The following is a 56527-nucleotide window of genomic DNA, read 5'->3' as shown; positions in this document are numbered from 1 at the left end:
TGCCCGGGGCCACCCGGGTCGGCGGCACCGGCCTCGGCCTGCCGTACGCCCGGCGGTTGGTGACGCTGCTGGGCGGGACGCTGGAGCTGACCAGCGCGCCGGGCGAAGGCAGCAAGTTCACCGTCTCCCTGCCCACAGGCGGGGCGTGACGGCATGGACGGCCTGCCGACAACCATCCTGGTGGTCGACGACAGTCGTACCAAGCGTTACCTGCTGGTCAGCTGGCTGACCCGGGCCGGGTTCACCGTGCTAGAAGCCGAGAACGGCGCCGAGGCGTTGGCTCGGGTCGAGGTGGACCGGATCGACCTGGTGGTGCTCGACGTCCGGTTGCCCGACCTGAGCGGGTACGAGGTCTGCGAACAGATCAAGGTGCGGCACCCGGCGATGCCGGTGATCCACGTGTCGGCGCACGCCGTGGACGTGGCCGACCGCGCCCAGGGGCTGACCCGGGGCGCGGACGCGTACCTGACCGAGCCCATCGAGCCCGAAGAGCTGATCGCCACCACGCGGGCGGTGCTGCGCTACTACCAGGCACGGCAGCGCGCCGAACTGCTCGCCGAGCGGTTGCTCGGGCTGGCCGACACGACAGTGGCGGTGCACGCCGCGCCGACCTTCGCGCGCCTGCTGGAGGCCGCCGCCGAGGGCGCCGCCGAGATCTTCAAGAGCCCGGCGGCGGTGATCGCCGAAACCTTCGACGGCGACTGTCTCGCGGGGATCTGCGCCGGTCCCGGCGCGGTGGCCGCCGTGGTGCCATGGGTCGTCGACGACACCGGGGTGCCCACCGGTGCCACGGTGCGGGTGGAGACCCCGGCGAACTGGGCGCTCGTCGACTGGCCGGCGGACGACACGGTGACCATCGCCGCCGCCCGGCTGCGCGAGGACCGGGCCCCGCTGTACGTGGTGGTCCCGACCGCCACCCAGACCGCGCGAACCCCGGTGCTCAAGCAGTTGGCTCAAGCGGTGGCGGCGGCCGTGGAGGGGCAGCGCTCGTTCGACGAGGAGCACCGGATCGCGGTCACCCTCCAACGCAGCCTGCTCCCGCGCGGGCTACCCACCGTGGCCGGCCTCGATTTCGCGGTGCGCTACGAACCGGCCAGCGCCCAGACCGAGGTGGGTGGCGACTTCTACGAGCTGGTGATGCTCGACGGGCACCTGCTGATGGCGATCGGAGACGTCGCCGGCCACTCGCTGCACGCGGCGACGGTGATGGCCGAGCTGCGGCACGCCGTGCGGGCGTACGCGGTCGAGGGCCACCAGCCCGGCGAGATCCTGCACCGGGTCAACGAGCTGATGCGGACACTGCTGCCGAACGAGGTCGCGACGCTCTGCGTACTGCTGCTGCACCCGCCGAGCGGACGGGTGCGGCTGGCCAGCGCCGGGCACCTTCCGCCGCTGCTGATCATGGACGGCAAGGTCGAGTTCGTGCAGCACTCCGCGCCGCTGCTCGGCATCCGCGCCCCTCGCCCGGCCGACCTGGAGTTCGTGGTGCCGGCCGGAGCCACGCTGGTCCTCTACACCGACGGGCTGATCGAGCGACGGGACGCCACCATCGACGAGGGACTGTCCGCGCTGGCCGCGGTCGCCGCGGTCGTCGACGCTGACCTGGACCAGTTCTGCGCCCGACTACTGGTGGAACTGGCCCCACCGGAGATCCACGACGACGTCGCCGTGGTCGTCCTGCGTCGCCGCTGACCCGTCAGCCCGTTCGGCTCCCTGACCCGGCCTCCTCAGCGCACCGAGCGGGCGTACGCGGCGGGGGACACCCCGGCCACCGCGGTGAAGTCGCGGACCAGGTGGGCCTGGTCGCTGTAGCCGAGGTCGGCGGCGAGGTCAGCCCAGCTCAGCGGGCCGCCGGCGGCCTGTTCGACCGCCTCCTGGAGCCGGTAACGGCGGATCACCCACTTCGGCCCGGCCCCCACGTACTCCATGAAGAGCCGCTGCAACCGGCGGACCGGAACGTCATGCCGCGCGGCGAAGTCGTCGACGCGCAGCACCGTACGGTCGGTGCGGATCGCCTCGGCCAGTCGGACGGCCTCCTCGACCATCGGGTCCGGCTCCGGCTGCCAGGCGGTGAGGAGGGTGTCCAGCGCCCGGCAGCGCTCGTCGTCGCTGGCCGCCGAGGTGGCTGCTCCCGAAGACCTGCCCGCGCCCACCGGGACGTCCGGGCGGGTCAGCCGGCCGAACGGCAGCAGCGCCCTACGACCGGTCAGCTCACTGACCGCGCGCCGCCAGAACGGGTGGAAGCCGCCGGGGCGGAACTGCACCCCGGACACCCGGCCGGTGCCGCTGAGCGTGATCCGGAACAGGTCGCGGCCCACCCCGGCCACCTCGCCGGACTCGGGCCCGCCGTCGTCCCGTCGGAACACCACGTTCACCGCCGGGTGTGGCACGACCCGCTGCTCGAACGGCTCGCTCAACGCCCAGTCGATCAACCAGTAGTGCTCGACCCACTGACGCAGCGACTCCGCCGGCAGGTGCCGGCGGAAGCGCATCTCGCGCAGCATGCGACCGGGGTCGAGAATCCCCCGGCTGTCGCCACGCGGTCGCTGTCGCATTTGTTCAAGACCACCCTCATACGCTGGCCCTATGTCCACTCAGACTAGCGAGCTGCTGGCGGCCGCCGCGCCGCGAACCGTCGACGTCGTACGGGGTATCTCCGACGACCAGCTGGACCTGCCCACCCCGTGCAGCGACTACCTGGTCCGTGATCTGCTCAACCACCTCTTCCAGGTGGTGGTCAACTTTCAGGACCTGGCCGAGAAGCGACAGGTGGAGTGGGCCGAGAAGCCCGACCACCTGGGCGACGGCTGGCGGGACCGTTTCGAGGTGGAGACCGGCCGTTTGGTGACCGCCTGGTCGAAGCCGTCCACGGTGGAGGGCATGTCACCACGTATGCCCATGCCGCAGACCGCCATCGGCGGCATGGCCCTGCTGGATTTGACGGTGCACGGTTGGGATCTCGCGGTCGCCACCGGTCAGCCGTACCACCCGGCCCCGGAGGTGGTGGCCCATCTGCACGAGCTGGTGGAGCAGTTGGGCCCCACCGCCCGCAAGATGGGCGTCTTCGCCGACCCACTACCCACCCCAAACCTCGACCCCGACCTGCCCCCCGACCTGGCCCACCTCCTGACCCAAACCGGCCGCACCCCCACCTGGCCCCAAACCCCCTAGCCCCCACCCCACCAACCCCACCCCATCCCACCCCATCCCCGGCCCTCCCGCCCACCTCGGTGATCAAGAGGTTTGCGTCAGATTCCGGCGCGTTGGTGACGCAAACCTCTTGATCAACCAGGTAAGTCGGGGCGGCGCGGGGTGGGGTGGGGTGTTGACTTGGGTATTCGCTGGGTGAATAGTGGGCGGCGTGTCTACGTCGCATGTTCTGCTCGGGTTGCTTGCTGGGGGCAGCCGGCACGGGTATGAGCTGAAGCGTGCGCACGACGAGCGGCTGCCGCGGGCTCGGCCACTGGCCTTCGGGCAGGTCTACGCCACTCTTGGCCGCCTCGAACGCGACGGGCTGGTGGCGGCCGCCGGGCAGGATCGGGTGGCCGGGCCGGATCGCACGGCGTACGCGCTGACCGACCAGGGGCGGGCCACGCTGGACGAGTGGCTGGCCACCGTGGAGCCGCCCATGCCGTACGTGGCCAGCACGCTCTTCGCCAAGGTCGTGGTGGCGCTGCTGGTCGCCGACGTCGATCGGGCCCGGTCGTACCTGATCGCCCAGCGAGCCGCGCACACCGCACGGCTGCGTGAGCTGACCGCGGTCAAGGCCGACCCGGCCGGCACCCTCAGCGACGTGGTCGCGGCCGATTTCGCGATCGCCCACCTCGACGCGGATCTGCGGTGGCTGCACGCCACCCTGGGCCGGGTCGCCGACTGGCACCGGGAGGTGCATCCGTGACGCAACTCCAGGCTCGCGGCGTGGTTCGGGCGTACGGCCCGACGCCCGCGCTGCGCGGTGTGACGCTCGACGTGGCCGAGGGCGAGATCGTCGCCGTCAGCGGGCCGAGCGGCTGCGGCAAGTCGACACTGCTGCACTGTCTGGCCGGGATCCTCCGGCCGGACGCGGGCGAGGTCATGTGGCGGGGGCACCGCGTCGACACCTTGTCGGAGGCGGCCCGGTCCCGGCTGCGGCGCACCGAGTTCGGGGTGCTGTTCCAGTTTGGTCAACTGGTGGCCGAGCTGACCGCAGCCGAGAACGTCGCCCTGCCCCTGCTCCTCGCCGGCACGGGGCGGCGAGAGGCACGGACGGCGGCGCTCACCTGGCTGGAACGGTTCGGGGTGACCGAGGTGGCCGACGTGCGGCCGGGTGAGATGTCCGGGGGTCAGCAGCAACGGTGCGCCACCGCGCGGGCGTTGGTGACCGAGCCTCGGGTGCTCTTCGCCGACGAGCCGACCGGCGCACTGGACACGCTCACCGGCGAGCAGGTCCTCACCCAACTGGTCCGGCTCGCCCGTGAGCAGCGCACCGCTGTCGTGCTGGTCACCCACGAGCCGCGGATCGCCGCGTACGCCGATCGGGAGATCGTGCTGCGCGACGGCTTGGTGGACCACACCGGCCTGGGGATCGACGTGCCGCTGGCCGGCGGTGCCCGGTGAGACCGGCGACGCTGGTCCGCCTCGCGCTCGCCGGCACTCGCACCGACACCGCCCGGGTGGTGCTCACGGCGCTCAGCGCCCTGCTGGCGACCCTGGCCGGGCTCGCGGCGCTCACCGTGTTGGCCATCGAGAAACCCCCCGGTGACGCCTGGGCGCAGTCCGAGCAGTACCGCAACGCGTTGCTGCGGGAGCCCGGGTTGCGCGGGGGTACGGCGTTCGCGCTGCTGATGCTGATGGTCCCGGTGCTGGCGCTGGCCGGTCAGTGCGCGCGGCTCGGCGCGCCGGCCCGGGACCGTCGGTTGGCCGCGCTCAGGTTGGCCGGCGCCACTCCCGGGCAGGTCACCCGGCTGGTGGTGCTGGAGACGGGCGTGGCCGCTCTGCTCGGCACGCTCGTCGGGCTGGGTGTCTACCTGGTTGGCCGCGAACTGTTGCACCGACCGGACGCGCGAGGTCGACTGGCCCTGCCCACCGACGTGCTGCCGTCGACCGGTGCGCTGGTCGGCGTGGTGCTCGGTCTGCCGGTCGTGGCGGCGCTGGCCACCGCCCTGATGCTGCGTACGGTCACCACCAGCCCGCTGGGGGTGAGCCGCAAGGCCGCCCGTGAGCGTGGCCCGGGCCCGTGGGCGGGGCTCCTGATCGGGATCGGCGTGGTCTCGTTCGCGGTGATCCGCCCGGCGGTGAACAGGTTCGACGACAGCGAAGAGTGGGCCTGGCTGGTGCCGCTGTTGTTCGCGGTGGGTGCGTTGGCGGCGATGATCGGGGTGGTGATCGGCACCGGCTGGATCTCCTACCACTGCGGACGGTTGTTGCGTCGGTACGCCCGCCGGGCCCCGGCCCTGCTCGCGGCGGGCCGACTGATGGCCGACCCATGGGCGGGCAGCCGCACCTTCGCGGCGCTGCTCGCCGCCCTGATCTTCGGCGGGGGTGCGGCCGGCCAGCGCGCCTACTTCGCCACTCAGGACCAGCTCGAGCGGGAGCAGAGCCGGCTCACCGGGGTCGACGGTGGTGGCGCCGACCCTTTCTATCTGTCCACGATGGACCTTGTCGATGGCGCGATCGGTGTGGCCATCCTGATCGCGACGGGCGGGCTGATCGTCGCGCTGGTCGAGGGGATCGTCGCCCGTCGACGCGCCTATGCCGCGTTGGTCGCCACCGGGGTGCCGCGCGCCACGCTGAGTCGTTCGGTGGCTTGGCAGGCGTTGGCGCCCGCCGTGCCGGCGATCCTGCTCGCGCTCACCGTGGGCACGCTGCTCGGCCGAGGGCTCGGCAGGGAGGTGTCCGCGGGCGGCGGGTCGATGGCGATCTGCGAGGCCACGGCGACGCTCTGTGACGACCCAGCCACCCGAGAGCAGTACACCCGGATCGCGCACTTCCCCGTGGTGCAGCGAGCCGTTCCCGTACCTCTGGAACACCTGGCGTGGCTCGGTGCTGGCGCGTTGGCGGCGGTGCTGGTGACGGTCGGTGTCGGCCTGCTCTTCCTGCGCGTCAGCACCGCCCTGGACGAGCTGCGGACGACCTGAGCCGAGGTGTCCCCACCGGTATGGTCAGGCGCTGAGCAGGCCGGAGGAGAGCGCGACAAGCGTGCCGACCACGGCCGAGCAACAGCAGACCAGGAGGCCGGCGACCACGGCGAGGATCAGCCAGACCCGGCGATCCCGTGCCACCGCCGCCACGCTCGGCCGGCGGACGTTCTCGCCGGCCCTGCCGTCGCCGTCCTCCGTAGCCCCGGTCACCCCGGAAGTCTAGGCCGGCGGCACCCGCGTCGGCGCGGGAACGCCAGCCACCCGGCGCCCCCGCGATCACGTCGACCCACGGGTCAGGCGCGGCCGATGCGGTCCAGGATCCAAGCGTTGATGAACGCCTCCTCGCGCCAGGAGTCGTAGCGACCACTCGGGCCGCCGTGCCCGGCGCCCATCTCGGTCTTCAGCAGGTAGTCGCCGCCCGGGGCGACCGCCCGCAGCCGGGCGATCCACTTCGCCGGCTCCGAGTAGAGCACCCGGGTGTCGTTGAGGCTTGTCACCGCGAGGATCGCGGGATAGTCCACGGCCGCCACGTTCTCGTACGGCGTGTACGACTTCATGTACGCGTACACCTCGGGGTCGTCGAGCGGATTGCCCCACTCCTCCCACTCGGTGACGGTCAGCGGCAGCGACGGGTCGAGGATCGACGTGAGCGCGTCCACGAACGGCACCTGCGCCACGATCCCGGTGAACGCGTCCGGGGCGAGGTTGGCCACCGCGCCCATCAGCAGTCCACCGGCAGAGGCGCCCCGCGCGACCAGCCGGTCGCTGGCCGTCCAGCCGGCCTTGACGAGGTGCCGGGCACACGACACGAAGTCGGTGAAGGTGTTCTTCTTGGCCAGCAGCTTGCCCTGGTCGTACCACCGTCGGCCCAGCTCACCGCCGCCCCGGATGTGCGCCACCGCGAAGACCACGCCCCGGTCCAGCAGGGACAGTCGGGCCACCGAGAACCACGGGTCCATGCTGGCCTCGTACGAGCCGTAGCCGTACAGCTCGCACGGTGCCGAGCCGTCCCGGGGGGTGCCGACGCGGCAGACCAGCGAGATCGGCACCCGGGTGCCGTCGTCGGCGAGCGCCCAGTCGCGGTGCTGCTCGTACTCGGCCGGGTCGTACGGTCGCCCGTCCGGCCCGGGCAGCACCGGCTTCTGCTTGAGCAGCACCATCTGCCGGGTGACCAGGTCGTAGTCGTACACCGAGTCGGGTGTGATCAGGGAGGAGTAGCGCAGCCGGACCTGGCCGGTGCGGTACTCCGGGTTGGCGTCCAACCCGACGCTGTACAGCGGCTCGGGGAAGTCGATGTCGTACCCGTCGTCACTGCCCACCGGCAGCACCCGCAGCCCGGTGAGCCCTTCGGTGCGCAGCGACACCACCAGGTGGTTGGCGAAGGCGTCGACGGCCTCCAGCCGGGTGCCGGGGGTGTGCTCGATCAGCGGCACCCAGTCGCCGGGTACGTCCGCCGAGGTGAACGCCAGCGCGAAGTCCTCCGCGCCGTCGTTGTGCAGGATCAGGAAACGGTGGCCGTGGTGCTCCACCGTGTACTCGACGCCCTGTCGGCGGGGAGCGATCACGGCCGGCGCGCCGGTCGGGTTGCCGGCGGGGATCACCAGCACCTCGCTTGTCACCTTGCTGTGCACGTCGATGAGGACGAACTTCTCCGACCGGGTGAGCTCCACGCCCACCCAGAACCGCTCGTCGTCCTCCTGGTGGACCACCACGTCGTCGGCCGCCGCGGAGCCGATGACGTGCCGCCACACCCGGTTCGGCCGCCAGGCGTCGTCCACCGTCACGTAGAACAGCACCGAGGCGTCGCTCGACCAGGCGGTGCCGTAGAACGTGTCCGGTACCTCGTCCGGCAGCAGCTCGCCGGTGGTCAGGTCCTTCACGCGCAGGGTGAACCGCTCGTCGCCGGAGAAGTCGGTGGAGTAGGCCAGCCAGCGACCGTCCGGGCTGACGTCGAACGCGCCGAGCGAGAAGAAGTCGTGCCCCTCGGCCAGCAGGTTGCCGTCGAGGAGCACCTCCTCGCCGTCGAGTGGGGCGCCGTCGGCGCTGACCGGCGGGTCGGTCTCACCGTCGCGGACCGCCCGGCGGCACTGCACTCCGTACTGTTGCCCCTCGACCGTCCGGGTGTAGTACCAGTGCCCGCCCTTGCGGGTCGGCACGGACAGGTCGGTTTCCTGGGTGCGTCGGCGAGTCTCCTCGAACAGGTCGGCGCGCAACTCGGCCAGGTGTGCCGTACGCGCGTCGGTGTACTCGTTCTCGGCGGTCAGGTAGCCGATCGTCTCCGGGTCGTCCTTGACGGCGAGCCAGGCGTACTCATCGACGACGGTGTCGCCGTGGTGGGTGCGCTCGCTGGGCACCCGCTTCGCCGCGGGCGGGGCAGTCTCGGTGGTCACGGCGGCCACGTTACCGGCCGGCAGCCGCAGTGCGCCGGACCAGTGGCATCCCGATACCCGCAACCCCGACTTTCGAACACATGTACGATGGCCGGCATGGCGGCAGCAGCGAGTTCCCTCGGCCGGTCCGGAGCCATTGAGATCAGCCGGCGGTTGGCGGCGATCTGCGGTCCACCCTTCTCCCGGCTGGCCGGTCCTGCCGACGAGGTGGCGGGGCGGCCGGCGCGCTGGGTGGCCGTCCCGGGCAGCCCGCACGCCGCCGCCGAGGTGCTGCGGTTGGCCGCCACGCACGATCTGGCGGTGGTGCCCCGAGGCGCGGGCACGAAGATCGACTGGGGGGCCACTCCCGTTCAGGTCGACATCCTGCTCGACACCGGCCGACTGGCCGGCATCGGTCACGAGCCGGTCGACTCGCTGGTGACCGACGTGGGGGCCGGCACCCCGCTGCGGGCGGTGCAGGCCACCCTGGAGCGCACCGGGCAGCGTCTCGCGATGGACGCCCCGTCGCCCGGCGCGACCCTGGGTGGCGTGCTCGCCGCCGGCGAGGCCGGTCCGTTGCGCCACCGCCACGGCAGCCCCTGCGACCAACTGCTCGGTGTGCGCTACCTCGCCGCCGACGGCGAGCTGATCAGCGTCGGCGGTGGCGCGCCCGGGCTCGACCTGGCCCGCCTGCTCTGCGGTTCCCAGGGCGCGCTCGGCGTGCTGGTTGCGGCGAGCCTGCGGGTGCAGGCGGTGCCGGCGAGCAGGCTCTGGGTGTCCCGCCCGGTGTGGACGCCGCTGGAGGTGCACGACCTGGTCCGGACGATCCTCGCCGCTCGGCTTGAGCCGTCGGCCGTCGAGCTGGATCTGCCCGGCGGCACCCCCCGCCCGCGTACGCCGTACCCGCCCGGTCACCCGGCGGCCACCGCCCGCGAGCGCCATCCGTCGATGTCCGGCCGGTCCGATGCCCCGTCCCGGGCCGGCAGCCTGGTGGTGCTGCTGGAGGGCGGCCCCGCCGACGTCACCGAACGTGCCGAGCAGCTGGTCGGCCTGCTGCACGGGGAGGCGACGATCGCCCACTCGGCGCCGACGTGGTGGCGCCGCTACCCGTTCGCGCCCGGTGACACGGCGCTGCGCCTGGAAGTGCCGATCGGCGATCTGCACGCCGCCGTCTACGCACTGCGGGACGCGGCCGGCGCGCCGGTGCCTGTGCGCGGGTCCGCCGGGCTGGGCGTGGTGCACGCGGCACTGCCCGGGGCACTGGCACCCGACCGGGTGGCGTCCATCCTGGCCGCCGTCCGAGGGGTGCTGCTGGCCCGGCAGGGTCGTTGCGTGGTGGTCTCCGCTCCGGCGGCGGTCCGCCAGGCGGTCGACCTCTGGGGCGAGCTGGCCGGCCTGGCCCAGTTGCGGGCCGCGAAGAGGCACCTGGATCCGGAGCACCGTCTCGCGCCCGGGCGGCTCCCCGGCGGTCTGTGAGGCAGGCCCGGCAAACCGTCAGTCCATCCACCACTCGGCACGGACCGCCGGCCGGGAGTACGACGTGACCTGCGCGACGCTCGTCATGACCGTCAATCTGCCGAGCGGACCCGAAACCCGAGGGCCGCGCGGCGGTTCAGGTCGCGTCGTTGCGGAGCACCAGGACGGCGATGTCGTCTCGGGGCGGCTCGACCGAGAAGTTGATCGCTGCGGCGCGCAGCCGGGCGGCCACCACGTCGGCTGAATAGCCGGCCAGGGGCGCGGCGGCGTCCCGTAACCGGTCGGTGCCGAACAGCTCCCGGCCGCGCCGCCGCTCGGTGACGCCATCGGTGTAGAAGATCAGCGCATCGCCCGGCGCCAGTGTGATCTCCGCCGTCGGTGAGGTGATCGTGTCGAGTAGACCGAGCGCGGTGCCGCCGGTGCCGACGAACTCGGCGCCGCCCACCCCGGCCAGCAGCACCGGCCGGTCGTGCCCGGCGAGGTGCAGCGCCACGTCCAACTGGCCGCCCTGGCCCGGCCCGACCGCGGCCAGCGCCAGCGTGCAGTAGCGACCACCACCGCGCTCGACGAGAGTCTCGTTGAGCCGCGCCAGCGCCTCGGGTAACGGTTTGCCGTCGCCGACCAGCACCCGGATCACGTCCCGGACCAGCCCGGTCACCGCGGCGGCCTGGACGCCCTTGCCCGAGACGTCACCGATCACCACCAGCCAGCGCCCGTCGGGCAACGGCACCACGTCGTAGAAGTCGCCCCCCACCTCGGCGTCGTCGCCGGTCGGGACGTACTCGGCGGCGAAACCGATCCCGTCCACCACCGGCAGGACCGGCGGCAGCAGAGACTGCTGGAGTGTCTGCGCCACGCGACGGCGCTCGGCGTGGATCCGGGCGTTCTCGATGGCCAGGGCGGCCCGCCGGGCCACGTCCTCCAACACGGCGACCTCGTCCGGGTCATGCCGGTGCCGCTGGTGCCGCCCCACCGCGAGGGTCCCGAGCCGCTGCCCGCGGGCGATCAGCGGGACCGCGAAACCCTCCATCGGGCCGCCCAGGGGGATCTGCGCCGCGCTGCGGGACGCCTCGCGGAGGCGGGCCTGGATCGAATCCGGCCCGGTCTCCGCCAGCACCTTGTGCAGCTGCGGAAGCATCGACTCGTCGGCGTGGCTGGCCGCCGCCAGCCGGAGCCGACCCCACTCGTCGGTGGTGTGCACCGCGCACCACTGACCGAGTCGCGGCACCACCAACTGCGGCACCAGCGCCATGGTCAGGTCGACGTCCAACGACTGGGCCAGGAGCTCGCTCGCTTCGGCCAGGAACGTCAACCACACCTGCCGGCGGACGTCGGCCCGGCGCAGCCGGTCGTTCTCCAGGTGCAGCGACAGTCGTTCGGCGGTGAGCACCGCCAGCGGTCGCGCGTACGCGGACGGCGCGGCGTCCAACTCCAACTCCCCGGCGTAGGGGCGGTGCACCGTCAGCGGCACCCGGAGCAGCTCGCTGCCGGGGCGGGGCGGCCGACCGAAGCGGGCCAGCACCTGGAGGCCCTGTCCGTCACCCCGGTCCAGGCGGATCGTGCCGCCGGCCGCACCCACCATCTCGGCGACGCGGCTGAGCAGGCTGGTGGCGAAGTCGGGCAACGGGTCGTCCCCGTACAGGTCGGGGGTGGTCTGCATGAGTTCGCTCATCGCGCTGGCGCTCGGCGCGGAAGGATCGGTGCTCGTCCGTGGGCCGGCGTTGGCAGGCGTCGACTCGCCGATGCCGCCCGACCCGGGCGGGCCGACGCCGGGACGGTCCAGCCGGAACCAGACGCCCTTCCCGGTGGGCAGGTACGTGGTGCCCCAGCGGCTGGCGAAGTGGTCGACAAGCAGGAGGCCCCGGCCCCGCACGGAGACCTCGTTGATCTCGGTGGAGTCGTTGCGGTCGCCGACGGTCAGCTCGTCACCCGAGCCGGGGGCGAAGTCGGAGACGGTGACGGTCAGCCCGATCTCGTCGGCGACGACCTCGATGTCCAACTCGGTGCCGGCGTGCTCGACGGCGTTGGTGGTCAGCTCGGTGGTGAGCAGCAGCGCCTCGTTGGCCAGTTCGTCCAGGTGTGACTCGGTCAACACCGAGCGGACCACGGCGCGGGCGGCGGCCGGCGTGCGGCGGTCGGCGGGCAGGCGCACACGCCGGACGGCCCCGTCCCGGGCCCCGGCCGTCGCGGGCCCCGCCTCGGCTGACACCCCCGTATCCTCCACCGTCGCCCGGCCAGGTGCCAAGCCGATCACGGATCGCGGCCTGTCGCGTCGGTCAGCGGCGTAGGTGTTGACGCGTCGAATCGACGGGTGCGGGAGCCGGGCGAGGTTTGCGACGCGCCGTGTCGGCTCGACGCCGATCGGGCGGGTCGACGGGGCGATCGATGCGACCTGGCGGGTCGCGCACCCTGGTACTACGGCGCGCGCGGGCACAATATGGGGTGCCGGTGTGTCCGCACGGACCGGCGCCCCCGAGTTGAGCGAGGAATGATGACCACGGCGAAGCAGTCGGTGGCGGATCCGTCCGCGTCCGACCACGAGGCGCTCCTCGGTGAGTTGACCGAGGCACTGCGACGGATCGGTCGCGGTGACCTGAAGGCCCGGCTTCCCCGCCGGGCCGGCGCGGCCGGCGAGGTGGCGGACGCCTTCAACGAGATGGTCTCGCTCCAGGAGCGGCAGCACCTGGACCTGCGGCGGATCAGCCGGATCGTCGGCCGCGACGGCCGGCTCACCGAGCGGCTCGACGACGAGGGGCTGGACGGCTCCTGGGCGGAGGGGCAGCGGGCGATCAACTCGCTGATCGACGACCTGGGTCGACCCACCACCGAGATCGCCCGGGTGATCGTGGCGGTCGCCGATGGTGACCTGTCCCAGCACATGGCATTGGAGATCGACGGTCGGCCGCTGCGCGGTGAGTACCTGCGCATCGGGCGCACCGTGAACACGATGGTGGACCAACTGTCCTCGTTCTCGAACGAGGTGACCCGGGTGGCCCGTGAGGTGGGCACCGAGGGCAAGCTGGGCGGCCAGGCCGACGTCCGGGGTGTCGCCGGCACCTGGAAGGACCTCACCGACTCGGTGAACACCATGGCGTCGAACCTGACCGGCCAGGTGCGGTCGATCTCGCAGGTGGCGACGGCGGTGGCCAAGGGCGACCTGTCGCAGAAGATCACGGTCGGCGCCCGTGGTGAGGTCGCCGAGCTGGCCGCCACGATGAACTACCTCACCGACACGCTGCGGCTCTTCGCCGAGCAGGTGACCCGGGTGGCCCGCGAGGTGGGCACCGAGGGCAAGCTGGGCGGCCAGGCGGAGGTGCCGAACGTGGCCGGCACCTGGAAGGACCTGACCGACAGCGTCAACTCGATGGCGTCGAACCTGACCGCCCAGGTCCGCAACATCGCCCAGGTCTCCACGGCGGTGGCGCGCGGTGACCTGTCGCAGAAGATCACGGTGGCGGCGCAGGGCGAGATCCTGGAGCTGAAGGACACCGTCAACACGATGGTTGACCAGTTGTCGTCGTTCGCCGACGAGGTGACCCGGGTCGCGCGTGAGGTGGGCATCGAGGGCAAGTTGGGCGGTCAGGCCCAGGTGCGCGGCGTGTCCGGCACCTGGCGGGACCTCACCGAGAACGTCAACCAGCTGGCCGGCAACCTGACCAGCCAGGTCCGTAACATCTCCCAGGTCTCCACCGCCGTGGCGAAGGGTGACCTGTCGCAGAAGATCACCGTGGACGCCCAGGGCGAGATCCTGGAGCTGAAGAACACCGTCAACACCATGGTCGACCAGTTGTCGTCGTTCGCCGACGAGGTGACCCGGGTGGCCCGTGAGGTGGGCACCGAGGGCAACCTGGGCGGTCAGGCGCAGGTCAAGGGCGTCAGCGGTACGTGGCGTGACCTGACCGACAACGTCAACTCGATGGCGTCGAACCTGACCAGCCAGGTCCGCAACATCGCCTCGGTGACCACGGCGGTGGCGAAGGGTGACCTGTCGCAGAAGATCACCGTGGACGCGCGGGGCGAGATCCTGGAGCTGAAGTCCACTGTCAACACCATGGTGGACCAGTTGTCGTCGTTCGCCGACGAGGTGACCCGGGTGGCCCGTGAGGTGGGCACCGAGGGCAAGTTGGGCGGTCAGGCGCAGGTGCGCGGGGTGGCGGGCACGTGGCGGGACCTGACCGACAACGTCAACTCGATGGCGTCGAACCTGACCGCCCAGGTCCGCAACATCGCCCAGGTCTCCACGGCGGTGGCGAAGGGTGACCTGTCGCAGAAGATCACGGTGGACGCGCGGGGCGAGATCCTGGAGCTGAAGTCGACTGTCAACACGATGGTCGACCAGCTCTCGTCGTTCGCCGACGAGGTGACCCGGGTGGCCCGTGAGGTGGGCACCGAGGGCAAGCTCGGTGGCCAGGCGCAGGTCAAGGGTGTCTCCGGCACGTGGCGTGACCTGACCGACAACGTCAACTCGATGGCGTCGAACCTGACCAGCCAGGTCCGCAACATCGCCTCGGTGACCACCGCAGTGGCGAAGGGCGACCTGTCGCAGAAGATCACGGTGGACGCCCAGGGCGAGATCCTGGAGCTGAAGTCGACAGTCAACACCATGGTCGACCAGCTCTCGTCGTTCGCCGACGAGGTGACCCGGGTGGCCCGCGAGGTCGGTATCGAGGGCAAGCTCGGCGGTCAGGCGCAGGTCAAGGGTGTCTCCGGCACCTGGCGTGACCTCACCGAGAACGTCAACCAGCTCGCCTCGACGCTTACCACGCAGTTGCGTGCCATCGCCCAGGTGTCCACCTCGGTGACCCGCGGTGACCTGACCCAGCGGATCGCGGTCAAGGCGCAGGGCGAGGTCGCCGAGCTGAAGGACAACATCAACCAGATGATCGTCACCCTCCGGGAGACGACCAAGAAGAACGCCGAGCAGGGCTGGCTGGACTCCAACCTCGCCCGCATCGGCGGCCTGCTGCAGGGCCAGCGCGACCTCGGTGAGGTCTGCCGCATGATCATGACGGAGGTGACCCCGCTGGTCGACGCCCAGCTCGGCGCCTTCTTCCTGGCCGACGACGCCGACGGCAGCATGCGGCTGCGGTTGACCTCCTCGTACGGGTACGTGGCACGGGGGCACGACGTCACCTTCGGGCCGGGTGAGGGGCTGGTCGGGCAGACCGCGCTCTCCCGTCGCACGATCCGGGTCAGCGCCTCCCCGAACAGCCGGCTCACCCTGCGGTCCGGTCTGGCCGAGACACCCCCGTCCGACCTGGTGGTGCTGCCCGTCCTGTTCGAGGGCGAGCTGCTCGGGGTGATCGAGTTCGCCAGCGTGTCGGCCTTCTCGTCGCTGCACCTGTCGTTCCTGGAGCGGCTGGTGCTCACCATCGGCATCGCGGTCAACACCATCCAGGCCAACCGGCGTACGGAGGAGCTGTTGGCCCAGTCGCAGCGGCTGGCGCACGAGATGCAGGAGCAGTCGGCGGAGTTGCAGCGCACGAACGCCGAGCTGGAGGAGAAGGCCACTCTGCTGTCCGAGCAGAAGGGCAACATCGAGACGAAGAACCGGGAGATCGAGCTGGCGCGGCTGGGCCTGGAGGAGAAGGCGCAGCAGTTGACCCGGGCGTCGGCCTACAAGTCGGAGTTCCTGGCCAACATGAGCCACGAGCTGCGGACCCCGCTGAACTCGTTGCTGCTGCTGGCCCGTCTGCTGGCCGAGAACTCGGAGCAGAACCTCAGCCCGAAGCAGATCGAGTTCGCCAAGACCATCCACGGGTCCGGCTCCGACCTGCTGCGTCTGATCGACGACATCCTCGACCTGTCCAAGATCGAGGCGGGTCGGATGGACGTCGAGCCGACCGAGATCCGCTTCACCGAGCTGCGCGGCTACGTCGAGCAGGCGTTCGCGCCGCAGGCCGAGGAGAAGAACCTGGACTTCCAGGTACGGGTGAGCAAGGATCTGCCGCCGGCGTTGGTGACCGACGCGCAGCGGTTGCAGCAGATCCTGCGCAACCTGCTCTCGAACGCGGTGAAGTTCACCGACAACGGTGCCGTGACGCTGCGGATCGCCCCGGCCGCGGAGAACGCCGTCTTCGACGTGCCGGCGCTGACGAACGCCCAGCAGGTGATCGCGTTCACCGTGATCGACACGGGGATCGGCATCTCCGACGACAAGCTGTCGATCATCTTCGAGGCGTTCCAGCAAGCCGACGGCACGACCAGCCGCCGGTACGGTGGCACCGGTCTGGGCCTGTCGATCAGCCGCGATCTGGCCCGGCTGATCGGCGGCACCATCACCGTCTCGTCCGCGCCCGGTCAGGGCTCGACCTTCACCCTGTTCGTGCCGCAGGTGCTGGCCCCGGACGCCGTGGTCGCGCCCCAGACGCCGTCTCCGCAGCGCGCCGGCCTGCCGTCGTCGCTGCTGATGCCGCCGCTGGAACTGCTGCCGGACCGGCCGGAGGCACCGGCCACCCGCCAGCTGGACGGCGCCACCGTGCTGATCGTCGACGACGACGTCCGCAACGTCTTCGCCTTGACCAGCGCGTTGGAGCTGCACGGGATGACCGTGCTGTACTCGGACAACGGGGCGGACGGTGTCCGCCTGCTGGCCGAGCACCCGGAGGTGGACATCGTGCTGATGGACGCCATGATGCCCGACCAGGACGGTTACGAGACCACCCGTCAGATTCGCCGCAACCACCGGTTCGCCGACCTTCCGGTGGTCTTCCTGACCGCGAAGGCGATGCCGGGCGACCGTGAGTCGGCGCTCGCTGCCGGGGGCAGCGACTACATCACCAAGCCGGTCGACCTGGACGACCTGATCGAGCTGATGTCGTCCTGGATCAACGGCAGCCGGACCGAGGAGATTTCGTGACCCAGTTGGCCAAAGCGCTGCTCGTGGACGACCGGCGGCAGAATCTGACCGCCCTGGAGGCGATCCTCCAGGGGCTGCCGGTCCAGTCCGTGGCGGTGGAGAGCGGCGAGGCTGCGCTCAAGCAGCTGCTGGTGGACGACTTCGCGGTGATCCTGTTGGACGCGCAGATGCCGGACATGGACGGCTTCGAGACGGCGAGCCACATCAAGCGCCGCGAACGGACCCGGCACGTGCCGATCATCTTCCTCACCGCCGCCGACCGGGACGCCCAGCTCGCCCTTCGGGGCTACCAGGTGGGTGCGGTGGACTATCTCACCAAGCCGTTCGACCCGTGGGTGCTGCGGGCCAAGGTGTCGGTCTTCGTCGAGCTGTGGGTGAAGACCCGGCAGCTGGCCACCCAGTCGGACCTGGTCCGGGAGCGCGACACGCAGTGGCGTCGGCTGACCGACGCGGTCGACGAGGCGACGGCCCTGCTGCGTTCGGACGACCCGGAGGTCCGGGACCGGGCGGTGCGGCTGCTCGAACAGGCCCGCTGGGGCAACACCGCCTGACGCGGCGGGGCGGCTCAGCCGGTGGGCTGGTCGTTACGGATCATCAGGGCGCTGCGGAGGCCCGTGATGTCCAGCACGCGGATCAGGAAGTCGCCCACGTGCGTCAGCATCAGCAGGCTCTGGGCGTGGCTGGCCTTGCGGCTGAGCACGACCAGGGTGCCGAGGCCCTGCGAGTCGCAGAAGGTCACGCCGCCGAGGTCGAGCACGATCTTCGGCGGCGGGTCGGCCAGCACCTCGTTGACGACGGTGGAGAGCTGCGCCGCCGTGAGCATGTCGATCTCACCGGCTAGGCGCAGCACTGCTTCGTCGCCCGTCCGGTGTAGCGTGATGGACAGTTCGGCACGATCCACCCGGTCAGCCTAGCGCGATCCGACCGACCTGGCCTGTCGAGGCCGCGAGGCGTCGCCGTCCAGGCCCGGCGGCCCCCGCGTCACCGCCGCTGACGAGCGCAGATCATTGGTGAGCCGGGTAACCCCAGCACGGGGTGGCTGCTTGTTGACCGTCCGGCGCTGTCACAATGGCGGCATCGTGACCGACATCTTTTCCGCCGGATCCGGCCGCTACCCAGCCGACGCGCCGGCCTCCGAGGCCCTGTTCGACCGCGCCCGCGCCATCGTGCCGGGCGGGGTGAACTCTCCTGTGCGCGCCTTCCAGGCGGTTGGCGGCACCCCGCGTTTCATGGTCCGTGGTGAGGGCCCGTGGCTGTACGACGCCGACGGCCGCCGCTACGTCGATCTGGTCTGCTCCTGGGGTCCGCTGATCCTCGGGCACGCCCACCCGGAGGTGGTGGAGGCCGTCCAGGCGGCTGCGGCCCGGGGCACCAGCTTCGGCACGCCCACCCCCGCCGAGGTGGAGTTGGCCACCGAGATCGTCGACCGGACCCCTGTCGAGCAGGTCCGCCTGGTCAACTCCGGCACCGAGGCGACCATGTCGGCGATCCGGCTGGCCCGTGGCTTCACCGGCCGCTCGAAGATCGTCAAGTTCGCCGGTTGCTACCACGGCCACGTCGACGCGCTGCTCGCCGCCGCCGGCTCCGGCGTGGCCACCCTGGGCCTGCCCGACTCGCCAGGCGTGACCGGCGCGGCGGCCAGCGAGACGATAGTTCTTCCGTACAACGACATCCGGGCCGTCGAGGAGGTCTTCGCCGCCGAGGGCCCGCACATCGCCGCGGTGATCACCGAGGCCGCCGCCGGCAACATGGGCGTGGTGGCCCCCCGCGACGGCTTCAACCAGCAGCTGGCCCGGATCGCGCACGCGCACGGCGCCCTGCTCGTGGTGGACGAGGTGATGACCGGGTTCCGGGTCTCCCGCGCCGGGTGGCACGGCCTCGACGCCTCCGACGCGGACCTGTGGACGTACGGCAAGGTCATGGGTGGTGGCCTGCCCGCGGCGGCGTTCGGCGGGCGCGCGGACATCATGTCGCGGCTCGCGCCGGCCGGCCCGGTCTACCAGGCCGGCACCCTCTCGGGTAACCCGCTCGCCTGCGCCGCCGGTCTGGCGACGCTGCGGCTCGCCGACGACGCGCTGTACCAGCGCCTCGACGAGACGGCCGCCGTCGTGGGCAAGTTGGCGTCCGAGGCGTTGGCCGCCGCCGGGGTCCCGCACCGACTGTCGTACGCGGGCAGCATGTTCTCGGTCTTCTTCACCGACGCCGATGTGGTCGACTACGACAGTGCGCGCACCCAGCAGGTGCCGGCGTTCAAGGCGTTCTTCCACGCGATGCTCGCCGCCGGGGTGTATCTGCCGCCGAGCGCGTTCGAGTCGTGGTTCGTGTCGACGGCGCTCGACGACGCCGCTCTGGAACACATTGCCGACGCGCTGCCGACGGCGGCGAACGCGGCGGCAGCGGCTGGTCACGGGGGTTAGCGTGAGCGCGAGGAGTGAGCCGGGTTTGCGAGCCCCGCAGTCGCGAACAGAGGGAGCGCAGCGGTGAGTAAGACTGTGGTTCACGTGCTTCGGCACGGCGAGGTGTACAACCCGGACCAGATCCTCTACGGCCGGTTGCCGGGTTTCCGCCTGTCCGAGTTGGGCGTGCAGATGGCCAAGGCCGCTGCGCAGGGCCTGGCCGAGCGGGAGATCGTGCACGTGGTGGCCAGTCCGCTGGAGCGCGCCCAGCAGACCGCCGAGCCGATCGCCGCCCAGTTCGGGCTGCCGGTCGGGGTGGACGAGCGGCTGATCGAGAGCGCCAACTGGTTCGAGGGCAAGAAGGTCTCCCCGGGTGACGGGTCGTTCCGCGACCCGCGCAACTGGTGGGTGCTGCGCGACCCGGTGACTCCGTCCTGGGGTGAGGCGTACCGGGTGATCGCCGAGCGGATGTTCGCCGCCGTGCACGCCGCCCGGGTCGCCGCCGAGGGGCGCGAGGCGGTGCTGGTGTCGCACCAGCTCCCGATCTGGACGCTGCGTCGCCACGTGGAGCGCAAGCGGCTCTGGCACGACCCGCGTAAGCGGCAGTGCGGGCTGGCCAGCCTCACCTCGTTCCACTTCGACGGTGCGAAGGTCGCGGGCATCGGTTACAGCGAGCCGGCCGCGCACCTGATCGCTCTCTCCGCGACCGCCCGGACGGCCAAGGGGGCCTGATGAACGCCCGGAGGTGGACCGCCGGCCTGCTCGCCACCGTCGCCGCGGTGGCGCTGGTCGGCTGCTCCTTCGGGGGTGGCGGGGAGAAGCGCTGCACCAGCGACGGCCTGACGATCACCTGCGCGCAGGACCAGCGGTCGAAGACCCCCAAGGTGGTCGGTGAACTGCTCACCGGCGGCCAGTACGACGTCTCCCAGGCGCGCGGGCAGGTCGTGGTCGTCAACTTCTGGGGTTCGTGGTGCGCGCCCTGCCGTGCGGAGGCCGACGACCTGGAGGCCACCTACCAGGCCACCAAGGCGTCCGGGGTCACCTTCCTGGGCGTCAACGTGCAGGACAGCAAGGACAAGGCGATCGCCTTCGAGCAGGGGCGGGCCACCTACCCGAGCATCTTCGACCCGTCCAGCAGTCAGGCGCTGAACTTCGACATCCCGCCCAACACGACACCTGCGACAGTGGTCCTCGACCGCAACGGCCGGATCGCCGTGGTGATCCGTCGCGCCGTGACCCAGGACGAGCTACGGCCGATCGTCGAACGGGTCGCCGCCGAGAAGCCGGCGTCGAACTGATGGGCGAGACCTTCCAGCAACTGGCCCTCAGTGGGCCGCTGCTGCTCGCCATCGGCGCGGCGGCGCTCGCCGGCCTGGTCAGTTTCCTCTCCCCGTGCGTGCTTCCCCTCGTCCCCGGTTACCTGTCGTATGTGACCGGTCTGGCCGGCGCCGACCTGGAGGGCCGGGCGCCGGAGGCCGATCCCGCTCCGGGCACCGGAGGTGTCGCGGTCAAGGAGCGGGTCGCGCGGGTCGGCGCGGTCAAGGGCCGGGTGCTCGCCGGGACGCTGCTCTTCATCGGCGGTTTCACAGTCGTCTTCGTGGCCACCGCGATCCTCTTCGCCAGCATCGGCCGGGTGTTCTTCGACTACAAGCGCGAGTTGCAGATCGGCGTCGGCGTGCTGATCATCGTGGCCGGGCTGAGCTACCTCGGGATGATCCCGGCCCTGCAACGGGAGTTCCGGATCTCCCGGTTGCCGTCGGCGGGGCTGCTCGGCGCACCTGTCTTCGGGGCGGTCTTCGCGCTCAGTTGGGTGCCGTGCACCGGTCCCACGCTCGGCGCGGTGATGGGCATGGCCACCGCCAGCGGCCAGAGCGACCGCGCGGTGGTGCTCGCCGTGGCGTACTGCCTCGGGTTGGGGATACCGTTCGTCGTCTTCGGGCTGGGCTTCGAACGCCTGCTCGGGGTCTTCCGCGCCGTCCGGCGCAACAGCCGCTGGGTCACCCGGGTCGGCGGCGCCCTGCTCATCCTGATTGGTCTGGCCCTGGTCACCGGCGGATGGCAGAGCTTCGTGATCTGGTTGCAGACCACCGTCGGGGTGGGCGAGGTGAGCATCTGATGACTGTCGTCGACGACCGACCGGAGACCGTGGCGCCCGCGCCACGCCGTCGGCCCAACCGGCTGCTGGCCCTGCTGCGCAACTCGTGGCGGCAGCTCACCAGCATGCGTACGGCGCTGATCCTGCTCTTCCTCCTGGCGATCGCCGCCATTCCCGGCTCGGTGCTGCCGCAGCGGGGGATCAGCCCGGAGAAGGTCAACAAGTACTTCGTCGACCACCCGGACTGGGCCCCCCGACTGGACCGGATCGGCGCGTTCGAGGTCTTCGGCTCGGTCTGGTTCTCCGCGATCTACCTGCTGCTGTTCATCTCCCTGATCGGTTGCATCACGCCCCGGCTGCGCGACCACGTCCGCGCGCTGCGGTCCCGGCCGCCGGCCGCGCCGAAGCGGATGGCCCGGCTGCCGCAGCACACGGTGCTGCCCGCCCCGCCCGGTGGCGCGGCGCAGATCGCCGAGGCGCTGCGTAAGCGCCGCTGGCGCGTCGAGGTGCGCGGCGACGAGGTCTCCGCCGAGAAGGGCTACCTCAAGGAGACCGGCAACCTGCTGTTCCACACCTCGCTGATCGCGGTGCTGATCGGGGTGGCGCTCGGCTCCTGGTACGGCTGGAGCGGCAACCGGCTGCTGGTGGCCGGCGCGGACAACGCGTTCTGCAACACCCGCCAGCAGTACGCCGAGGCGAAGCTCGGCCCGCAGGTGGACAGCGCCGACCTGCCCCGCTTCTGCCTGCGGCTGGACGACTTCCAGGCCCGGTTCCTGCCGTCCGGTCAGCCGGAGTTCTTCAACGCCACGGTTACCGTCGACGGCCCGGACGAGCCGACCCGCAGCGCCGACTTCTCGGTGAACTCGCCGCTGCGGCTGAACGACGCGAGCGTCTACCTGCTCGGCCACGGGTACGCCCCGGTGATCCGCTACACCGACCGGTTCGGCAACAGCCAGGTCAGTGACGAGCCGTTCCTGACCACCGGCGACATGGGCCTGACCAGCGAGGGGCTGGCGGCCTTCCCGGACGCGAACGTCGACCCGGCGACCGGCCAGCGTGCACCGGACCAGCAGATGGCGTTCACCGGGATCTACCTGCCCACGGCACCCGAGCAGGCGCCGTTCGTCCGGTCGCAGTACCCGACCGAGCGCAACCCGGCGCTGAACCTGGTCGCCTACCGGGGCAACCTCGGTCTGGACGCCGGCATCCCCGGCTCGGTCTACCAACTCGACCAGCGGCAGGTGCGGGCCGGCAAGGTCAAGGAGGTCGGCACCAAGCTGCTCCGCAAGGGCGAGACCTGGAAGCTGGACGACGGCACGACTGTCGAGTTCCTGGGCACCGAGCGGTACGTCACCCTCTCCATCCGGCACGATCCCGGCTCGACGATGCTGCTGGTCAGCTGCGGCGTCCTGCTGGTCGGGCTGATGGGTTCGCTGTTCGGGAAGCGCCGCCGGGTGTTCTTCCGGGTGGTGCCGGCCGACCCCGGGGAGGGATCTCCGACGAGCGGTAGTAGCTTGATGGAGGTCGGTGGGTTGCCGCGGACCGACTATCCAGGGTTCGCCGACGAGTTCACCCAGTTGGTCGCCGCGGTCAGCGGTGCCGAACGGGCTGGTGCTGGCGCTGACTCCGCTGACCGGGCCGGCGTGCGAGAAGGAGCCGAGTGATGTCCGCACTCTCCGACAATCTGGTGACCTTCGCGATCCTGGCGTACCTGGTCGCGATGATCGGCCACGCCGTCGAGTACGCGTTGGGCAACGTGCGTACCCGGGTCGCCACGGCGGCTCCGGTGCGCGAGTTGGTAGGTGCCGGCGGCGGTGTCGTCCCGACGCCGCCCGCGCCGGTCCCGGCGTCGCCCACGGCCGACCGCTCCGCCGGGCGGGCCCGGCTCGCGGGTCTGATCGGGGTGGGCGCCACCGCGGTCGCCGCCGCTCTGCACCTGGCGGCGCTGGTGACCCGTGGGCTGGCCGCCGACCGGATGCCCTGGGGCAACATGTACGAGTTCGTGCTCACGGTGACGTTCATCGGGGTCGCCGCCTGGCTGGTGGTGCTCTCGAAGCGACAGTCGCTGCGCAAGCTCGGGCTCTTCCTCACCCTGGTGATGGTGTTGCTGGTCGCCACCGCCGAGCTGGTGCTGTACGTGCCGATCGTGCCGCTGGTGCCGGCCCTGAACTCGTACTGGTTCGTCATCCACGTCTCGACGATCGTCTTCGCGTCCGGCATCTTCCTGCTCGGCGTGGTGCCGGCGGTCGGCTTCCTGATGCGCAACGGGTACGAGCAGGGCAAGCGGAGTTTCCCGTACACCCTGGCCAAGCGGCTGCCCGCCGCGGTGGGCCTGGAACGGCTGACCTTCGCGCTGCACGCCTTCGCGTTCCCGATCTTCACCTTCGCGGTGATCGCCGGTGCCATCTGGGCCGAGGCGGCCTGGGGTCGGCCGTGGGGCTGGGACCCGAAGGAGACCTGGGCGTTCATCTCCTGGGTGGTGTACGCCGGCTACCTGCACGCCCGCGCGACGCCAAGCGTCAAGCGCAACGTGGCCACCTTGATCGCGGTGCTCGGCTTCCTCACCATGCTGATGAACCTGTTCGGCGTGAACATCTTCTTCACCGGCCTGCACTCGTACGGCGGGTTGGACTGAATCTGGTAACGCGACGCGGGCCGGTCACGGATTCGTCCGTGACCGGCCCGCATTGTTCGGCCAGTTCTGGTCAGCTCACGGTCACCGGAGCGTCTGCCGCGCTGGTCGCCAGGCCCGCAACGTTCGCTCGACCTGGACGGTGACCTGGTAGGACACCTCCGGTAGGTCGGCCAGCTCGATCCGCTCGCCGCGCATCGCCAGTTGGGTGTGCAGCTCCCGGGCGACGGCGTCGCGAAGCTCGACCAGCAGGGGCGACAACCCGTCCGGGTCGCCGACTACGTACGCGTCCGACATGCATTCACTCTGCTCCCGCGTCCCGCGTCCCGCCGTTCGGCGAGGCGCGGTGAGATGTGTCTGCCGAGCTTGACTCGGCCGCTGATCGGTGTCCCGCTCGCCCAGTCGCACGTTGATCCACTCGGCTTTCCGGAAGTGGGGGTGTCCTGCGCCCTGGGACGCCGCGCCTTCAGAAACCCGAGTGGATCTTGCGCTGGCGGCCGCCGAGCCGGACGGTCAGGCCGGCTCGCGGCTCGCGTTACCCCCCGATATGCGCGTCATGGGGTGACGCAGCGTTGAGTGCTCGCTACCGTTCGGCAGGTGGGTCGGGTGACCCACCATTCGCGGCGGAAGGTGGGGCGCAGTGACCACAGTGGTGTCCACGGCGGCGCTGATCCGGGAGCAGCTCCGGCGGTCGCGGCTCGCGGCCGGGCTGACTCAGGAGGAGTACGGCAAACGGGCGCACTACTCGCCGTCCATGGTGTCGGCCGTCGAGCTGGGGCATGCGGCGCCCAACGAGGCGTACCTGACCCGGGCCGACGAGGTGCTCGACACCGGCGGCCTGCTGACCTCGCTCCGAGACCTGGGTCGGCGCGAGGGCGAGCCGATCTGGTTCCGTCCCTGGTTGGAGGTCGAGCGGGTCGCGACCCAACTGCGCTGCTTCGGCGCGACGATGGTTCCCGGGTTGTTGCAGACGGCTGACTACGCCCGTGCGGTGTTCCGGCTCGACCTGGGGCTGACCGCCGAGCGGGTGGAGGAGTTGGTGGCCGCCCGGCTGGAGCGGCAGACGATCCTCGACCGGGAGCACCCGCCGCAGCTCACCGCCGTGATCGACGAGGCCGCGTTGCAGCGCTTCGCGGAGGGCTGCGCCGGGGTGTTGGCCGGTCAGTTGCGGCACCTGGTGGCGTGCGCCCGCCGTCCGCACATCAGGGTGCACGTGCTGCCGCAGGGCGTGGGCCTGCATGCCGGCCTCTTCGGGCCGTTCATCCTCGGCCGCACCGCCGACGGCAGTTGGCTCGGCTTCCTCGACAACCAGACCGGCGGCACCGCCGTGGACGACATCAACGAGGTGGCGACCCTGCTCGGAAGGTGGGAGAGTCTGCGCAGTGACGCGCTGCCCCGGCAGCAGTCGATCGACCTGCTCGAGGAGATCGTGAAGCCATGGATCTGACCGGAGCCCGCTGGCGCAAGTCCACCCGGAGCGGCAACGATGCCGGCGCGTGCGTCGAGGTCGCCGACAACTTGCCCGGCCAGGTGCACGTCCGCGATTCCAAGGACCGCGACGGCGGCCTGCTGACCTTCAGCCCGGCCGCGTGGCGGGCCTTCGTCGAGCTGGCCCGCACCCGCTGACCGTCCGCCGCACCGGGCAACCGGTCGGCAGCCCGCGATCAGCCGCCGCACCGGGCAGCCGGTCGGCAGTCAGCGATCAGCCGCCGAACCAGCCGGGCACGTCGAGCCGGAACCAGTTGGCCGAGGCCATCCTGCCGAGGTCGTCTTCCATCGCGGCGACCCGTTCCGGGCCCAGCGTGTCGACCCACTGTGCGCGTAGCCGGTCGAAGACCTCGGCCGAGCGGCGTAGCCCGTCGGCACCGCGCGGGGTCACCCGGACCAGCCGGCGTCGGGCGTCGGAGGGGTCGTCGACCCGCTCCAGGTAGCCGACGGCGACCAGCCGGTCGACGGTCTTCCCCGCGGCCTGCTTGGAGATGCCGAGCCGCTGGCCCAGCTCGGTGGCGGTGGTGCCGTCCGCGCCGACGGCCTGGAGCACGAACCCGTGCAGCGGTCGCAGCTCCGGATGCCCCTCCAGGGCCAGCTCGGCGTGCAGGTCGTCGATGAGCGTCCGGAAGCCGGCCAACAGCAGCAGCGGTAGCGCGAAGCCGGGGCGCGCGGGATCAGTGGTTGCCATGTTCGACAACCACGTTTACTATTTCGTCAACCACGTTGACTATCGTAACGTCCCCCGATCCAGACTGTGGAAAGCAGGTAACCATGTCCGTCTTCACCGCCCACACCGCCGAAACCGCGCCCGCCGCCGCCCGACGAGCCATCGAGGGCGTACGCGGCCGGTTCGGCTGGCTGCCCACCCCGGTGGCGCTGATGGCCGACTCGCCGCAGTTGCTCACCGGCTTCCTCACCGCCAGCACGGGCTTCGAGCAGACCGACCTCGCCCCGCTGGACCGGGAGGTGGTCATCCTGACGGTCTCTACCAGTCACGAATGCCATTTCTGCGTCGCCCTGCACACCGGCAAGCTCACCCAGCTCGGAGCGACCGCCGAGCTGATCACCGCGTTGCGGGCCGGCGAGGCGCTGCCCGAGCCGCGACTGGAGGCGCTACGCCGGTTCACGCTGGCCGTGCTCGAGCACCGGGGCGCGGTGCCCGACGACGAGCTGGACGACTTCCTGGCCGCCGGCTACCAGCGCCGGCACGCGCTGGACGTGGTGCTCGGCGTCGGCGCGTACACGATGTCCACATTCGCCAACCGGCTCACCCGCGCGCCGCTCGACCCGCCGCTGGCCGCCCACGCCTGGGCACCGGCAGCCTGACCGAAGAGCCCCGCTCAGGCCGTCTGAAGGAAGTCCCGCAGCAGGGCGAGCATCTCGTCCGGGCGCTCCTCGTACAGCCAGTGCCCGCAGCCCTCGATCACCTCACCGCGGACCGTGTCGGCGTACCGGCGAACCTGCTCGGCGACCTGCCCACCCAGGCTGGCCGCCGCCCCGACGGCCAGCACCGGCATGGTCAGCTTCGTGGCCCGGTACGCCGCATTGTCCGCAATGTCCTGCTCGAACGCCCGGAAGTAGGCGAAGCTGGCTCGCAGATGCGCCGGGTCGCGCAGATGGCTGGCGAACTCCTCGATGTCGGGCGCGGCGATGCTGCCCTTGCGCACCATCAGCGCGTCGGTGAACCTGTCCACCCAGAGCGACTCCCGCCCGCTGACCAGGGCCTCCGGAAGCCCGTTGCCGATGGAGAAGTAGCCGAAGTTCCACACCCCGGGCCCGGCCGAGGTGAGCGCCGGAAACGTGTAGATGCTCTCGTCGGGGATCGGCGCCTCGCTGAGCACCAGCCGACTCACCCGCTGCGGATGGGCGGCCGCGTACGAGTACGCCACCATGGTCCCCAGGTCGTGCCCGACCACCCGGAGGTCACTGACCAGGCCGAGCTGGTCGAGTAGTCCGTGCAGGTCGGCGGCGACAGTCTTCTTGTCGTAGCCGCCGTCCGGGGCGTCGCTGCCCCCGAAGCCGCGCAGGTCGGGCGCGACCACGTCGAACGAGCGCCCGAACTCGGGCAGCAGGTGCCGCCACATGTACCAACACTGCGGATAGCCGTGCAACAGCACCAGCGGCGGGCCGGTGCCACCACGGACGTAGTTCATGGTGATCTGGCCGACCCGCGCCCGCTGCTCGGTGAACCCCGCCGGGACCCGCTCCCCGCCCATCGCCGCCTCCGTCCGCCGTCCGCCCGTGCCCTCTGTCGTCCGGCCGCGTGCCCTCTGTCGTCCGGCCGCCGCCTGCCCGGCTACCCGCTCAACCGCCCGCCATGCCCGCGAGGTGCGGGTCGCGCCTCCTTGATCCACTCGGCTTCCTGGAAGTCGCGGTGTCCTGGGGCCTGGGACCCCGCGGTTTCCTGAAAGACGAGTCGATCAAGACCCGGGCTGCGGTTGGCGTCGGGGGATCGCGAGTGTCACAGCACCCGGCTTGGGCCGCGCGGGAGCCGGTGCGGGAGACTTGGCGACATGGCGGCTCGTGGCTTCCCGTACACCGATCTCAAGGACTTTCTCGCGGCGCTGGAGCGCGCGGGAGAGTTGCGCCGGATCGACGTCCCGGTCGATCCGACCCTGGAGATCAGCGAGGTGGTCACCCGTACGGTGCGGGCCGGCGGCCCGGCGCTGCTCTTCGAGCGTCCGACCCGGGGCGAGATGCCGGTGGCGATCAACCTGTTCGGCACCGAGAAGCGGATGGCGATGGCCCTCGGCGTCGACTCGCTGGACGAGGTCGGCGCCCGGATCGGCGCCCTGATCAAGCCGGAGTTGCCGGTCGGCTGGTCGGGCATCCGCGAGGGGCTCGGCAAGGTCATGCAGCTCAAGTCGGTGCCGCCGCGCAAGGTGAAGACCGCCCCCTGCCAGGAGGTCGTCTACCGGGGTGAGGACGTCGACCTCAACCGGCTGCCGGGGTTGCAGGTCTGGCCCGACGACGGCGGGATCTTCCACAACTACGGGCTGACCCACACCAAGCACCCGGAGACCGGCAAGCGCAACCTCGGCCTCTACCGGCTCCAACAGCACGGCCGCAACACCCTGGGCATGCACTGGCAGATCCACAAGGACTCCACCGCGCACCACGCGGTCGCCGAGCGGCTCGGGCAGCGCCTGCCGGTCGCGGTCGCGATCGGCTGCGACCCGGTCGTCTCGTACGCCGCCAGCGCGCCACTGCCCAGCGACATCGACGAATACCTGTTCGCCGGGTTCCTGCGCGGCGAGCGGGTGGAGATGGTCGACTGCCTCACCGTGCCGTTGCAGGTGCCGGCGCACGCGCAGATCGTGCTGGAGGGCTACCTGGAGCCGGGTGAGCGGCTGCCCGAGGGGCCGTTCGGCGACCACACCGGCTTCTACACGCCCGTCGAGCCGTTCCCCGTGCTGCACATCGAGGCGATGACCATGCAGCGCAAGCCGGTCTACCACTCGATCGTCACCTCGAAGCCGCCGCAGGAGGACCACGGCCTCGGCAAGGCCACCGAGCGGATCTTCCAGCCGCTGCTCAAGCTGATGATCCCGGACATCGTCGACTACGACCTACCGGCCGCCGGCGTCTTCCACAACTGCGCGATCGTCTCCATCCGCAAGCGCTACCCGAAGCACGCGCAGAAGGTGATGAACGCGATCTGGGGCGCGCACCTGATGTCGCTGACCAAGCTGATCGTGATCGTCGACGAGGACTGCGACGTGCACGACTACAACGAGGTCGCCTTCCGTGCCTTCGGCAACGTCGACTACGCGCGTGACCTGCTGCTCACCGAGGGCCCGGTGGACCACCTCGACCACTCGTCGTACCAGCAGTTCTGGGGCGGCAAGGCCGGCGTCGACGCGACCCGCAAGCTGCCCACCGAGGGCTACACCCGCGGTTGGCCGGAGGAAATGAGCATGAGCCCGGAAGTCACGGCCCTGGTCGACAAGCGCTGGAAGGAGTACGGAATCTGATGGCCGTCCTCGACGCACCGGCCACCAAGCCGGGCCGGACCAAGTCCTTCCTGAAGCTCGTCGCCGTCGAGCACTCCGTGTTCGCGCTGCCGTTCGCGTTCCTCTCGGCGCTGGCCGCGATGCAGGTCAACGGCGGGCGGGTGCGGTGGCTCGACCTGCTGCTGATCACCGTGGCGATGGTCGGGGCGCGGACGTTCGCGATGGCCGCCAACCGGATCCTCGACCGCCAGATCGACGCGCGGAACCCGCGTACCGCCGGTCGGGAACTGGTCACCGGAGCGGTGAGCGTGCGGACGGCCTGGACCGGCGCGGCCGTCGCGCTCGTGGTCTTCCTCGTCGCTGCCGCCCTGCTCAACCCGCTCTGCCTGGTGCTCGCGCCGCTCGCCGTGGTGCCGCTTGTCGTCTACCCCTACGCCAAGCGGTTCACCAACTGGCCGCACGCCATCCTCGGGGTCGCCCAGGCGGTCGGGCCGGTCGGCGCCTGGCTGGCGGTCACCGGCACCCTGGACGGCTCCGGGCCGGCCTGGCTGCTCGGCGCGGCCGTCGGGCTGTGGATCGGCGGCTTCGACCTGATCTACGCCTGTCAGGACTCCGAGATCGACCGGGAGATCGGCGTGCACAGCGTGCCCGCCCGGTACGGTCGACGCTTCGCGTTGCACGCCTCCACGGTCGCGCACGTGGTGACCTTCGCGCTGTTCATCTGGTTCGGTGCGTTGATCGGTCTCGGCTGGCTCTGGTGGATCGGGCTGGCGTTGACCGCTGTGGCGTTCGCCTACCAGCACCTGGTGGTCACCCCGACCGACCTCAGCAAGGTCAACCGGGCGTTCTTCACCGCCAACGGGTTCGTCGGCATCGCACTGTTCCTCTTCGCCCTGCTCGACCTGGTGATCCGGCTCGGCCTGCGGCCCTGAGCCGGGTGATCCGGCTCGGCTACGCGCCCGAGGACGGCGGCGTGGCGCTGACCGGGTAGCGGGCGCTCTCGAAGGTCCAGTCGATGGTCCCGCGCACGGCGTACCCGACACCGTCGAGATGGTCGGCGACCGCCCTGTCCAGCGTCGGGCCGAACGACGGCACCGCGGCGCGCAACGCGACGAAGCGCCGCATCGCCTCCCGCCAGTGCTCGGCAGCCCGTTCGACCGCCTCCGCCTTCGGAACCCCCAGTTCGGTCTCGATGGCGAGGACCAGGTTGTGCCCGCCGGCGGTCACCCGGTCCCGTTCCAGCGAGGCCAGGTCGTTGTACCAGGAGAGCAGGTCGTTGCCGGTGCGGGCGATCTGGCGCAGCAGCGGGTGGTGGTAGACCGGGTCGGGCAGCGGCCGACCGCTGACGAACTCCACGAGCGGGTACGACACCTCCGCCGCCGAGGTCGACCGCCGCAGCTCCACGTACTCGTCGACGCTGGGTCGGCGGCCGGCCTCCTTGTTGACCGCCTCCTGCCAGGTGCCGTCGAGGTGCCGGGCCACCGCGTCGGCGAAACGCCGCCGCCACCGGGCCGGCATCCGGCGGCGCGGCTCCCGCCAGGCCAGCACCAGCAGTCGTCGTAGTGGGCCGGTCAACCCGGTCTGCCGCAGCCGGGTGCCGTCGTGCAGCAGCGCCAGGGTGCCGTTGCGCAGCGCCCGGATCTGCTCCGGGGTCAACCGGTTCGGCCCGTCGCAGGCGTCGTCGACCAGGAAGAACCAGGTGAACAGCGCGGCCAGCACCCGCAGGTCGGCTTCGGTCGCCTCCGGGTAGAGCCGTCCGGCGTACCGGGCGAAGGCTCCCCGGGACAGTCGGTGCAGCGCGGCGTCGTCAAGTGCGAGGCCAAGCTCGGGCAGCAGACCGAGGAGCCAGTCCTGCACACGATCGGCGTGTGGTGGAAGCCGGGACGGGACCGGACATTCAGCACGCAGCGCCCGGAGGATCTCGCCGGTCGTCACCGATGCCTCCTCCGCGAGATGCTTCCGGTGCGAATCGCCAGCGGCAGCATCTCAGGTCGGCGGGATGCGCAGGTGCCCCACCCGACATGTCGGACCCGACCAACCCCGGGGGTGCCCACCAGCGAACCAGTCGGACCAGGCAGGCTGGGGGCATGCGGGAACCATGGGTGGTCGGGGTCTCCGGTGCCTCAGGTACGCCGTACGCGGCGGCCGTCATCGGCGGACTGCTCGACGCGGGCGAGCCGGTGGACCTGATCGTGTCCCGGGCGGCGCGCCTCACCGTGCTCGACGAGACCGGCCGACCCTTCCGGGACGGGCACTGGGCCGAGGACCTCGCCGCCTGGCTAGACCGGGACCTGACCACGGCGGATGTGCGGCACTGGCCGGCCGGCGACCTGGCCGCCGGGCCGAGCAGCGGCTCCTACCGGGTACGCGGCATGGCAGTCGTCCCGGCCAGCACGGCAGCCTGCGCGGGCGTCGCGATCGGGCTCTCCAAGGACCTGTTGCAGCGCGCCGCCGAGGTCAACCTCAAGGAACGCCGGCCCGTGGTGCTGGTCCCCCGGGAGACACCTGTGACCCGCAGCCACCTGGAGCACCTCATCGCGCTGCACGACGCGGGCGCGGTGGTGCTGCCGGCCAGCCCCGGCTTCTACGGCGCCGGCGCGGCGGCCAGCGCGCAGCAGTTGGTCGACTTCGTGGCCGGCAAGGTGCTGGACGCGCTCGGCGTCCCGCACACCCTGTTCCGACGGTGGTCCGGTCAGCTCGGCGCAGCCCGAAGCTGAGCCCTCCGCTCGCGCCGAGCCGTCCCGTTCGTGCCAGCGGTCGGCCGAAGCGGGACGCGGACCGGACTGGTGTCCGGTCCGCGTGTCGTTGTCCGCACCAGTTCAGTACATGCCAGCGTTGGCCGGACCCGGCCCCGTGGATGCGGCCGGCCCCACATTGCGTGGCTTTCCGACCTCATCCACCTCGTCCAGCATGCCCTCCCCCTCAAGCAGGGCTCGCACCTCGGATTCCCGAAACCGGCGATGCCCGCCTGGAGTCCGGATGCTTCCTATCCGGCCGGCCGCCGCCCATCTCGTCACAGTTTTCGGGTCTACCCGAAACAGCGCGGCGACCTCACCCGGTGTCAGCAGGCGATCTCCAGTGTCCACAGCCCCCTCCTCGCGTCGACGAAGCCCCCGGCTGAACACACTGCCCCCGGCTGGTGCGTAGCCCAGAGCCGTCATGAGGGACGTATGGCAATTACAGCACCAGGGACATGGCCTGTCCGCCCAAACGCGAAAAATGCACTGAGTGGGGAGTTAGTAATGTTACTGGTGCTACCTCTGCCCTGACCGGCGGTTTATGAACAGTGACTCACCGCTCAGTCCAACGGGTGCCGAAGGCCGCACGTTACGCGCGAGCGGTTAGGGTCACTCTCTGTGGATGCCATCGACCTGAGCCTCGTCGACCTGCTGCGCGGCAACGCGCGCCTCTCGTACGCCGAGCTGGCCCGCCAGGTGGGCCTCTCCGCCCCGGCCGTGCACGAACGGGTCGGCAAGCTGGAGAGCAGCGGGGTGGTCCGGGGCTACCGCGCGGACGTGGCTCCGGAGTCGATCGGGCTGGGTGTCACCGCGCTGATCGGCATCGTCGAGGACTCCGGTGCCGACACCGACGACATGCTCGAGTCGCTGCGGGTGCTGCCCGAGATCGAGTCCTGCTACTTCATGGCCGGCGTGGAGTCGTTCCTCCTCAAGGCGCGGGTCGGCACGATCGCCGAGCTGGAGCAGCTGATCGTGCGGTTGAACCGGACGCCAGGGGTCGCCTCCACCCGTACCGCCATCGCGCTCTCCACCAAGTGGGAGAACCGCCCCCAACCGGTCGGCCCGCCCGCGGCCTGACCACCTCGTACCGGCGCTGGCCACCGCTGACCTGCTTGCTAGGTTTCCGAGCGTGACTCATCTCGACCGGTGCGACGAAGCCAGCCGGACCTGGGTGACCGAGGCGATCGCCGCCGTCGAGGCGGACGCGAACCGCTCCGCCGACACCCACCTGCTGCCGTTCCCGCTGCCCCGGGAATGGGGGATCGACCTGTACCTCAAGGACGAGTCTTCCCACCCCACCGGCTCACTGAAGCACCGGCTGGCGCGCTCGCTGTTCCTCTACGGGCTCTGCAACGGCTGGATCGGGCCGCGCACCACGATCGTCGAGGCGTCGTCGGGTTCCACGGCGGTCTCCGAGGCGTACTTCGCCCGCATGCTGGGCCTGCCGTTCATCGCGGTGATGCCCGCCTCCACCTCGCCGGAGAAGATCGCGCAGATCGAGTTCCAGGGCGGCCGGTGCCACCTGGTGGACGACCCGGCAAGCGTGGTGGTCGAGGCCCGGTGGCTCGCCGAGGATTCCGGCGGGCACTTCATGGACCAGTTCACCTACGCCGAGCGGGCGACCGACTGGCGGGGCAACAACAACATCGCCGAGTCGATCTACGCGCAGTTGGAACTGGAGCGACACCCGATCCCCGCCTGGGTCGTGGTGGGCGCGGGCACCGGGGGCACCAGCGCCACCATCGGCCGGTACGCCCGCTACCGCCGGCTCGCCACCAAGCTCTGCGTGGTCGACCCGGACAACTCGGCGTTCTACCCGGCCTGGCTGGCCGCCGACTGGTCGGTACGAACCGGGAAGGGCTCCCGCATCGAGGGGATCGGCCGGCCCACCGTGGAGGCGTCGTTCCTGCCCTCGGTGGTGGACCGGATGGTCCAGGTGCCGGACGCGGCGTCACTGGCCGCCATGCGCGCCGGATCGGCGCTGCTCGGCCGTCGGGTGGGCGGGTCAACCGGCACCAACCTGTGGGGCGCGTTCGGCCTGATCGCCGGGATGCTCGCCGAGCGTCGGACCGGCTCGGTGGTCACCCTGATCTGCGACCCGGGCGACAGGTACGCCGACACGTACTACGCCGACGACTGGGTGGCCGCCCAGGGCCTCGACCTGACCCCGCACCTGGCCACGATCGACCGCTTCCTGGCCAGCGGGGCCTGGCCCGCCTGAACCGCTCAGCGGGGTCCGGTGGGCCTGGCGCAGTCAGCGGGGCCTGGCGGGCCTGGGCGCGGCATCGATCAGCGTGGGTCGATCCGTTCGGCCAGCCCGGGGTAGCGCACCACGTAGCCGCTGTCGTCCAGATCGATGTCGGCCGTAAAGGTGCCGCTCGCGAAGCGCACCCGGCCCGGCCCCAGCCCGGTGTAGATCTGCTCGGCCGGCACCACCTCCAGGCCGGGCAGCAGCACCCAGGCGACGGTGATCCGGTGTGCCACATCGGCCGGCTCGGCCGCCATCCGGAGCCGATGGACCGGCAGGGTGTTGAACAGCGGCGAGCCGCTCAGATCGACGTCGAGCGCGTCGGCCAGCCGATCCGGGTCGTCCGTGCCGGGCAGACCGGCCCGGCGATGACCGGCCGCGACCAGGGCCGCGTCCAGGTCGCCCTGCTCAGCGGTGGTCACTCGCCACCGCCCCTGAGCCCGCTCCAGCGTCACCCGACGTAGCCAGCCGCGCCCCTCGGCCTCGACCTCGACCCGGGTGGTGGCCCAGTCCGGCGTGGTGGTCAGCTGGTAGCGGGCGGTCCACGGGATCGGGTCCACGGCGAGCAGGGTGCCCCGGGCGGCCAACCCGTGGCCGTCGTCGAACAGGACCTGCTCGCTGCCGGCGGTGTCCGTTCGGGACCAGAAGATCGACTTCGGCATGGTCGGCATGAGGCGGACGTTACGCGACCCGACCGGCATCGGCAGGGCATGCGCGAACGCCGCCGCGAAGCCTGGGCTTCACGACGGCGTTCGGTGGATCAATCAGTGCGTACGCGCCGGCGGTCGCCCGCCGAAACCGCGCCGATCGTCACGCGGGCGGTCCTCGCGGGGCCGGTCGTCGCGGGGCCGGTCGTCCCGGGCCCGGCTCTCCGAGCGGAAACCACCCCGGGCGTCCCGGTCGCCGAAGCGCCGCTCACCCTGCGGGCGGTCACCGTAGCCGCGCTCGCCCTGCGGCCGGTCGCCGTACTGGCGGTCACCCTGCGGGCGGTCGCTGTAGCGGCGCTCGCCGGTGGGCCGGTCGCCGAAACGTCGCTCACCCTGCGGGCGGTCGCCGTAGCCCCGGTCACCCTGCGGGCGGTCGCCGAAGCGCCGCTCGCCCTGCGGGCGGTCGCTGTAGCGTCGCTCGCCCTGCGGCCGGTCGCTGTAGCGCCGCTCGCCCTGCGGGCGGTCGCCGTAGCCGCGCTCGCCCTGCGGGCGGTCGCCGTACTGGCGGTCACCCTGCGGGCGGTCGCTGTAGCGGCGCTCGCCGCTGGGCCGATCGCCGTAGCTCCGGTCACCTTGCGGGCGGTCGCCGTACTGGCGGTCACCCTGCGGTCGGTCGCCGAAGCGGCGCTCGCCGGTGGGCCGGTCGCCGAAGCGCCGGTCACCCTGCGGACGGTCGCCGAAGCGGCGCTCGCCTCCCGTGCGGTCACCGAACCGACGAGGACCCCCGGACCGGTCGTCGTACCGGCGCGAGCCGCCGGAGCGGTCGCCGTAGCCGCGGGGCTCCGCCTCGACGCGGACCGGAACGCCACTGGGCTCGCGCGCGCCGACCAGCTCGGCCAACGCCGCGTCTCCGACCCGGACCCGGGTCTCGGCCGGCGCGACGCCGGCCTTCTCCATCATCGCCAGGGTGGTGCGGCGCTGCTTGGGCAGCACCAGGGTGGCGACCGCGCCCGACTCGCCGGCCCGGGCGGTACGCCCCGCACGGTGCAGGTAGTCCTTGGGGTCCTTCGGCGGGTCGACGTGCAGCACCAGGGTGACCCCGTCGACGTGGATGCCCCGGGCCGCCACGTCCGTGGCGACCAGCACGTTCATCCGGCCCTCACGGAACTCGGCGAGCGTCTTGGTGCGCATCCGCTGGGTCTTGCCGCCGTGCAGCCCACCGGCGCGTACGCCGACGGCCGCGAGCTGCTCGACCAGCCGGTCCACCCCGAGCTGGGTACGGGCGAAGACCATGGTCCGGCCGTCCCGGGCGGCGATCGAGGCCGCCACCGGGAACTTCTCGTGCGGCGGGATCAACAGCATGTGGTGGTCCATGGTGGACACCGAGGCGGTGGACGGCGCGGTGGAGTGGGTGACCGGGTCGGTCATGAACCGCCTGACCAACGCGTCGACGTCACCGTCCAGGGTGGCCGAGAAGAGCAGCCGCTGACTGTTCGCGGGCGTCTTCGCCAGCAGATCGGTCACCTCGGGCAGGAAGCCCATGTCGGCCATCTGGTCGGCCTCGTCGAGCACCGTGACCTCGACCTCGTCGAGCTGGCAGATGCCCCGCTCGATGAGGTCGCCGAGCCGGCCCGGGGTGGCCACGATGATCTCCACACCGCGGCGCAGCGCGTCGATCTGACGGTCGTACGGAACGCCGCCGACGGCGGTCTTGAGGAAGATGCCGACGGACTTGCCCAGCGGCACCAGCGCGTCGTTGACCTGCATGGCCAACTCGCGGGTGGGCACCAGGACCAGGGCGCGCGGACGCATCGGCCGGGCCCGGTTGCGGGTGGCCAGCCGGGCGATCATCGGCAGACCGAAGGCGAGTGTCTTGCCCGAACCGGTCTGCCCACGGCCCAGCACGTCACGGCCGGCGAGCGCGTCCGGAACGGTGGCCCGCTGGATCTCGAACGGGCTGGTGATGCCCTGCTGCGCCAGTGCGCGAACCAGCGGCTCGGGCAGGCCGAGAGCGGCGAAGCTGATCGGCTCGGCGGTCTCCGTCGGCACGGGCTCGGCCTGCGGGGTGACTGTCGCTGCCGGCGCGGTGCCGGCCTCGCTCGGAGGAACGTCGAGCTGCTCCCGAGCGGCGTCGGTCGCCGGGACTGAGTTGAAAACGGACGAAACGGTGCTGGGGTCAGCAGAGGTGGTCAACAAAAACCTTTCGAGCGGGGCGCATCTTCGCGATGGCCTGCCGCGGCTGTACCGCCGGATCGCCCGCAAGATCGCCCAGGGGCGCACACCACGCGCGCCGGGTCAGTGATCTCAGCCAGTGTACGGCGGTCTGGCGAAGCCGCCAGCCGGTTGTCCGACGGTAGTGGGCGGACTCACCATCGTTACCACTCGCTGGCTCACCCGTTGAGCACGCTGCCCACCAGACCGTCCAGGGCGTCGCTGGCCAGCAGGACGACCAGAACACTTATCGCCACCAGCAGCCCCAGAGCGGCGGCCAGGACGATCATCACCCGGGTGTTACTGGACCGCTCGGCCGGCGTGTCGGCCCAGCCCTGGGCCAGGATGTGCCCGGTCAACGACCCGGACGTCTCCACCGCGTTGGCGGGTATCGCGATCGTGGTGAAGCCGGCCCCCTCGCCGTTGCCGTAGACGGTGCCGGCCAGGTCTGAGCCGCCGTCGTGCCGCCCACCACGGGTGCCGGCCGCGTCCCGTCCGGGAGAACCGGCCGCGTCCCGTCCGGGGGAACCAGCCGCGTCCCGTCCGGGAGAACCGGCCGCGTCCCGTCCGGGAGAACCAGCCGCGTCCCGTCCGGGGGAACCAGCCGGTGGCCCGCTCGGCGACGCGGTCAGTCGGGAGTTTCCGGTGCTGCTCCGGGCCGACGAAGGAGCCCCGGCGGTGGACGGTGGCCAGCTCGGCAGCGCTGGCGCGGGCACCACCGGCGACGCGGAGGCAGCCGGCCCGGCCCATCCGCCGCCGGACGTCGGGCGGGTCGCCCCACCGGTGGACGGCCACCCGGCCGGCGGTGCGGAGACCGACGCGCTGGCCCGTACGCCGGGCGTGTCGGTCATCGCCGGCGGCGGCGGAAACGGCGGTGCCGGCATCGGGCCGGGCGGGGCTGGTGGTGCGGGCACCGGCGGACCGGGTGGCGGAAGCGGCGGGCTCGGCACGGGCGGCGACGGCGGGCCGGGGATGGGCGGCACCGGCGAGGGCGGTGGGATGGGCGGGCCCGGCACGGGCGGAACCGGGCCGGGCGGCGGCGTGGGTCGGGGGCCCGGCGTCGGAATCGGACCGGGCGGGTACGGACCCGGCGCCGGCGCGGGCTCCGGTTCCGGTGGCGACGGCTGCGTCGGCCCGGGACCGGGTGGCGTGGGTTCCGGCTCCGGATTCGACGGCGTGGAGGGCTGGGCCGGCTCCGGCTCGACGCCCACCGGCGCGGCTCGGTAGACGGCAGGCGACTTCTCGCGAAGGTCGGGGGTGCCCAGGGCATCGGCCGTGCCCCGGCTGCCGCTCGGAACCGTGGCGCTGGCCCGGGCCGGCGCGGGGGAGTCGTTGCGCTGCCCCGGCAACGACACGTCGGCGGGAGCCGCTGGGGCGGTGGCACGAGACGTACCGGCGGGGCTGGCCGAGCCGGTCGCACGGTAGGTGGTTGCGGTGACCGGAGCGCTAACCGGTAGGTCACTGCGAAGAGCCCCGGCGGTCACGACGCTGGCGCGTGCGCGTACCGGTGCGGCGGCCTGGCCCTGGCGCGCGTCGACAACTGCCGACTCCTCGGCGGCCGTCCCAGAGACGTCCGTGCCGCCGGAAACGGCGTCGGTCGAGGCGTCCGCGGCGACCGCCGCCGTGCCGCTGTCGGCCGGGCTGGCGTCGCTGTGGGCCGGGCTGGCGCTGCTGTCGGCCGGGCTGGCGTCAGCGGGGCTGGCCTCGCTGGCGGCCACCGGGTCGGCGGCTTCCGGCCCTGGTGGGCCGGCCTGGTCGACCAGGGGGTCGACAGTCTCCGCCGGAAGTCTCTGCTCGGCCATTTCCGCCCTCCGCGCCATGCTCGCACCCGGACCCGTGACGTCGAGTCGGATGTGCCTGGTTGTCACCGTGCCACAGATCTTGCCGAGCGGACAGCCGGAGCGGCCGTGGCGGATCAGCCCGTGGTGCTGGGGCTGCCCGTCGCGCTGCGACTGGCCGTCGCGCTCGCGGTGGCCTTCGGCGTGGTCGTCGGAGACGTGCTGGCCGTCGCGCTCGCGGTGGCCTTCGGCGTGGTCGTCGGAGTGCTGCTCGGGGTGTTCGACGGCTTCGGCGTGGTGCTGCCGGTCGGGGTGGGCGTCGGGGTGGTCGTCAGCGTCGGCGTGGGCGTCGGCTTGGTGGTCTTCGTGGGCGTCGGCGTGGGCGTCGGCTTGGTGGTCTTGGTGGGCGTCGGCGTCGGCTTCGGGGTCGAGACGGGCGGGGCCGGAGGAGTCACGACCGGTGCCGGCACCGCGCCGATCACCCGGGTGGCGGCATACAGCCGGGACCAGCGGACGACCGAGACCTTGACGACGTCTCCCGTGGTGGGGGCCTGCACCATCTTGCCGTTGCCGATGTACATGCCGACGTGGTGGATCGTCGTCCAACTGCTGCCCGAGGCGAAGAAGAGCAGGTCGCCGGGGAGCAGCGCGCTCTGCGGAACGGTGCGGCCACGGGTGGCGGCGTACTGGTCCCGGGAGACCCGGGGCAGGTCGAAGTAGTCGGCGCCGGGGGACCGGTACGCCGCCCACATCAGGCCGGAGCAGTCGAACTCGTCCGGCCCCTCCTCGGACCACTTGTACGGGTCACCGCGCTGGGCGAGCGCGTACCGGACCGCGGCCAGTGCCCGGGGGTGCGCGGCCATGCCGCTGATGCTCTGGTTGGAGACGTATCCGGAGCCGATCTGCTGCTCGGCGGCGTCCTGCTGGCGTTCGATCTCGATCAGCGCGGCGGCGTTGTCCCGGCGCAGCTTGAGCAGACTCGCCTCGGCGGTGCGGAGCGCCGTCTCACCCGCCGTGTACTCCGTCTCGGCGGCGGCGAGCAGATCCTTGGCCTCGCTGTGCTTCTGGTAGGCGGTCTGCTCACCGGCACGGGCCCGGGACAGCTCCCCGGCCACTCCTGTGGTGCCGCCGTCGACCTTCTCGCCCCGGGTGATCGCCTGGAGGCGGCTCAGCCCGCGGATTTCCTGGGCGAAGTCGCCCGGCGGCAGCGCGGCAGCCGCCTTGATGGCCTCGGCGGCGGCGGTGTCGGCCGTCTGCTGGGCTCGGAGCAGGGCGTCCTGCGCGGTCGCCAGCGCCTTGCCGGCCGCGTCGACCTGCGCCTGCGCGTCGACGCGTTTCTGCCGGCTCACCAGCAACGCCTCGCCGAGCGCGCCGACCTGGACCTCGCCGGCGGAGATCGCGGTGGCCAGTGGGCCGTTGCCGATGTTGACCACCGGCGGGGCGGGCACGCCGGCGGCAGGTACGCCGCCGGGCAGCTGAAGCGAGCCGGTGACCGCCGGGCGCGAGCCGGTGTCCGGCACGGTGGTCGGCACGCCGGGCTCCGCGTACACGGGGGTGGCCAACACGGCCGCGGCGATCGCGCCGAGCAGGGCGGCCCAGAGCTTCGGACGCAGGACCGGCGAGATCACCGGGCTCCGTCGTCGCTGCCGTCGCCCGCGCCCGCTGTAGACCATGCCGCTCCCCGTTCAACCGCTCGTCGCCGCGCTCGGTGGGCGCGACCGCCGGGACGGTACCAGTGTGTGTGTTCCGCCCCACCTTGTTACTACCGCACCTCGCCACTCATGTCGATGCGTTGCCGGGTTACGGGAGGCTGAGAGTCTGGTGAAGTGGGTCGCTGCCGGCGACCGTGCCGCCGGGCCCGTCGGCACGGCGACGTACGCTCGATCCGGACCGCAGGTGGAAGGGACGTGCCATGGACGCCGGACTCAAGCGTGAGCTCGAAGCGAAGGTGTACGCCGGTGAGCGGCTGACCCGGGAGGACGGGGTCGCCCTCTACGAGAGCGACGACCTGACCTGGCTGGGGCGGTTGGCGCACCACAAGCGCACCGAGCTGAACGGCGACCGGGTGATGTTCAACGTCAACCGGCACCTCAACCTGACAAACGTCTGTTCGGCGTCCTGCGCGTACTGCTCGTTCCAGCGCAAGCCGGGCGAGAAGGACGCGTACACGATGCGCATCGACGAGGCGGTCCGCAAGGCCAAGGAGATGGAGGACGAGCAGCTCACCGAGTTGCACATCGTCAACGGCCTGCACCCGACGCTGCCCTGGCGTTACTACCCGAAGGTGCTGCGCGAGCTGAAGGCCGCGCTGCCGAACGTCAAGCTCAAGTGCTTCACGGCGACCGAGGTGCAGTGGTTCGAGAAGATCAGCGGCCTGAGCGCCGACGAGATCCTCGACGAGCTGATGGACGCCGGCCTGGAGTCGCTTACCGGTGGTGGCGCGGAGATCTTCGACTGGGAGGTCCGGCAGCACATCGTCGACCATGCCTGCCACTGGGAAGACTGGTCGCGCATCCACGCCCTGGCACACAGCAAGGGCATGAAGACCCCGGCGACGATGCTGTACGGCCACATCGAGGAGCCCCGGCACCGCGTCGACCACGTGCTGCGGCTGCGCGAGTTGCAGGACGAGACCGGTGGCTTCGCGGTCTTCATCCCGCTGCGCTACCAGCACGACTTCGTCGACTCGGCGGACGGCAAGATCCGTAACCGGATCCAGGCGCGCACCACGATGGCCTCGCCGGCCGAGTCGCTGAAGACGTTCGCCGTCTCCCGGCTGCTCTTCGACAACGTGCCGCACCTGAAGAACTTCTGGGTGATGCACGGGTTGTCGGTGGCGCAGCTCTCGCTGAACTTCGGCGTGGACGACCTGGACGGCTCCGTCGTCGAATACAAGATCACGCACGACGCCGACTCGTACGGCACCCCGAACACCATGCACCGCGACGACCTGCTGCACCTGATCTGGGATGCCGGCTTCCAGCCCGTCGAGCGGGACACCCGCTACAACGTGGTCCGGGAGTACGACAAGGCCCCGTCGCTGGCCGAGCGGCGCGCCGAGCCGCAGCAGGTCTGGGCCTGAGCCGCCACGTACCCTCGCAGTCGATGACCGAGCAACGAGGACCTGAGCAGCAGGGCGGGTTTCCCCGCCGGGACGCCGAGGGGCGCATCCGTACCCTGGGCGATCTGCTCGGGGTGTGCCTGGCCGGCCTGGTCATCGGTGTGCTCGCGTTGGTGCTGTTCGACTGGGCGTTCGCCTCGATCGGTGCCGGCGACTTCGGGCACACAAACGGTTGGCTGGCGGTGATCCTGCCGGCCTGGTTGTTCTGGGACGACTTCCGGGCCTGGGAGTTCGGCGCGGCCCGGGTGCTGGCGGCGGTGGTCGCCGCCGCCGTCGGGGTGTTCGTGGGGCTGCTGATCGCCGGTCTGGGCGCGGGGTTGCCGCCGCTGCTGTCCGGCGCGTTGGCGGCGGGGGCGTTCACCGTGGCGTACGCGGTCCTCTGGTTCCCGGGCGTCCGCTGGCTGGCCCGCCGGACCGGCTGAGCATGACCGCCCGCCGGGCGGTTCGATCCTTCCGCCGGCAGTGGCGGGCGACGGAGAGAACGGAGTGGTGCAGGTGAGCGCCGCGCTCAAGTACACGCTGGGCCGGATCGGGCTGTTCGTCGCCGTGCTGGCGGGCCTCTGGCTGGTCGACATGAACGTGTTCCTGAAGCTGATGCTGGCGTTGGTGTTCTCCGCCGCGCTCTCCTTCTTCCTGCTGCGTGGTTGGCGGGACGAGATGGCCGCGGAGATCGCCGAAGCAGCCGAGCGCCGCCGCACCGAGAAGGAGCGCCTCCGCTCAGCCCTGGCCGGCGAAGACCAGCCCCCCACCCAGACCCCAGACTCCCCGCGTTGATCATGAAGTTATTGTCACGACACGCCGAGTAGTCGGGCAATAACTTCATGATCAACCGCGCAGGGCCTACCAGTTGGTGGAGCCGGGGAGCTTGGGCCAGGGCTTCGTGGTGGGCTTGATCAGGTACGCGATGCCGCCCGAGCCGCCGGACACGCCGCCGCTGGCGTTGGTGCGCTTGGTCCGCAGCCAGATCTGCTCGAACTGCGCACGCTTGTAGACGTTGCGCACCACGTCGTTGCTGGACGAGGCCGGGTCGTTGACGATCACGTCGCCGTCGGCGGTGAAGCCGACCACCACGAAGAGGTGGCCCGAGGTGCCGTAGTTCGCCCCGTCCAGCTCACTGGCGAGGAAGGACTGGCTGGTCACCACGGGGATGCCGGCGGCGATGAAACGCTCCAGCTCGTCGAGTGAGTGCAGCCGGGTCACCCGGCCCTCCAGCCCGGGGAAGCTGGCCGCGTACGCGGTGTTGAACGGCCAGTTGCCCGCGCCGTCGTACGCGTAGTCGTAGGTCATCCGTGCGGCGTGGTTGACCGTCGGGTCGGGGTAGGTCGGGTCCACCCAGGAGGTGTCGGCGGTCGACGGCTTGCGGCCCCAGTACTCGATCACCATCTCGGTCGAGGTGGGCGAGCACCACGCCTCGCCGCCGCCGTCGTACTCGGGGTAGTGACCGGCGTGCACGTTCTGCGAGTAGCGCGGCACCGGCAGCTCCCGGCCCCAGGCGATGTGTCCGGCGCTCGGCGGCACGGTGAACCGGTCCGGCACCGTGGAGCTCATCGCGCCCAGCATCCGGACCACCGGGGCGGCGCTCTGCCCGGGCGCACGGTAGAGGGTCAGTTTGAGCTGGTACGACCGCAGCAGCACCCCGGCGGCGGCGTCGTCGATGCTGAAGGTGTCGGTCCAGATCGTCGACCAGGGGTCGCCCTGCCGGTCGACGCTTGTCCGCTTGATGTCGGTGTCGCCGGACGCCCAGCGGCCCAGGACGTACCACGGGGTCTGGTCGCCGCTCGTGTAGTTGCCCTGCATCTCCACCTGGATCCAGGTGCCGGCGGGGGTCTCCGCGTTCCAGGAGGCGATCAGCTCGGTGGCGTCGAACCCGATCCGGGTCACCGGCGAGGTCCAGGTGCCGTACTCCCAGGTGCGGGTGGCGCCGGTGTGCGGGTCCGCGTACTCGATGGTGCCGGCCGGGCGGGCCAGGGTGACGCCCGCTCGGGCGCCGGGCACGACGCGGGTGCCGGCCTGGCTGCCCCGGTGCCAGTCGGCGGGCCCGGACCAGTCCTGGTAGGTGATCTGCTCGTCGTGGGCGGGGGCGGGCGGGTGTGCCGCCAGCGCGGGCGCGGCGCTGGTGAGCAGGGTGAGCGTGGTGACGCCGGCGAGGGTGGCCGCGCGCAGGCGGGATCTGGCCATGGGTGCTCCGCGGTGTCGAGGGGGCATCGTCGCCCGTCAGTTTTCCGCTTGGAGGGAAGTTTCGCCAGATGTTGATAGGTGGAAAATCATTGCCGCCGTGATGATCCACCTGGGATGCATAAGGCAGCGATCAATATTGATATGACCATGTGACAGATGGTGAAGTGTCCTTCACCGAGCGGGATCTCCCGCCCATCGAGGAGGTAGTCCATGGCCCTCCGCACGCCCATCCCCCTCCGCCGCGTCCTGGTGCTCGCTGTCGTCACCGGGCTGGGCATCGTCACCGTCGCCGCCGGTCCGGTCGCCGCCCGGCCGGCCCCGGACCGCACCGCCGAGCCGGCCGCGGCCAGCTACCGGGTGCTCGGGCCCCGGACCCTCGCCGACCGCAACGCGGTGGCCCGCACCGGGGCCGCCATCGACTACTCCGAACATGGGGTGCTGCACATCTCGGCCACCGCGGGCGAGGCCGCCGCGATCGGCAAGCTCGGCTTCCGGCTGGAACCGCTGGCCCCGCCGCCCAACGCCGAGCGCGGCGCCGGCGAGATCGGCACCATGGCCTTCCCGCCGGCCGACTCCAACTACCACGACTACGCGGAACTGACAGCCGTCGTGAACCAGGTCGTCGCCGACCACCCGGCGATCGCCCGCAAGATCAGCATCGGTTCGTCGTACGAGGGCCGCGACCTGATGGCGGTGAAGATCTCCGACAACGTCGGCACCGACGAGAACGAGCCGGAGATCCTGTTCAACTCCCAGCAGCACGCCCGCGAGCACCTGACCGTCGAGATGGCGATCTACCTGCTCAACCTCTTCACCGACAGCTACGGCAGTGACTCCCGGATCACCAACATCGTCAACGGCCGGGAGATCTGGATCGTGCCGACGGTCAACCCGGACGGCAGCGAGTACGACATCGCCACCGGCTCGTACCGATCCTGGCGCAAGAACCGGCAGCCCAACAGCGGCTCGTCCAACGTGGGCACCGACCTGAACCGCAACTGGGGCTACAACTGGGGATGCTGCGGCGGCTCGTCCGGCACCACCTCGTCGGAGACCTACCGTGGCCCGTCGGCGTTCTCCGCGCCCGAGACGCAGGCGCTGCGCAACTTCGTCAACGGCCGGGTGGTCGGCGGTGTGCAGCAGATCAAGGCCAACATCGACTTCCACACGTACTCGGAGCTGGTGCTCTGGCCGTACGGCTACACCACGGCGAACACCGCCACCGGCCTGAACGCGGACCAGTACAACACCTTCGCCACCATCGGCCAGCAGATGGCGGCCACCAACAACTACACGCCTGAGCAGTCCAGCGACCTCTACATCACCGACGGGGACAGCCTCGACTGGATGTGGGCCACCCACAACATCTGGGCCTACACCTTCGAGATGTACCCGGGCTCCTCCGGCGGCGGGGGCTTCTACCCGCCCGACGAGGTGATCGGAGCGCAGACCTCGCGCAACCGGGAGGCGGTGCTGATCCTCAGCGAGTACGCCGACTGCCCGTACCGGGCCATCGGCAAGCAGGCGCAGTACTGCGGCGGTGGTGGCGGCACCACTGTCTGGTCGGACACCTTCGAGACCGCCACCGGCTGGACCATCAACCCGGGCGGCACCGACACCGCCACCCTCGGCGCGTTCGAACGGGGCGCCGCCCAGGCGACCACGTCCTCCGGAGCCAAGCAGCTCACCCCGTACGCCGGATCCAACGACCTGGTCACCGGCCGGCTGGCCGGCTCGGCGGCCGGTGACTACGACGTCGACGGCGGCGTGACAAGCGCCAGGTCCCCGGCGGTGACCCTGCCGTCGTCCGGCACGCTGACCCTGTCGCTCGCCTGGTACCTGGCGCACGGCTCGAACGCCTCGTCGGCGGACTACCTGCGGGTGAGCGTGGTGCACAACGGCGGCACCACCGCGCTGCTCACCCAGGCCGGCGCGGCCAGCAACCGCAACGGGAGTTGGGCGGTAGCCAACCTCAACCTCACCCCGTACGCCGGCCAGTCGGTCCGCGTGCTCGTCGAGGCGGCTGACGCGTCCGGGGCCAGCCTGGTGGAGGCGGCTGTGGACAACGTCACCATCACTTCCTCCTGATCGGGTGGGGCCCCGTCCCGCCCCGGCGGGGCCCCACCACCCGTTCCCGACCCTCCAGATCCGGGACATATCCCTCGACGCGCGACGGGCCACCGATCGCGCGTCGTCGATCAACCCTTGATCGATCCAGCACGTCGGGGCGGTGCGCTACCGTCTTACCGACAAGTCCGCAGCGAAGCCGGTGCTCATCCCGGCGCTGTCCCGCAACTGTGATGCCCCACCTGTCGGTGGGGACGAGCCAGGTCGCCTGCGGACCGGTCGCGAAACGCGCTCTCGAGGAAGGGCGCCTCGTGGGCGGGCGTACGGAAGTCCCTGTCGGCGAAGCACCACACTCCTCGACCGACAGGAGGCCCCCATGTTCAGACGTACCCCTCGGCTCTTCGCGGCGACCCTCGCGGTCACCGCGCTCGCCCTCGGCGCCTGCGCCGAGAAGGCCGACGACAAGCCGAGCACCGGCACCGCGGCCGCCGCCTACCCGGTCACCGTCGGCGCGCTCACCCTCGACAAGCGTCCCGAGAAGATCGTCGTGCTGTCGCCCACCGCCACCGAGATGCTCTTCGCGATCGGTGCCGGCCCGCAGGTGACAGCCGTCGACGACCAGTCGAACTACCCGGCCGACGCGCCCAAGACCGACCTCTCCGCCTTCCAGCCGAACGCCGAGGCGATCGCCGGTAAGAACCCGGACCTCGTGGTGCTCTCCGACGACCGCAACAAGATCGTCGATCAGCTCGGCAAGCTGAAGATCCCGGTGTACCAGACCCCGGCGGCGGTCACCCTCGACGACTCGTACCGGCAGATCACCGAGCTGGGCACGCTGACCGGGCACGCCGACCAGGCCACCGACGTCGCCACCCGGATGAAGGACGACATCGCCAAGCTGGTCAAGGACCTGCCGCAGCGCGCCGAGAAGCTCACCTACTTCCACGAGTTGGGCCCGGAGCTGTACAGCGCCACCAGCAAGACCTTCATCGGCTCGCTCTACAGCCAGGCCGGTCTGACAAACATCGCCGACCCGGCCGACGCGGACGGCAAGGACTTCGGCTACCCGCAGCTGTCCCAGGAGTTCGTGGTCAAGGCCGACCCGGACTTCGTCTTCCTGGCCGACGCCAAGTGCTGCCAGCAGAGCGCCGACACGGTCAAGGCCCGCAGTGGCTGGGCCGGCCTCACCGCGGTGAAGAACAACCAGGTCGTGGCCCTGGACGACGACATCGCCTCCCGCTGGGGCCCACGGGTCGTGGACCTGCTCCGGGTCATCATCGACGCGGTCGCCAAGGTGCCCGCGTGACCGTCGTCCGTCGGTGACCGAGCCGCTGTCCGCGGCCCGGCCCGCCGGGCTGCTGTCTGGGGCCCGGCCCGCCGGGCTGCGCAAACGTTGGCTGGTCGCGGGGTTGGTCGCGGTGCTCGTCGCGCTCGTCGTCGGGGTGTCGCTCGGCCCGGTGAGTCTGCCCCCGGGCAGCGTCGCCGCCGAGCTGCTCAACCTGTTTCCCGGGGTGCACCTGGACAGCGGGTTGACCGAGCGCGAGATCGCGATCGTCACCGAGCTGCGCCTACCCCGCGTGGTGCTGGGCCTGCTCGTCGGCGGCCTGCTCGCCATGGCCGGCGGGTGCTACCAGGGCGTGTTCCGCAACCCGCTGGCCGACCCGTACCTGCTCGGTGTGGCCGCCGGCGCCGGCCTCGCGGTCACCGCGGCGATCGCCCTCGGCGGCGCCGGCCAGCAGGGCACGCTCTCCGGGCTGCCGATGACCGTTCCGTTGGCCGCGTTCGCCGGTTCCCTGCTGGCCGTGACGATGACCTACGTGCTCGGCGCGGCCGGAGGCCGACGCGGGTCACCGGCGATGCTGATCCTGGCCGGGGTGGCGGTCTCCGCGTTCCTGTCCGCCGGTCAGACGTACCTCCTGCAACGACACGCCGACAGCATCCAGCCGGTCTACTCCTGGTTGCTCGGCCGGCTGGCCACCGCCGGTTGGCACGACGTGCTGCTGGTGCTGCCGTACGCCGCGCTGACCACTGTGGTGGTGCTGCTGCACCGCCGCGAGTTGGACGTCCTCGCGCTCGGCGACGACGAGGCGAGAAGCCTCGGTCTGCACCCGCAGCGCACCCGCTACCTGTTGATCGCCGCCGCCTCCCTGGGCACCGCGGCGGCGGTCTCCGCGACCGGGCTGATCGGCTTCGTCGGCATCATCGTGCCGCACACCGTCCGACTGCTCGCCGGCTCCAGCTACCGGGTGATCCTGCCGATGTCACTGCTGTTCGGCGGCGCGTTCCTGGCACTTACCGACGTGGTGGCCCGCACCGCCGCCGCTCCGTCCGAGGTGCCGATCGGAGTGGTGACCGCCCTGCTGGGCGGCCCGTTCTTCGTCCTCGTGCTGCGGACCGCCCGGCGGGTGCTCACGTGAGCCGCGAACCCGCCGTCGGCGTGCCGGCCGTGGGTGTGCCGGCCGTCGAGGTGCGCGGGCTGCACGTCGACCTCGGTGGCACGCCGATCCTGACCGGCGTCGACCTCACCGTCGCCGCCGGCGAGTGGGTCACCGTGATCGGTCCGAACGGCGCCGGCAAGTCGACCCTGTTGCGCGCCGTCGGCGGCCTGCTGCCCGCGCCGGGAGCGATCACCCTGTTCGGTACGCCGAGTGCCGCGCTGCGCCGCCGGGACCGGGCCCGTGTGGTGGCCACGGTGGCACAGTCCCCGGTGGTGCCACCCGGCATGTCGGTACTGGACTACGTGCTGCTCGGCCGCACCCCGTACATCCCCACCCTGGGCCGGGAGTCGACCGCGGACATCGAAGCCGTGCACGAGGTGCTGGGGCGGTTGGACCTCACCGGCTTCCACCGTCGCGAACTGGCCACCCTCTCCGGCGGCGAACGGCAGCGGGTGTTCCTCGCCCGCGCGCTCGCCCAGGGCGCGACGCTGCTGCTGCTCGACGAGCCGACCAGCGCGCTCGACATCGGGCACCAGCAGGACGTGCTCGAACTGGTCGACCAGCTACGCCGCCAGCACGGCCTGACCGTGCTGGCCACGATGCACGATCTCTCCCTGGCCGGTGAGTACGCCGACCGGATGGTGATGCTCGCCGGCGGTCGGGTGGTGGCCGCCGGGACTCCGCCCGAGGTGTTGACCGAGCAGCTGCTGGCCACCCACTACCGGGCCAGTGTCCGGGTGGTCCCCGGTACACACGGCCCCCTGGTGGTCCCCGTCCGCCCCACCCGCCCCTGAGCCTGCGGGGTCGGGTGGCCGGGTCAGGGGCCCAGGTCGATGACGGAGAAGAGGGCGCCCTGGGGGTCGCGGAGGGCGGCGAACCGGCCCGCCGGGATGTCGCGGGGCGGGACCAGGATCGTTCCGCCCAGCTCGGAGGCGCGGGCCGCCGCGGCGTCCGCGTCGGCCACCGCGAAGTACACAGTCCAGTACGCGGGCAGGTCGGCCGGGAAGTCGTCGGCAAGCGGCGGCATCATCCCGGCGACGATCTGCGTCCCGAGCCGCCACCCGGTGTACGTCATGGCGCCCACCGCCTGGTCGTCCGGCTGCCACCCGAACACCAGCTCGTAGAAGACCTTCGCGCCCTCGGGGTCGGGGGTGACCAGCTCGTTCCAGCTCATCGCGCCCGGCACGTTGAACACCTCGGCGCCGGCCATGGCCAGCGGCTGCCACACGCTGAACGTGGCGCCGGCCGGGTCGGCGAAGACCGCCATCCAACCCCTGTCGAAGACCTCGAACGGTGGTACGACGACCTGCCCGCCGGCCCGTTCCACCCGCCCGGCGACCAGCTCGGCGTCGTCGGTGGCGAGGTACGTCGACCAGATCGGCACCTGGTCCGGGATCGCGGGCGGGCCGGCGCCGGCCACCGGCTTACCGTCGAGCAGGAAGACCGTGTAGCCGCCCGCCTCGGGCTCCGGGGTGACCTGGCCGGTCCAACCGAACAGCTCCGGGTAGAAGCGCCGGGCGTCGGTCAGGTCCGGGGTGGCCAGGTCGGCCCAGCAGGGCGTACCCGGCGGGACGGTGCTCACGTCAAGACCCCTCTCGGCCCGGGTGGCCACGGCGGCCCCCTGCCGGAATCCTGGCATCGTCCCGCTGTCGCCCGGGGCGGAAACGGACGAATCGTCAGCTGAACCGGCGACCCTCGTCCCGCCGGTACGCCCAGGTGGCGAGCGTGGCGAGCAGCACCACCCAGACACCGAGCATGATCATCGTCAACGGTCGGACGGAGTAGTCGCCGACCGCTGCCCACATCAGTTCGGCCGCTCCCCGGGTCGGCAGGAACGGTGCGATCGTCTGGATGAACCCGGGTGCGTCGTCCGGCGCGGAGAGCAGACCGCCGCCGAACGCGAGCGGTAGGAAGACGACCTGCGCGACCACGATCGCCGCCTTGCTCGGCAGCGAGTAGCCGATGGCGAGACCCATCAGCGTGAACGGCACCGAGATGACGGCCACGGTGACGGCGGTCAGCAGGAACGCCGCCGGGGTGACAGTGGCCGCGGTCAGTGTCGCGCCGATCACCACTACCGGGATCAACGAGAGGTAGGTGAGCGCCAGGCCGGCCAGCACGCGGCCCGCGAATCGCGGTGCCGACCCCGCCGGCAGGGTCCGGGTGTACGGGTTCCAGGGCTGGTCGCGGTCCTCGGCCACACCGACGCCGTACTGGAAGATGTTGGCGCTCATCACCGAGAAGGTGACCATCGACGCGGTGGCGAAGGTGGCGCCGGCCGCATCGTCGCCGGCGAAGGGCACCACGAAGAAGATCATGGCGGCGGCCGGGAAGAAGGCGCTGCCGACGACGGCCACCGGAATCCGGATGATCTCCAGGAGTTGGTAGCGGGCGTGGACCAGGGCGAGCTGCACGGTCGACTCCTCAGACGGTTGTGGGTTGGCCGCCGGCAGCGGCGGTGGTGGGCTGGCCCTGGCTGGTCGCCGGACCCCCGCTGGGCGCGTCCCCGCTGGTGATGGCGAGGAACGCCTCCTCCAGCGACGTCGGCCGTACCTCCAGGTCGGCGAACGGAGTCTGGGCCGTGACCAGCGCCCGGACCAGTTCGTCGGCGTCGGTGGTGAGCAGGTGCAGCCGACCGTCCACCCGTTCGGTGCGGACGACCCCGGGCAGCTCGGGCAGGTGGTCGGCGACGAGGCTGACCCGGCGTACGCCGACGATGCCGCGCACCGCGTCCACGCTGTCGTCGGCGAGCACCCGGCCCTGCCCGATGACCACCACCCGGTGGGCGAGCGCCTCCACCTCCTCCAGGTAGTGGCTGCTCAACAGCACGGTGCCACCGTCGTCGTGGAAGGCCCGGATCGCCTCCCACAGGGTGTGCCGGGCGGCCACGTCCAGACCCGTGGTGGGCTCGTCGAGCAGCACCAACCGGGGGCGGCCGACGAACGCCATCGCCACCGCCAACCGGCGGCGCTGCCCCCCGGAGAGCCCGCCGGTCTGCCGTCGGGCGAGGTCGGCGAGGCCGAACCGGTCGAGCAACTCCGCCCGGGGCACCGGGTCGGGGTAGTGCGCGGAGACGAAGTCGACGACCTCGCCGACGCGCAGCGTGCCGGGCAGGCCGGTCTCCTGCGGGGTGACCCCGATCTGTCGCCGGCTCGCCGGGTCGCGGGGGTCGCCACCGAACAGCTCGACCCGCCCCGACGTGGGACGGCGCAGGCCCACCAGCAGGTTCATCAGGGTGCTCTTGCCGGCACCGTTCGGCCCGAGCAGGCCGACCAGCTCACCGGCCCGGACTTCCAGGTCGACGCGGTCGAGGGCGAGGACGTCGCCGTACCGGCGGCTGGCCTGGTCGGCGCGGGCGAGGGTCATGACTGCTCCTTCGACGTGGTGGGGTCGAGTAGGGCGCGGATAGTTTCGGTGTACTCCTCGAACGCCAGCCGGCCTCGCCGGCTGAGCCGGACCAGGGTCGCCGGGGTGCGTCCATGATGGGTCTTGCTGATCTCCACGTAGCCGGCCTCCTCTAGCTTGCGCAGGTGCACCGAGAGGTTGCCGGCGGTCATCGCGAGCAACTCCTGGAGGCGGGGGAACGCGATCCTGTCGCCGACGTTGAGGGCGGAGAGGCTGGCGACCACCCGCAGCCGGGCCTGCGCGTGGATGACCGGATCCAGCTCGGTCACGGCTGCTGTCGCTGTCGTTGTCGCCGCCGGGCGATCGCGCCGGCCACCAGCATTCCGCCGCCGCCGGCCACCGCCACGATGAGCGGGTGCCAGCCCGGCCCGGCGAACGCCCCGACCAGGTTGATCAGGCTGATCCAGACGCCCAGCCGGAACAGGTCCTGGTCCAGCCAGACCGCCCCACCGGCCATGTGCAGCGCGCCGGTCAGTCCGACGGCGGTCGCCGACCAGAGCAGCGCCGCCCGGTCGTGCGGCAGGTGCTCGGAGATTCGGCCCAGCCCCGCGTAGATGCTCACCGAACCGAGGGCCCAGGCGTACCCGTACCACTTGCCACGCCGGGCGGAGTCACCTGTCACCTGGCCGTAGGCCCGCACGCTGACCACCGCCTGGATCGCTCCGGCAACCACGAGCAGTGCGAAGAGGACGGTCAGCGGCAGCCAGCTCGGCAGGTCGACAAGCGCCCGATCACCTGGGGAGAATCGCAGGAAGAACAGCCCGAAGCCGACCAGCCAGGCCACACCCCACGGCCAGTAGAGCAGGCGGGCATCGGGATCGAGCCGGCGTGCCGTCGCCGACCGTTGGTCCTGGATCAGCCGGAGCGCCGCCGCCGCGTCGGCGGGTGGTGAATCATCGTCGAGGTTCACGCAAACTACTTTACGGCACAAAGTCGAGGCGGGTGACCCCGTCGTCACGGACGTGACACCCTTTCGCGGCGAGCAGTGCCTAGGGTGGGGAGCCGCGGCGACTGATCCGCCGCACAGGCCACTGGGGAGGGTCCGTGCCGGTGTTGGAGGTCCAGCCGTTCGACGACCACGAGGGGCACCGATGACGGCCGACGAGAGCCGGGCACGGCACGTCGAGGGGATCACCCGGCTGATACCGGCCGACGAGCGGGTGCACACGGTGGCCCAGGTTCGAGCGGGCGGAGGGTTGACCCCGGCGCCGCCCCCGCAACCGTCGGCGCCAGCCGGCACGGGCGGGCCGGGCGTGCTGGGTGTCCTGCTCAACGTGCTGTCCCCGACCATCACCTTCGATCGGGCGGACAACGCCGTCGACTGGCTCTTCTTCGGGGTCGGCGGTCGAGGCGACCCGGGCTCCCAGGCATCCGTGCTGCACCATGCCCTGACCGTGGCGGCGAAAGGCTCGGGCGTGCGGACCCTCGTGCTGGGGGTCACCGATCAGCGGCTGCTGCTCGGCGCGACAGCACCCGTGGGGCTGCTCTCCAGCTCGGCGGCGGACGAGCGGGCGCAGACCGACATCGAACTGCTCGGGTCGGTGCCGCGCACGACGGTCGCCGCCCGGTTCGGCAGATACCGTCTGAGTTGGAAGCGGCTGCGGATCGACTTCGCCGACGGGTCGTGGCTGTCGTTCCACGTGCCGCTGGCAGACTCCGGCCGCCCGCTACGGGAGATCGCGGCGGCCCTGTCAGCCGGCTGACCCGGCCACGAGCGGGGCGGGCAGCGGCGCGACGTGCAGCACCGCCAGCCGGGACACCGCCCGCGTGAGCACCACGTACAACCGGTGCAGCCCGCGTGGCTCGGCCGCGACGATCGCGGCCGGCTCGACCACCACCACGTGGTCGTACTCAAGGCCCTTGACCAGCGTCGCCGGCACCACTGTGACCCGCTCCGCGGCCGCCACGTCGTCGGCGGTCGCGGTCTCGACGCCGGCCTCGGCCAGCGCCGCCCGCAGGCCGTCGACCGCGTCGTCCGCGGCGATCACACCGACCGAGCCGTCGTGCGCGAGCGCCGCTCGCACCTCGGCCACCGTCGCCGCGGTCAGGTCGGTCACCGTCCGCACGTCCAGGCCGCCGTCGTGACGCAACGACTCGGCCGGCGGTACGTTCACCGCGAGCGCCGGGAGCAGCAGGTTCGCGAACGCGACGACCGCGGCGGGCACCCGGAAACCGACTGTCAACGGGACCACCACCGCGTCCGGCTTGCCCAGGTGGGCAAGGGACTCCCGCCAGTCCGTCGCCGCCCACGGCGCGGTGCCCTGGGCGAGGTCGCCCAGGAGCGTGACCGAGCCGTGCTCGCTGCGCCGGGCGATGGCCCGACACTGCATCGGGGAGAGGTCCTGTGCCTCGTCCACCACCACGTGCCCGAACCCGGAGAGCCGCTCCAACAGCCCGGTCGCCTCGTCGATCAACACCGCGTCGGCGGCGGTCCACCTGGTCGCCTTCGGGGTGCGGGCCGGCTTGACCCAGGTGAGCTGCGCCTGCTCGGTGTCGCTGAGCAGCCCGTCCGCCGCGGCGGCGAGCCGGACCGGATCGGAGAACAGGCCGTGCACCAGCCCTTCCGGGGTGAGCGCCGGCCAGACCGCGTCCAGGAAGTCGAGCACCGGCCGGCAGCGGCTCATCCGACGAAGCCAGGCATCGCTGGGCGACTCCGCACGCCGCGCCTCGGCCTGCCGTTGCAGCAGGCTCACCACCCGCGCCTGGACGCGTTCCCGACCCGTGCCGTACGGCAGCCCCTCCCGGCGGGTCTCCTCGATGATCCGGTGCAACGGCTCCAGCCCGATCCGCCAGCGGAACGAACCGTCCGACACGGTGATCGACTCGGTCGGGGTGCCGATCTGCGCCTGCACCGCGCGCCGCAGCACGCTCGCCATCCGTACGTCGTGTTTGAGCGCGGCCACCGCCGGCGCCTCGACCGCCCGGACCGGCACCCGGGAGATCAACTCCTCCACCGTGGCCTGCTCGACCTCCACCTCGCCGAGCGCCGGCAGCACCGCCGCGATGTACGACAGGAACGCCCGGTTCGGTCCGACGATCAGCACACCCGCCCGCCGCAGCCGCTCCCGGTGCAGGTAGAGCAGGTACGCGGCCCGGTGCAGGCCCACCGCCGTCTTTCCCGTACCAGGTGCGCCCTGCACACAGATCGAGTCGGCGAGATCAGCCCGGACCAGCTCGTCCTGCTCCGGCTGGATCGTGGCCACGATGTCCCGCATCGGCCCGACGCGCGGACGCTCGATCTCGGCGGTGAGGATCCGACTGGTCGTGCCGAGCTCTTCGCCCCGATCCAGCCGCTCATCCTCGAAGCTGGTCAGCACGCCGTTGCTGAACCCGAACCGCCGCCGGACCGCCACCCCCTGCGGATCCCGCACGCTGGCCCGGTAGAACGAGCGCGAGACCGGCGCCCGCCAGTCCAGCACCAACGGCTCGCCGCGCTCGTCGGTGACGTGCCGCCGCCCCACGTGATAGCGCCGCCCGTGATGATCACCGCTGGTGTCGGGTGCGGTCGGGTCGTTCGCGGGCCTGCCGTCGGCGGTTCTGTTGTTCGCGGTCCCGCTGTTCGCGGTCCCGCTGTTCGCGGTCCCGGTGTTCGTGGTCCCGCTGTTCGCGGTCCCGGTGTTCGGGGCGTCGGCGAAGTCGAGGCGGCCGAAGAAGAGCGGAGTGGTCGGGTCGTCGGCCAGCTCGGCTACCCGGCGGGCCAGGGTGCGGCCGAGCGTCTCCGCCGCGTACGCGTCGCCGGCCACCTGGTCACCTGTGGCGAAGAGAGACTCGGCCCTCGCCCGCATCCGAGCTAGCTCCGCCCGTGAGGTGGTGAGGTGGGCGCGTTCGGCGGTCAGGTCCGCGTCGAGGTCGGTGTCGAGGTCAAGTGCGGGCATGCTGACGTCCCATCGTTCACATCTGCTGCGCGCTCGCGTGTCCGGGGGCGGATGGCCGGCCGCCCGGCGCGAAGACGTCCGTTCCGGTGCAGCTCACCTCGGCCGTCAAGCGGGGCTGCAACCCTACGCTCCCCAGCCCGCCGCATCCAGCGAATTACCGACGCGACCACCCATCCGAGCTGGCGTGTCGCCCGGTCGAGATCGACTCGGTTTTCATGAAGTCGCGGTGTCTGGGCCGGTGCTACCCCCCGCTTTTCAGGAAGCCGAGTCGATCAACGGGAGTCCGCAGGTCTGGAGGCGACAAGACCGGCGGGGGTTGGCGTGTGCCTGGGCACGGTCGCGGGTCGCGCCGCGCGGGTCGCGCCGCGCGGGTCGCGCCGCGCGGGTCGCGCCGCGCGGGTCGCGCCGCGCGGGTCGCGCCGCGCGGGTCG

The 56527-nt window shown here is 71.6% G+C and carries 52 protein-coding genes and 1 riboswitch (1 of these 53 cut by a window edge); of the genes, 31 read left to right on the top strand and 21 right to left on the bottom strand.

The annotated features are described in order from the left end of the window. Together ACLQ3B_RS08940 and ACLQ3B_RS08935 are read left to right on the top strand one after the other, a co-directional pair. Window positions 1–149, top strand: partial view of a sensor histidine kinase gene (locus tag ACLQ3B_RS08940; protein WP_425779849.1) — the 3' portion only. Its footprint begins 1177 nt before the window's first position; 149 of the gene's 1326 nt are visible here — the last part of the coding sequence; the start codon falls outside the window, past its left edge; it ends in the stop codon at window positions 147–149. A gap of 4 nt (window positions 150–153) precedes the next feature. After that, window positions 154–1692, top strand: a complete 1539-nt coding sequence (locus ACLQ3B_RS08935) for a SpoIIE family protein phosphatase (protein WP_425779055.1) — start codon at window positions 154–156, stop codon at window positions 1690–1692. Window positions 1693–1727: 35 nt separating this feature from the next. Here ACLQ3B_RS08935 and ACLQ3B_RS08930 read toward each other — a convergent pair whose 3' ends face one another. Then, the gene (locus ACLQ3B_RS08930) at window positions 1728–2555 is read right to left on the bottom strand and encodes an AraC family transcriptional regulator (RefSeq protein ID WP_425779053.1); all 828 of its coding nucleotides are present in this window, start codon (window positions 2553–2555) and stop codon (window positions 1728–1730) included. A 31-nt stretch (window positions 2556–2586) separates the two neighbouring features. Here ACLQ3B_RS08930 and ACLQ3B_RS08925 point away from each other — a divergent pair, with 31 nt between their 5' ends. The 4 genes from ACLQ3B_RS08925 (at window position 2587) to ACLQ3B_RS08910 (ending at window position 6116) form a co-directional block, all read left to right on the top strand. Next, a complete protein-coding gene (locus ACLQ3B_RS08925) occupies window positions 2587–3171 on the top strand; it encodes a TIGR03086 family metal-binding protein (protein WP_425779051.1) in 585 nt (194 codons plus the stop codon). Window positions 3172–3361: 190 nt separating this feature from the next. Then, on the top strand, window positions 3362–3898 hold the full coding sequence (locus ACLQ3B_RS08920; RefSeq protein ID WP_425779049.1) for a PadR family transcriptional regulator: 537 nt from the start codon (window positions 3362–3364) through the stop codon (window positions 3896–3898). Further along, complete coding sequence (locus ACLQ3B_RS08915; protein ID WP_425779047.1) at window positions 3895–4596, top strand: ABC transporter ATP-binding protein; 702 nt, start codon at window positions 3895–3897, stop codon at window positions 4594–4596. Before ACLQ3B_RS08920 ends, ACLQ3B_RS08915 begins: the two co-directional genes overlap by 4 nt. Beyond that, complete coding sequence (locus tag ACLQ3B_RS08910; protein WP_425779045.1) at window positions 4593–6116, top strand: FtsX-like permease family protein; 1524 nt, start codon at window positions 4593–4595, stop codon at window positions 6114–6116. Before ACLQ3B_RS08915 ends, ACLQ3B_RS08910 begins: the two co-directional genes overlap by 4 nt. A gap of 24 nt (window positions 6117–6140) precedes the next feature. On the opposite strand, the gene ACLQ3B_RS08905 is transcribed toward ACLQ3B_RS08910, so the two are convergent. Both ACLQ3B_RS08905 and ACLQ3B_RS08900 read right to left on the bottom strand, forming a co-directional pair. Next, complete coding sequence (locus tag ACLQ3B_RS08905) at window positions 6141–6329, bottom strand: hypothetical protein (RefSeq protein WP_425779043.1); 189 nt, start codon at window positions 6327–6329, stop codon at window positions 6141–6143. Window positions 6330–6412: 83 nt separating this feature from the next. Beyond that, a complete protein-coding gene (locus ACLQ3B_RS08900) occupies window positions 6413–8509 on the bottom strand; it encodes a S9 family peptidase (RefSeq protein WP_425779042.1) in 2097 nt (698 codons plus the stop codon). A 96-nt stretch (window positions 8510–8605) separates the two neighbouring features. On the opposite strand from ACLQ3B_RS08900, the gene ACLQ3B_RS08895 reads away from it, so the two are divergent. Continuing rightward, window positions 8606–9964 (top strand): FAD-binding oxidoreductase, encoded by a 1359-nt coding sequence (locus ACLQ3B_RS08895; RefSeq protein WP_425779040.1) that lies wholly within the window; start codon window positions 8606–8608, stop codon window positions 9962–9964. A 136-nt stretch (window positions 9965–10100) separates the two neighbouring features. Here ACLQ3B_RS08895 and ACLQ3B_RS08890 read toward each other — a convergent pair whose 3' ends face one another. Further along, the gene (locus ACLQ3B_RS08890) at window positions 10101–12173 is read right to left on the bottom strand and encodes a SpoIIE family protein phosphatase (protein ID WP_425779038.1); all 2073 of its coding nucleotides are present in this window, start codon (window positions 12171–12173) and stop codon (window positions 10101–10103) included. Window positions 12174–12455: 282 nt separating this feature from the next. On the opposite strand from ACLQ3B_RS08890, the gene ACLQ3B_RS08885 reads away from it, so the two are divergent. Together ACLQ3B_RS08885 and ACLQ3B_RS08880 are read left to right on the top strand one after the other, a co-directional pair. Beyond that, a complete protein-coding gene (locus tag ACLQ3B_RS08885) occupies window positions 12456–16823 on the top strand; it encodes a HAMP domain-containing protein (RefSeq protein ID WP_425779036.1) in 4368 nt (1455 codons plus the stop codon). Continuing rightward, window positions 16820–17374, top strand: coding sequence for a response regulator (locus ACLQ3B_RS08880; RefSeq protein WP_425779034.1), 555 nt, complete (start codon window positions 16820–16822; stop codon window positions 17372–17374). Before ACLQ3B_RS08885 ends, ACLQ3B_RS08880 begins: the two co-directional genes overlap by 4 nt. 14 nt (window positions 17375–17388) lie before the next feature. Here the strand turns inward: ACLQ3B_RS08880 and ACLQ3B_RS08875 are convergent, their stop codons facing one another. Further along, a complete protein-coding gene (locus ACLQ3B_RS08875) occupies window positions 17389–17724 on the bottom strand; it encodes an STAS domain-containing protein (RefSeq protein WP_088951070.1) in 336 nt (111 codons plus the stop codon). Window positions 17725–17902: 178 nt separating this feature from the next. Here ACLQ3B_RS08875 and hemL point away from each other — a divergent pair, with 178 nt between their 5' ends. From hemL to ccsB, 6 genes are all read left to right on the top strand, one after another. Then, entirely contained in the window at window positions 17903–19240 is a 1338-nt protein-coding gene (gene hemL, locus ACLQ3B_RS08870; RefSeq protein WP_425779032.1) for a glutamate-1-semialdehyde 2,1-aminomutase, read from the top strand. A 63-nt stretch (window positions 19241–19303) separates the two neighbouring features. Then, complete coding sequence (locus ACLQ3B_RS08865; protein ID WP_030486212.1) at window positions 19304–19951, top strand: histidine phosphatase family protein; 648 nt, start codon at window positions 19304–19306, stop codon at window positions 19949–19951. Then, complete coding sequence (locus ACLQ3B_RS08860) at window positions 19951–20517, top strand: TlpA family protein disulfide reductase (RefSeq protein WP_425779031.1); 567 nt, start codon at window positions 19951–19953, stop codon at window positions 20515–20517. The genes ACLQ3B_RS08865 and ACLQ3B_RS08860 overlap by 1 nt, the downstream gene beginning before the upstream one ends. Further along, window positions 20517–21335 (top strand): cytochrome c biogenesis CcdA family protein, encoded by an 819-nt coding sequence (locus ACLQ3B_RS08855; RefSeq protein ID WP_425779029.1) that lies wholly within the window; start codon window positions 20517–20519, stop codon window positions 21333–21335. Before ACLQ3B_RS08860 ends, ACLQ3B_RS08855 begins: the two co-directional genes overlap by 1 nt. After that, window positions 21335–22978, top strand: coding sequence for a cytochrome c biogenesis protein ResB (gene resB, locus ACLQ3B_RS08850; RefSeq protein ID WP_425779027.1), 1644 nt, complete (start codon window positions 21335–21337; stop codon window positions 22976–22978). The genes ACLQ3B_RS08855 and resB overlap by 1 nt, the downstream gene beginning before the upstream one ends. Beyond that, the gene (gene ccsB, locus ACLQ3B_RS08845; RefSeq protein WP_425779025.1) at window positions 22978–23949 is read left to right on the top strand and encodes a c-type cytochrome biogenesis protein CcsB; all 972 of its coding nucleotides are present in this window, start codon (window positions 22978–22980) and stop codon (window positions 23947–23949) included. The genes resB and ccsB overlap by 1 nt, the downstream gene beginning before the upstream one ends. An 81-nt stretch (window positions 23950–24030) precedes the next feature. Here ccsB and ACLQ3B_RS08840 read toward each other — a convergent pair whose 3' ends face one another. After that, on the bottom strand, window positions 24031–24243 hold the full coding sequence (locus tag ACLQ3B_RS08840) for a hypothetical protein (RefSeq protein ID WP_425779023.1): 213 nt from the start codon (window positions 24241–24243) through the stop codon (window positions 24031–24033). A 343-nt stretch (window positions 24244–24586) separates the two neighbouring features. On the opposite strand from ACLQ3B_RS08840, the gene ACLQ3B_RS08835 reads away from it, so the two are divergent. Both ACLQ3B_RS08835 and ACLQ3B_RS08830 read left to right on the top strand, forming a co-directional pair. Continuing rightward, on the top strand, window positions 24587–25393 hold the full coding sequence (locus ACLQ3B_RS08835; RefSeq protein ID WP_425779021.1) for a helix-turn-helix domain-containing protein: 807 nt from the start codon (window positions 24587–24589) through the stop codon (window positions 25391–25393). Beyond that, window positions 25384–25572 (top strand): DUF397 domain-containing protein, encoded by a 189-nt coding sequence (locus tag ACLQ3B_RS08830; RefSeq protein ID WP_425779019.1) that lies wholly within the window; start codon window positions 25384–25386, stop codon window positions 25570–25572. The genes ACLQ3B_RS08835 and ACLQ3B_RS08830 overlap by 10 nt, the downstream gene beginning before the upstream one ends. Before the next feature lie 76 nt (window positions 25573–25648). On the opposite strand, the gene ACLQ3B_RS08825 is transcribed toward ACLQ3B_RS08830, so the two are convergent. Continuing rightward, window positions 25649–26125: a MarR family winged helix-turn-helix transcriptional regulator gene (locus tag ACLQ3B_RS08825; protein WP_425779017.1), complete on the bottom strand. Its 477-nt coding sequence runs from the start codon at window positions 26123–26125 to the stop codon at window positions 25649–25651. A gap of 83 nt (window positions 26126–26208) precedes the next feature. On the opposite strand from ACLQ3B_RS08825, the gene ACLQ3B_RS08820 reads away from it, so the two are divergent. Beyond that, entirely contained in the window at window positions 26209–26763 is a 555-nt protein-coding gene (locus ACLQ3B_RS08820) for a carboxymuconolactone decarboxylase family protein (protein ID WP_425779015.1), read from the top strand. A 14-nt stretch (window positions 26764–26777) separates the two neighbouring features. On the opposite strand, the gene ACLQ3B_RS08815 is transcribed toward ACLQ3B_RS08820, so the two are convergent. Continuing rightward, the gene (locus ACLQ3B_RS08815; RefSeq protein WP_425779013.1) at window positions 26778–27653 is read right to left on the bottom strand and encodes an alpha/beta fold hydrolase; all 876 of its coding nucleotides are present in this window, start codon (window positions 27651–27653) and stop codon (window positions 26778–26780) included. Window positions 27654–27950: 297 nt separating this feature from the next. On the opposite strand from ACLQ3B_RS08815, the gene ACLQ3B_RS08810 reads away from it, so the two are divergent. Next, the gene (locus ACLQ3B_RS08810) at window positions 27951–29411 is read left to right on the top strand and encodes a menaquinone biosynthesis decarboxylase (protein WP_425779011.1); all 1461 of its coding nucleotides are present in this window, start codon (window positions 27951–27953) and stop codon (window positions 29409–29411) included. Next, window positions 29411–30322, top strand: coding sequence for a menaquinone biosynthesis prenyltransferase MqnP (mqnP, locus tag ACLQ3B_RS08805; RefSeq protein ID WP_425779009.1), 912 nt, complete (start codon window positions 29411–29413; stop codon window positions 30320–30322). The genes ACLQ3B_RS08810 and mqnP overlap by 1 nt, the downstream gene beginning before the upstream one ends. A gap of 19 nt (window positions 30323–30341) precedes the next feature. On the opposite strand, the gene ACLQ3B_RS08800 is transcribed toward mqnP, so the two are convergent. Next, window positions 30342–31325: a terpene synthase family protein gene (locus ACLQ3B_RS08800; RefSeq protein WP_425779007.1), complete on the bottom strand. Its 984-nt coding sequence runs from the start codon at window positions 31323–31325 to the stop codon at window positions 30342–30344. Between the two features lie 152 nt (window positions 31326–31477). Between ACLQ3B_RS08800 and ACLQ3B_RS08795 the strand changes: the two genes are divergently transcribed. Then, complete coding sequence (locus ACLQ3B_RS08795; protein WP_425779005.1) at window positions 31478–32107, top strand: UbiX family flavin prenyltransferase; 630 nt, start codon at window positions 31478–31480, stop codon at window positions 32105–32107. Between the two features lie 102 nt (window positions 32108–32209). On the opposite strand, the gene ACLQ3B_RS08790 is transcribed toward ACLQ3B_RS08795, so the two are convergent. Next, the gene (locus ACLQ3B_RS08790; protein ID WP_007454516.1) at window positions 32210–32476 is read right to left on the bottom strand and encodes a BldC family transcriptional regulator; all 267 of its coding nucleotides are present in this window, start codon (window positions 32474–32476) and stop codon (window positions 32210–32212) included. Window positions 32477–32746: 270 nt separating this feature from the next. On the opposite strand from ACLQ3B_RS08790, the gene ACLQ3B_RS08785 reads away from it, so the two are divergent. Both ACLQ3B_RS08785 and ACLQ3B_RS08780 read left to right on the top strand, forming a co-directional pair. Then, complete coding sequence (locus ACLQ3B_RS08785) at window positions 32747–33205, top strand: Lrp/AsnC family transcriptional regulator (RefSeq protein WP_030486226.1); 459 nt, start codon at window positions 32747–32749, stop codon at window positions 33203–33205. A 52-nt stretch (window positions 33206–33257) separates the two neighbouring features. Beyond that, on the top strand, window positions 33258–34349 hold the full coding sequence (locus ACLQ3B_RS08780) for a PLP-dependent cysteine synthase family protein (protein WP_425779003.1): 1092 nt from the start codon (window positions 33258–33260) through the stop codon (window positions 34347–34349). A 68-nt stretch (window positions 34350–34417) separates the two neighbouring features. Here ACLQ3B_RS08780 and ACLQ3B_RS08775 read toward each other — a convergent pair whose 3' ends face one another. The 4 genes from ACLQ3B_RS08775 to ACLQ3B_RS08760 all read right to left on the bottom strand — a co-directional run bounded on the left by ACLQ3B_RS08775 (window position 34418) and on the right by ACLQ3B_RS08760 (window position 40685). Next, window positions 34418–35047 (bottom strand): putative glycolipid-binding domain-containing protein, encoded by a 630-nt coding sequence (locus tag ACLQ3B_RS08775; RefSeq protein ID WP_425779002.1) that lies wholly within the window; start codon window positions 35045–35047, stop codon window positions 34418–34420. Between the two features lie 93 nt (window positions 35048–35140). After that, window positions 35141–37216 (bottom strand): DEAD/DEAH box helicase, encoded by a 2076-nt coding sequence (locus ACLQ3B_RS08770; RefSeq protein ID WP_425779000.1) that lies wholly within the window; start codon window positions 37214–37216, stop codon window positions 35141–35143. Window positions 37217–37413: 197 nt separating this feature from the next. After that, on the bottom strand, window positions 37414–39036 hold the full coding sequence (locus tag ACLQ3B_RS08765; protein ID WP_425778998.1) for a hypothetical protein: 1623 nt from the start codon (window positions 39034–39036) through the stop codon (window positions 37414–37416). Window positions 39037–39149: 113 nt separating this feature from the next. Next, window positions 39150–40685 carry a C40 family peptidase gene (locus ACLQ3B_RS08760; RefSeq protein WP_425778996.1) on the bottom strand — a complete coding sequence of 512 codons (1536 nt, stop codon included), beginning with the start codon at window positions 40683–40685 and terminating at the stop codon, window positions 39150–39152. A gap of 239 nt (window positions 40686–40924) precedes the next feature. Here ACLQ3B_RS08760 and mqnE point away from each other — a divergent pair, with 239 nt between their 5' ends. The 3 genes from mqnE (at window position 40925) to ACLQ3B_RS08745 (ending at window position 42907) form a co-directional block, all read left to right on the top strand. Next, a complete protein-coding gene (gene mqnE, locus ACLQ3B_RS08755; protein WP_124815231.1) occupies window positions 40925–42094 on the top strand; it encodes an aminofutalosine synthase MqnE in 1170 nt (389 codons plus the stop codon). Between the two features lie 23 nt (window positions 42095–42117). Beyond that, window positions 42118–42555 (top strand): hypothetical protein, encoded by a 438-nt coding sequence (locus tag ACLQ3B_RS08750; protein WP_425778994.1) that lies wholly within the window; start codon window positions 42118–42120, stop codon window positions 42553–42555. 73 nt (window positions 42556–42628) lie between these two features. Further along, complete coding sequence (locus ACLQ3B_RS08745) at window positions 42629–42907, top strand: DUF4229 domain-containing protein (protein WP_425779847.1); 279 nt, start codon at window positions 42629–42631, stop codon at window positions 42905–42907. 66 nt (window positions 42908–42973) lie between these two features. Here the strand turns inward: ACLQ3B_RS08745 and ACLQ3B_RS08740 are convergent, their stop codons facing one another. Then, window positions 42974–44311, bottom strand: coding sequence for a C39 family peptidase (locus ACLQ3B_RS08740; protein WP_425778992.1), 1338 nt, complete (start codon window positions 44309–44311; stop codon window positions 42974–42976). Window positions 44312–44521: 210 nt separating this feature from the next. Between ACLQ3B_RS08740 and ACLQ3B_RS08735 the strand changes: the two genes are divergently transcribed. The 4 genes from ACLQ3B_RS08735 to ACLQ3B_RS08720 all read left to right on the top strand — a co-directional run bounded on the left by ACLQ3B_RS08735 (window position 44522) and on the right by ACLQ3B_RS08720 (window position 49610). Then, window positions 44522–46399: a M14 family metallopeptidase gene (locus ACLQ3B_RS08735; RefSeq protein WP_425778990.1), complete on the top strand. Its 1878-nt coding sequence runs from the start codon at window positions 44522–44524 to the stop codon at window positions 46397–46399. A gap of 127 nt (window positions 46400–46526) precedes the next feature. Next, window positions 46527–46668, top strand: a riboswitch (cobalamin riboswitch). Between the two features lie 86 nt (window positions 46669–46754). Further along, window positions 46755–47684 (top strand): ABC transporter substrate-binding protein, encoded by a 930-nt coding sequence (locus ACLQ3B_RS08730; protein WP_425778988.1) that lies wholly within the window; start codon window positions 46755–46757, stop codon window positions 47682–47684. Window positions 47685–47697: 13 nt separating this feature from the next. After that, on the top strand, window positions 47698–48795 hold the full coding sequence (locus ACLQ3B_RS08725) for a FecCD family ABC transporter permease (RefSeq protein ID WP_425778986.1): 1098 nt from the start codon (window positions 47698–47700) through the stop codon (window positions 48793–48795). Between the two features lie 29 nt (window positions 48796–48824). Further along, window positions 48825–49610 (top strand): ABC transporter ATP-binding protein, encoded by a 786-nt coding sequence (locus ACLQ3B_RS08720; RefSeq protein WP_425779845.1) that lies wholly within the window; start codon window positions 48825–48827, stop codon window positions 49608–49610. A gap of 23 nt (window positions 49611–49633) precedes the next feature. On the opposite strand, the gene ACLQ3B_RS08715 is transcribed toward ACLQ3B_RS08720, so the two are convergent. The 5 genes from ACLQ3B_RS08715 to ACLQ3B_RS08695 form a co-directional block, all read right to left on the bottom strand. After that, window positions 49634–50398 carry a VOC family protein gene (locus ACLQ3B_RS08715; RefSeq protein WP_238668717.1) on the bottom strand — a complete coding sequence of 255 codons (765 nt, stop codon included), beginning with the start codon at window positions 50396–50398 and terminating at the stop codon, window positions 49634–49636. Window positions 50399–50492: 94 nt separating this feature from the next. Next, window positions 50493–51230 carry an ABC transporter permease gene (locus tag ACLQ3B_RS08710; RefSeq protein WP_425778984.1) on the bottom strand — a complete coding sequence of 246 codons (738 nt, stop codon included), beginning with the start codon at window positions 51228–51230 and terminating at the stop codon, window positions 50493–50495. A 10-nt stretch (window positions 51231–51240) separates the two neighbouring features. Next, window positions 51241–52182 carry an ABC transporter ATP-binding protein gene (locus tag ACLQ3B_RS08705; RefSeq protein ID WP_425778982.1) on the bottom strand — a complete coding sequence of 314 codons (942 nt, stop codon included), beginning with the start codon at window positions 52180–52182 and terminating at the stop codon, window positions 51241–51243. Next, entirely contained in the window at window positions 52179–52490 is a 312-nt protein-coding gene (locus tag ACLQ3B_RS08700) for a transcriptional regulator (protein ID WP_425778980.1), read from the bottom strand. The genes ACLQ3B_RS08705 and ACLQ3B_RS08700 overlap by 4 nt, the downstream gene beginning before the upstream one ends. Next, window positions 52487–53131: a transporter gene (locus ACLQ3B_RS08695; protein WP_425778978.1), complete on the bottom strand. Its 645-nt coding sequence runs from the start codon at window positions 53129–53131 to the stop codon at window positions 52487–52489. The genes ACLQ3B_RS08700 and ACLQ3B_RS08695 overlap by 4 nt, the downstream gene beginning before the upstream one ends. Window positions 53132–53312: 181 nt before the next feature. Between ACLQ3B_RS08695 and ACLQ3B_RS08690 the strand changes: the two genes are divergently transcribed. Then, complete coding sequence (locus ACLQ3B_RS08690; RefSeq protein WP_425778977.1) at window positions 53313–53924, top strand: hypothetical protein; 612 nt, start codon at window positions 53313–53315, stop codon at window positions 53922–53924. Here the strand turns inward: ACLQ3B_RS08690 and ACLQ3B_RS08685 are convergent. Continuing rightward, on the bottom strand, window positions 53913–56096 hold the full coding sequence (locus ACLQ3B_RS08685) for an AAA family ATPase (protein ID WP_425778976.1): 2184 nt from the start codon (window positions 56094–56096) through the stop codon (window positions 53913–53915). The two genes, ACLQ3B_RS08690 and ACLQ3B_RS08685, sit on opposite strands and share 12 nt — an antisense overlap. Window positions 56097–56527 lie beyond the last annotated feature (431 nt).

The organism is Micromonospora sp. DT53, assembly GCF_049841535.1.
In the GTDB taxonomy this organism is placed as follows: Bacteria; Actinomycetota; Actinomycetes; order Mycobacteriales; family Micromonosporaceae; genus Micromonospora.
The sequence above is the reverse complement of the archived record's forward strand: the minus strand, read 5'-3'. Positions and strand labels throughout refer to the sequence as shown.

Coding starts and splice junctions, on each gene's coding strand:
- ACLQ3B_RS08705 (WP_425778982.1), bottom strand. CDS start 52,182: ATGACCCTCGCCCGCGCCGACCAGGCCAGCCGCCGGTACGGCGACGTC.
- ccsB (WP_425779025.1), top strand. CDS start 22,978: ATGTCCGCACTCTCCGACAATCTGGTGACCTTCGCGATCCTGGCGTAC.
- ACLQ3B_RS08925 (WP_425779051.1), top strand. CDS start 2,587: ATGTCCACTCAGACTAGCGAGCTGCTGGCGGCCGCCGCGCCGCGAACC.
- ACLQ3B_RS08860 (WP_425779031.1), top strand. CDS start 19,951: ATGAACGCCCGGAGGTGGACCGCCGGCCTGCTCGCCACCGTCGCCGCG.
- ACLQ3B_RS08885 (WP_425779036.1), top strand. CDS start 12,456: ATGACCACGGCGAAGCAGTCGGTGGCGGATCCGTCCGCGTCCGACCAC.
- ACLQ3B_RS08765 (WP_425778998.1), bottom strand. CDS start 39,036: ATGGCCGAGCAGAGACTTCCGGCGGAGACTGTCGACCCCCTGGTCGAC.
- ACLQ3B_RS08795 (WP_425779005.1), top strand. CDS start 31,478: ATGCGGGAACCATGGGTGGTCGGGGTCTCCGGTGCCTCAGGTACGCCG.
- ACLQ3B_RS08855 (WP_425779029.1), top strand. CDS start 20,517: ATGGGCGAGACCTTCCAGCAACTGGCCCTCAGTGGGCCGCTGCTGCTC.
- ACLQ3B_RS08820 (WP_425779015.1), top strand. CDS start 26,209: ATGTCCGTCTTCACCGCCCACACCGCCGAAACCGCGCCCGCCGCCGCC.
- ACLQ3B_RS08685 (WP_425778976.1), bottom strand. CDS start 56,096: ATGCCCGCACTTGACCTCGACACCGACCTCGACGCGGACCTGACCGCC.
- ACLQ3B_RS08750 (WP_425778994.1), top strand. CDS start 42,118: ATGACCGAGCAACGAGGACCTGAGCAGCAGGGCGGGTTTCCCCGCCGG.
- ACLQ3B_RS08825 (WP_425779017.1), bottom strand. CDS start 26,125: ATGGCAACCACTGATCCCGCGCGCCCCGGCTTCGCGCTACCGCTGCTG.
- ACLQ3B_RS08815 (WP_425779013.1), bottom strand. CDS start 27,653: ATGGGCGGGGAGCGGGTCCCGGCGGGGTTCACCGAGCAGCGGGCGCGG.
- ACLQ3B_RS08810 (WP_425779011.1), top strand. CDS start 27,951: ATGGCGGCTCGTGGCTTCCCGTACACCGATCTCAAGGACTTTCTCGCG.
- ACLQ3B_RS08775 (WP_425779002.1), bottom strand. CDS start 35,047: ATGCCGACCATGCCGAAGTCGATCTTCTGGTCCCGAACGGACACCGCC.
- ACLQ3B_RS08930 (WP_425779053.1), bottom strand. CDS start 2,555: ATGCGACAGCGACCGCGTGGCGACAGCCGGGGGATTCTCGACCCCGGT.
- ACLQ3B_RS08740 (WP_425778992.1), bottom strand. CDS start 44,311: ATGGCCAGATCCCGCCTGCGCGCGGCCACCCTCGCCGGCGTCACCACG.
- ACLQ3B_RS08735 (WP_425778990.1), top strand. CDS start 44,522: ATGGCCCTCCGCACGCCCATCCCCCTCCGCCGCGTCCTGGTGCTCGCT.
- ACLQ3B_RS08730 (WP_425778988.1), top strand. CDS start 46,755: ATGTTCAGACGTACCCCTCGGCTCTTCGCGGCGACCCTCGCGGTCACC.
- resB (WP_425779027.1), top strand. CDS start 21,335: ATGACTGTCGTCGACGACCGACCGGAGACCGTGGCGCCCGCGCCACGC.
- ACLQ3B_RS08830 (WP_425779019.1), top strand. CDS start 25,384: ATGGATCTGACCGGAGCCCGCTGGCGCAAGTCCACCCGGAGCGGCAAC.
- ACLQ3B_RS08935 (WP_425779055.1), top strand. CDS start 154: ATGGACGGCCTGCCGACAACCATCCTGGTGGTCGACGACAGTCGTACC.
- ACLQ3B_RS08760 (WP_425778996.1), bottom strand. CDS start 40,685: ATGGTCTACAGCGGGCGCGGGCGACGGCAGCGACGACGGAGCCCGGTG.
- mqnE (WP_124815231.1), top strand. CDS start 40,925: ATGGACGCCGGACTCAAGCGTGAGCTCGAAGCGAAGGTGTACGCCGGT.
- ACLQ3B_RS08840 (WP_425779023.1), bottom strand. CDS start 24,243: ATGTCGGACGCGTACGTAGTCGGCGACCCGGACGGGTTGTCGCCCCTG.
- ACLQ3B_RS08690 (WP_425778977.1), top strand. CDS start 53,313: ATGACGGCCGACGAGAGCCGGGCACGGCACGTCGAGGGGATCACCCGG.
- mqnP (WP_425779009.1), top strand. CDS start 29,411: ATGGCCGTCCTCGACGCACCGGCCACCAAGCCGGGCCGGACCAAGTCC.
- ACLQ3B_RS08895 (WP_425779040.1), top strand. CDS start 8,606: ATGGCGGCAGCAGCGAGTTCCCTCGGCCGGTCCGGAGCCATTGAGATC.